The sequence below is a fragment of the Methanogenium sp. S4BF genome (genome assembly GCF_029633965.1).
GTDB lineage: Archaea > Halobacteriota > Methanomicrobia > Methanomicrobiales > Methanomicrobiaceae > Methanogenium.
The window spans coordinates 807,138-864,808 of sequence record NZ_CP091277.1 but is presented as its reverse complement, the minus strand read 5'-3'; the positions used below and the strand labels follow the sequence as shown (position 1 = coordinate 864,808).

Here is a 57,671-nt window from a genome sequence, read left to right as displayed (position 1 = left end):
CTGTTGCATATTTTGGAAGAATTGTTGGCATGTCGCCGTCATAATACTCGACAGGTATCGCGAATTCCTCATGTATCTTTTCTGCAATCCCTTTGATGTGATTGAGAGGGATGTTCATGATAAAGACGGCATCAACATCCTTCTCACTTTGAAGTATGGAGAAGATATGGTCCTCCCATTTTCGCTTTACATACCGTTCGGCAAACCTGTTCAGGAGAGAATTTGGATTTTCATTGTGACTTGCAAGTGTTCCGCATCGCTTTTTGTGCTCGAGAATGCGATTATACATTTTACTCTCACAACTGCATGGATTTGGATATGTTCTCCACCATGGCGATTCAACCGGGTCACCGAGGTAAGGGACGGCGATCACTTCGTTGCCGATCTCATGGAGCGCTTTGAGCAGCTGCCACCAGGATGGGGTGCAGCCAAGTTTATACTTCATGTCAAGCGTTGAACATGCGACGAGGATCTTCAGATTAATCCCTCCGCTGCAGTTTTTTCATACCAGCTGATCGTGTTTCTCAGGCCCTCCTCAAAAGATGTCTTTGACCGGAAATCAAACTCTTTTTCCGCCCGGGAGACATCAAGACACCGCCTTGGCTGTCCGTCTGGTTTTGAGGTGTCCCAGTGGATATCGCCATCGTAGCCGGCGAGGTCAGAAATGAGAGTGATCAACTCTTTTATGGTAATTTCTCTGCCTGAACCAAGGTTCACCGGATCGGCTTTTTCATATTTTTCGGATGCAAGGATAATTCCTTCAGCTGCATCTTCGACATAGAGAAATTCGCGGGATGCACTGCCGTTTCCCCATGCTTCAATATATCGGTCACCATTGTCCCTTGCTGTAACTACTTTTCTGATAATGGCAGGAATGACATGGGAGTGTTCGGGATGAAAATTATCTCCCGGCCCATAGAGGTTCACGGGAAGGAGATAGATGCCATTGAACCCGTACTGTTGTCTGTATGCCTGGGTCTGAACCAGGAGCATCTTTTTTGCGAGGCCATAAGGGGCGTTTGTCTCCTCGGGATAACCGTTCCAGAGATCTTCCTCTTTGAATGGTACTGGTGTATACTTCGGATATGCACAGATTGTACCGACCTCGACAAATTTATCAACACCCGCTAACCGGGCTGCTTCAATCAGTTGAATGCCCATCATCGCGTTGTCGTAAAAGAGGTTTGCCGGATATTTTTGATTGTACCCGATTCCCCCGACACGTGCAGCAAGGTGAATGACAATGTCAATGCCTTCAACTGCCTCTGTACAGCCCTCCCACTCTCGGAGGTCGAGGTCTTTGCTTCTTGGTATTCTGATATTTTCTTTCTGTACACCTTTTAGCAGAAGTTTTTCGATGAGGAAGGTGCCGAGGAATCCGGCTCCGCCTGTTACTAATATATTTTTGTTATCCCAGAATTCCATTTTAGTCACCATGCCACCATTTATCCGGGAAAACCTTCTGAAGAATTTCATCCCCCTCACCTGGTGGAGTTAAACCATAAGCACGGAGATCAGCATCGACCATTATTCGAACAAGGTCATAAAATTTAATTTTTGGTGTCCATCCCAGTTTTTCTTTACTTTTTTGTGTATCGCTGATCAATGATTCGACTTCGGTAGGCCTGAAATATTTTGGATCGATTTTGACATGTTCGTTGGTATCCAAACCTGCGTATGTGAACGATTCTTCAACAAATTCTCTGACTGAGTTGGTCTGTCCGCTCCCAATAACAAAATCATCAGCGTCGTCCTGCTGCAGGATACGCCACATGCACTCGACATATTCCGGGGCAAAACCCCAGTCCCGGCGAGCGTCCAAATTTCCAAGATAGAGGTATTTTTCCTTTCCGGAAAGGATTCCTGCTATTCCACGGGTAATCTTCCGTGTGACAAATGTTTCACCGCGACGAGGTGATTCATGGTTGAAGAGAATGCCATTGGCGGCAAACATGTTGTACCCGTCACGATAATTTTTCGTCATCCAATATGCGTAGACTTTCGCACACGCATACGGGCTTCTTGGCCAAAATGGCGTTTTTTCATTCTGGGGGGGAGGTGTTGCTCCAAACATCTCGCTGCTTGATGCCTGGTAGAATTTTATCCCATTTCCGCTCTTCCGTATCGTTTCCAGGAGGCGGGTCGTTCCGAGGCCGGTTACAGACCCGGTATATTCAGGTGTATCGAAGCTCACCCGCACATGGCTCTGAGCACCGAGGTGATAAATTTCGTCTGGTTTGATATTGTAGACGATATTGGATATCTGCTCACAGTCTGAGAGGTCGCCGTAATGAAGAAAAAGGCGGGCCCCGGGGTCATGGGGATCTTCGTAGATGTGGCCAAGCCGTGAGGTGTTAAAAGTGGATGATCGTCTGATCAGGCCATGCACTTCATAACCCTTGTGGAGCAGTAATTCTGCAAGATATGAACCATCCTGGCCCGTGATTCCAGTAATTAATGCTGTTGTCATATTTTCACCCGGTCTGATGGTCTATACATATCAAATTGTATAAATAGTTGTTCTCCATTTTTCCGGGCACCCTTGCTGTACTATTATATAAATATGTCTGCATATTTGTTGGCATTTCTTTACGTTTCTTCATTAAAAATAAATGATGGCCTATTTTTTGTCTTTAAATTGCAATAATACTCACAATATGGAGGTTATTTTGGTGGAAATTATTACCATATTCCGCTCTGCTATTTTCGTAACAATATTTAATGATATCTGTCGCTGGGCCGGGGGTGGTTCTGATTGTCGCACCGTGAGCACCATAATTTCCCCGATGTCCTCAATGTGACATAACCGGTGTATAGCGGAATTTATGGTATTTTCTTTAGGATATGTTCAGGATTGTAATGTTTCAATTTTTGAACTGTTATATTCAGTTTCCCGTACGCCAAATCCGATGTGATGGTGGATATATGAGGTTAATCAGGTACAATGTGATGATACAGATCAGGTGGTGGGGGCGTATGATGTCGCTACCGTTCACCAGGCGTCGAACATGAACACAGAAGAGTACGTGGGGCGTATTATGGAGATGTCTGGTGAAATTTGAGAGCATGGTGATGAAACTGCAATCGTTCGATCATTTTATTCCCGCTATCCCGGACTGAAGAAAACCCGAAAGGCTTATTGCCTCATATGATAATCTCCCGAAGAATATTTGACTGACTGAATCCCTCGCGTATTTGGGCATACTCCATTGATGAAACATCAAAGATGATTCTCACTGACTCCGGGACAGGGGGGCGGGTCTCTGGCGGCGGGATATGCTGAAGTACCCTGCATACGGCTGCGGGAGAGCACCGGGTGCGCTGAGACATTGGAAGGTGGGTGGAATGAGCCGATTGGGGCTGATTAAACGAAGATTGTTGAAATATTCCATGAAATACCATCGAAAAGGATGGAAACCCCCGGTATATTGGTAAAGGAGATGCTGTAGGAACGATGCCTTCTGAAATGCTCTCTATTCACTGTTGAAGGGTTGCTTATGAACAGGGAATACCATGAATTATTGAAAAACCGGCCGGATTTATGGGATCATTTTTCAAGAAAGGAAGAATACAATTCTGCATTCAGGGATAAGCATGATCGTTTCCCCTATTACCTTAGCAAAACAAGAGACATTTTTCAGCCGGACGTATCCAGATTTCTGATAGATTCAGGGTACAAACCTGAATATCCTGATGGCATGAGATTTGCAGTCTGCCTCACTCATGACATTGACTTTGTTTACCGGGGCGTTCCCGAACGAGGGTTTCATGTAGCACAATCTCTGTATAGAAAAAACAAAAATACCTTTTCAAGGTCTATCAAAGACGTATACAATAAAAGAAATCCTTTGTGCAATTTTGAAAAAATTATGGATATGGAAGAGAATTATGGCGCAAAATCAAGTTTTTATTTTCTTGCCTTAAAACCCGGAGATAAGGATTATTCATATGATATTCTGGATTTAAAAGATGAGATCAGAAATATCCCGGGGAGGGGATGGGAGGTGGGACTTCACGGAGGGCATACGGCATATAATTCCTATGAACGGATTTGTGAAGAAAAAAAGAGACTGGAGGATGCCCTTGGTTCAGATGTAGTCGGATATCGGAATCACTATCTCCACTTCCGGGTGCCGGATACGTGGGAATATCTGAGCCATGCCGGATTTATGTATGATACCACCTTTGGATATGGCGATTGTGTGGGCTTCAGGAATGGGATGTGCCATCCTTTTCTACCATACAATCTTGAGTCAAAAAAATATGTTGGGATTGTCGAGATCCCCCTGATTGTCATGGAAACCTCGCTCTTAGATCCGTATATGCGTCTGGACACAGAGGCTGCCCTGAAAGTGGTGCGTTGCCTTATAGACTCCACAGCAGAGTGCCGGGGTGTCTTTACGCTCCTCTGGCACAATGACTCTCTGGTGGATGACCTGCCTGAGCAGATGATGTACAGGAAGATTCTGGAGTACTGTTCTGATAAGGGCGCCTGGATGACGAGCGGGGAGGATATTGCAAAGTGGTGGAAAAGTAATGGGTAAATCAACCATTGAAGCCAGAGTTCTGGAAGAATCCGAATACTCAGTTTGGGATGAATTGGTAGAGAATTCTGTCCAGGGTACGATATTTCATACCAGTGACTGGCTGGGTCTTTGCAGTGAATCGTTTAAAGCTGAACCAAAAATATTCGGTTGCTTTAATGATAAAAATGAATTAATGTGCGGGTGCTCACTATTCATTTATAAATCAAAAGGTATTTTTAAAAATGCAATTTCAACGAGTGTAATGACACCATACGGTGGTTTTGTTTTAAGGCCGTCTAATAGCACTAAAATTCGAAAAATGGAAGAAGATTACTTCCTTTGCATTCATAGTCTGGAAAAATTAATTCGGAATCAAAAGTATTTATCCACAATTATTACGAATTCTCCTGACATATTGGACGTCAGGCCGTTAACATGGAATAGATGGATAAGCAGAGTTTTTTATACGTATTATCTTGACCTGAATTCTTTTGATCTGAACAATGCCTCAAGAGAGATTAAAAGAGAGATTACGCGTGCGACGAAATCCGGTATAAGCCTCCAAAGCATCAGGAATGCAGAGATTCACAATACTTTGTTTCAAAAAGTATTTGAGCGGCAAAATCTTCTGCCACCTGCAGATATTACTGCATTTAATAAAGTGATTGAACACATAAACCGGAATAAAATTGGTGACATGTGGATTGCAAAAAATCAGTATGATGAAATTATCGGGTCACAAATCTGGTTGTGGGACACAAAAAGAGCATATATATGGAGTGTTGCCTCTGATCCGGATTTTAGAAACAGCGGAGTGAATATTTTCTCAGTATATACTATTCTTCAGGAATTATGCAGCAAAGGTTTTGGGGAAGTAAATATGATGCAGGGAAATATTCCGAATCTGGCAGAATTTGCTGCCAAATTTAACCCAAAGCTGGTTCCATATTACAGTGTGGAGAATTATTCATCAATTATTGAGCTTGCAATGAAAATCAGGAGGAAATTCTGAATTGAATATTTTTATTTCACGCACCACATGTACGTCTCAAAAAGGGCCCTGACTATTGGTTTAGGGGTGGTTACCATTATTATTATAATTATTACTCAGGGAATGTCTCCAATAATGCCGGCATTTCTGAGTTCAAAACATACTATTGCAGGGATAGCGGAAGACGCTCCAAGAATTGTTCCCTCACAATTGAAACGGAACCTTTCCGGATTATACGAAAAATTGAATAATACCGAAAATCTGCATTCTTTGTGCAAAAAAAAGAATATTCCATATTATTATTTAACCAATGAAAATCAGGACCTTTTTGCGTCCTGGGTTCGATCGAAAAACCCTGATATTATCGCTGTATATTCAATGTCTCACCTGTTGAATGAAAATATTCTTTCCATTCCGAAATGTGGTGCAGTCAACCTGCACCCATCACTCTTACCCTCATATCGGGGGCCAAATCCGTTTTTTTGGATGTATTACAATATGGAAAAATCTGGGGGGGTTACTGTCCATTTTATCAGTAAAGGAGAGGATAATGGGGAAATAATATTTCAGGAATGGTATGATATTCCGCCCGGGAGTGATGGACCGGAACTGAATAACAACATGATCAAAACGATTGGTGTTCCTCTTTTCCTGAAGGCAATAGATGCGATAGAAAGGGGGGATGCTCCGAAAATTATTCAACCGGTACATAGCCCTACATTACGGGCGAGGCAGATATTATCCGGGGAACAAAAAAATATCATTGACTGGGAAAAATGGGATATTGAACGTATCTGGCACGTATTAAGGGGGTATGCAAAATACATGGATCTTATCGAACCGCCAGGTGGTATTTATGCTGGCCAAAGGTGGGATGTGGGTGAATATCAAAAAGATAATGCGGATGATATGGATAAAGGAGTGATTATCAAATTATCTGATGGCTATTGTATTGCTGGAAATAATGGAATAATTCAATTATCGGTCGATTATCGTGCCAAAAATACATTATACTGGGTATTTAATCAGGGTCTTCACTGTTTTAAGTGGTTTAAATACTAAGTGTGCCGCTCTCACTCAGATTCACCCGATTGCGGCGGAATAAAATTTGAAAGGTGCATGTATTTGGAAAACACCCCATGAATTCTCCTCATTTTGCTTTACCTTTCAGAAAAAAATGATATTCTGATGATAAAACGTGCATTTTATTCACGAATTTTATCTACCTATTCGATTCACTTCCGATTTGGTAGAAATGTACAGGGTGAAGCATCCCGGGAAACATCAGGGGGGCTAAGTTGCATACCGAAAATCCGTATCCGGGCAACCGGGATATACTGGTGACCTTTCCGGCATGGCGTTTCATCGGTTCCCGGTGATGCTACGTCTGAGAAACATACCGGCTCTCTGGATCGTACCATATAATCTTCAGTAACGCGTTTGATTTGTATTTCATACCATTATCTGGAACACATATGATGCGGGGAATGTCCATCTTATTTGCCATGATGAAGAGCAACTATCATGAGAGGGGCAGATCCATCTGTTTCCTCGCCAAACAGAATCAGAATCAGGCAGATTATGCAGTCTCCCCGTATTCGACGCGGGATACCCGGGAAAGAAGAAGAGTATCGATGCCGGTGTTCAGATGATGCCAGATCTTCTCTGGAGGCATTATACGCTTACCAGGTGGTTTGGCACTATTCAGGACGGACAAATTCAGAATCCGTGATGTGTATTCAATCCAGAGGTAACGGTGTATTTCTTTGATCTAATAGGGTGCCGTCAATAAACCGGAGATTATGGATGTTTGAGGCGGGCTGAGATCGTTCTTTATTCACCGTAGGTTACGATAGGAAAATGGTTGGCACCTGTCGTAAAAACCTATATATATGTAAACTATGATAAAGGAGACCCAAACGCTGACAAAAAACTTCAGCACATCTTTGAAAGGGGGGGAATGAATTAAGAAAGGCGGCGTCATTAGCATGGGCTATCTGAGGATTCCCAAAGCTGTGCTCGTTTGAGAGTGCACCGGAATTTGAAAGTGCATACTAAATTCCGGTGTCTTTCAAAGAGTTCAGGCTACAGGACCGGAACGTCAAATCTGGTGAGAAAATTCCTGAAGGGCACAAGGATTACATGGGTCTTGTGCCCGAACCGTTCAAAAAACTCTGCAGTTGTGACCGCCCATTATTATGGATGGTCGGGATGTGGTGGATCCTGATGCATGGATTGAGTGGGGGTTCGGAATGGGGAATTGGAAGAGGCAAGAGAGTATGCCATTCGGGAACGATTTATTGAAAAAATTCGATTGACAATGAGTGGATGACTACTGAAAATTGATTTTACGGTAAAAAGGAGAAATGGCTAAATGAAAGTTTTGCTGCTTGCCGGGGGTTATGGCACGAGACTGAGTGAAGAGACAGAAGTCCGGCCAAAACCGATGGTGGAAATTGGGGGAATGCCCATTATATGGCACATTATGAAAATTTATTCCTATTACGGTTTCAATGATTTCGTTATATTACTTGGGTATAAAGGGTACCAGATTAAAGAATATTTTGCTAATTATTTTCTTCACCAGAGTAATTTGACAATTGATGTAAAGACCGGCCAGATGCAGGTGCATTCCAATTCCAGTGAACCATGGAAAGTCACCCTTATTGATACCGGGCTGAATAGCATGACAGGTGGCAGAATCAAGCGAGCTCAGGAGATAATCGGGGATGAGCCGTTTATGGTTACGTATGGCGATGGGGTGGCTGATATAAATATATGCAAATTATTGGAGTTTCACAAATCACATGGCAAAGCCATGACAATAACATCTGTCCAGCCGGATGGAAGATTTGGGGTTCTGAAAATTGAAAATGGTACTAAAGTCGTAAATTTTGTGGAGAAGATAAAAGGGGATGGTAACAATTGGATCAATGCAGGTTTCTTTGTGTGCGAACCAGAAGTGTTCGATTACATTGAAGGTGATGATACCATATTTGAGCAGGATCCGTTGAAAAATCTTGCAAAAGATGGTGAGATAAATACCTATATGCACGAAGGATTTTGGAAACCTATGGACACTCTCAGGGATAAATTCTTACTCCAGGATCTGTGGGAAACCAATAAAGCCCCTTGGAGAGTCTGGTAATGGAGACTCTTTTTGGTGGCATTTTCAAAAATAAGACGGTATTAGTCACCGGTCATACCGGATTCAAAGGCTCCTGGTTAGTTTTTTGGCTCAATCAACTGGGAGCAGATGTGGTGGGCTACTCACTTTCCGCTCCAACAAATCCCAATCATTTCGACCTGCTCCACTTGGCTATTGAATCAGTTACCGGAGATATCCGGGATGACAAAAACCTTGACTCTGCCTTTCGTAAATACCAACCGGAAATTGTCTTTCATCTCGCTGCCCAACCGATTGTCAGACTTTCATACGAGAAACCGGTAGAAACGTACGAGACAAATGTTATAGGGACCCTTCAGGTTTTTGAAGCGTGCAGAAAGCATAACGTCAGGGCAATAGTCAATGTGACCAGCGACAAATGCTATGAAAATAAGGAGTGGGTCTGGGGCTATAGAGAAAATGATCCCATGGGTGGTTATGACCCTTATAGTTCCAGTAAGGCGTGTGCAGAATTATTAACCAGCAGTTATAGAAACTCCTTCTTTAATCTTAAGGATTATAAAAATGTTCATACTACCCTTTTGGCAAGTTGTATCGCAGGAAATGTTATCGGTGGTGGTGACTGGGCAAAAGACCGATTAATGACAGACATCATGCTTTCTGTTTCTCAAAATAAATTAATTCATATCAGAAATCCAAATGCAACCAGACCCTGGCAGCATGTGCTGGAACCTCTGAGTGGATATCTGCAGATTGGACAAAAGTTACTGGAGGAAAAGACAGAGTTTGCAGACAGGTGGAATTTTGGCCCCGGTGACGGGAAAAGTATGTCCGTTAAGGAAGTTGTAGAAAATGTAAAAAAATACTGGAATGACGTTAGTTTTGAAATAAGTCCCGCAACAGAGCAGCTTCATGAGGCAAATCTTCTCAGGCTGGACTGCTCGAAATCTCAAATAAAACTCAACTGGAGGAGTGTGTGGGATAGCACGACGACGTTTGAAAAAACCGTGAACTGGTACAAAAGCTATTATGAGAATGGTATAATCGAGACACAGGAGAATCTCGAATCATACATACATGACGCAAAAGAGAAAAAAATTGAGTGGGCAGGGTGATTTGAATGGAGAGAAAAGAACAGATTAAAAAAGAGATTTTTGAAAAAGTAAAAGAATATTATGCTGAAGTTCATCAACCCGCCTTTTGTGCTCCTTTCATCGAAGATACAAGCCGAATTAATTATGCAGGGCGTGTCTTTGATGAAAAAGAAATGATAAACCTTGTCGATAGTTCATTGGATTTTTGGCTCACCTATGGAACATACTCAAAAGAATTCGAAACCCGATTTGCCCAATATCTGGGTGTCCGCTGGGCATTCCTTGTAAATAGTGGTAGCTCAGCAAATCTTCTTGCATTTTTTACGCTGACCTCTCCGCTGTTGAAAGAGCGACAGATAAAAAGAGGTGATGAAGTTATAACGGTAGCAGCCGGATTCCCGACTACCGTATCTCCTATAATACAATACGGAGCCATCCCGGTTTTTGTGGATGTGGAACTTGAGACTTTTAATATCGATACGGCGCAACTCGATAAAGCGCTAAGCCCTTTGACGAAAGCGGTTATGGTGGCCCACACGCTTGGCAACCCCGTTAATCTGGATGTCATTAAAGATTTTTGTGATGAGCACAACCTATGGTTTATCGAGGACAATTGTGATTCACTGGGATCAAAATACGATGGTACATTCACGGGTGTCTGGGGTGATATCGGTACGAGCAGTTTCTATCCTCCTCATCACATGACAATGGGAGAAGGGGGGGCAGTGTATACCAATAACCCCCTGCTCAAAAAGATTATGCTGAGCATGAGAGACTGGGGGCGTGACTGTTACTGTGAGAGTGGTATGGACAATACCTGCAATGCACGATTTTCTCAACAGTTTGGAACGTTGCCCTGGGGCTATGATCACAAATATGTGTATAGCCATTTTGGGTTTAACCTTAAAGTCTCAGACATGCAGGCGGCAGTTGGGCTCGCTCAGCTGGAAAAATTACCCGGCTTTACAGAGAAACGAAAAGAGAATTTTGCTGCACTATACAGTGGTTTACGTGATCTGGATCATTATTTTATCCTTCCCAAAGCTGGACCAAAAAGTGAGCCGAGTTGGTTTGGCTTTATGATAACGCTTAAAAATGGGCTGAAATTCACTCGAAATGATCTCGTTGAGTATCTGGAATCTCATCATATCCAAACCCGGAACCTGTTTGCCGGAAATATCCTTCGCCAACCTGCATTTGACACGATAGGTAAAGACCTTCATTACCGGGTAATTGGTGGTCTGCCAAATACGGATAAGATAATGAATGACAGTTTCTGGATTGGGGTTTATCCGGGTATGAGGCCTGAAGCATTACAATACGTGGTAAAAAAAATACGGGAGTTTGTAAAAAAATATGAGTAATAAAATAGTGCAGAAACATCTGCTCCGGTCGGGATGATGATAGTTCATGAACTGATGTCGCCGCCTCCCCGTGTTTCATCCCTTCAGGATAGGGGGAGGGGAAACGGAAGGCATACTGTTCGATCTGCCCGGTGTGAGTTTCTCTTTCAGAATATCCCGGCTGATAATTCTGTAATTCATTTTTAAGATCCCGTGCGTTTCGAGTTGCAGATATATTTATATTGTGGTGCGGTCATGATTGCTCGATGATTGAAGGTGTACACATAATTCCCTTGAAAACTATTCTCGATGAGCGTGGCTACATCAGACATCTGATGAAGTCAACGGATCCATATTTCAGCGGATTCGGCGAGATTTACTTCTCTGTAATCTATCCAAATGCGATAAAAGGGTGGCATGTCCATAAAAAGATGGAACTGAATTATGCAGTAATTTATGGAAATATTAAATTGGTGCTCTATGACGGACGGGAGCATTCACCGACTCGCGGAGAAATTCAGGAAATTTTCATGGGGGAGGAGAATTATGTACTTGCAAAGGTACCGCCTCACGTGGTGAACGGATTCAAGGCAATCGGTGACACAAAGGCAATCGTGGCCAACTGTGCATCAATTCCCCATGATCCTGACGAGATTGAGCGCCTCGATCCCTTTAATGAAGAGATTGGGTATGACTGGAATATCAGGAATAGCTAAATGTATTGAGTTATACCATCCGGATGAAGAAACGGTATTCTTATCCCTGATACGCATGACTTTACCGGTTACTACATTGAGCGTATACTCAGGCACTTCCCTGATTATTTTTCCCAATTTATTTCCTGCATCTGCACCATTATTCATATCACTATAGTGAAGCTATTTAATCGGAATTGTTGCTGATAAGCTGAAATGGTATTCTGTATCCATTCTTTTACCGGTAATATGAATTGATCTCGTCATGTCTCCCCGGTTCATTTCCCTCCGTGAGAAATCTCTGAACTGCAGAACGACTCAGATGTTTTTGGGCATCAGAGAGATCAGTAAAAAATGGTTTCTTGGTCTGCCACACGCCTGATAATTCTGATTTTGCACCTTATATCCGGAAGAATGGTTGAAATACTGATTTTTGTGGTCCTATTTGTTGATAGCTCCTATACATGGAAAGATCTGTTATGGTGAAATCACATTTTATGCTGCTATTCCTGTTCTCACGCAAAAATCCCTTAATCTGGGTGAATTGTTTCATACTCTCATCTCCCCGCTCAGGATTGAACCCCCGGTGATTCGGCAGCTCCCATATGTATTCATTAAGGGTGGAAAAAAGGCTGCAACAATTTAACGGAGGATAAACAGGTGCCGAACAAATTGGCTGTGGGAGTTTTGAAATCAAAATCATAATTATTCATGTTATTTCATTATCCCATGGATCAATGAAATAAAGTCATCATAGTATTTTTCAGGAGTAAAATCCTGTATGTAGCGATTATGCCCGTTACAAGCTCGCCTTTCGCGTTCGGAAGGATTATTCATAATTTGAATTAATTCCTGAGCCATATCGGCAGGATCATTTGAAGAGACAAATACATCGTTATCTATGTCAAAAAATTCATTTAAAACCGGATTATTCATTGTAAATACGGGGATTCCCATTGCCATAGCATCAATTATTTTATTGGTAAAGACATTTTTGGACTTTTCAGAACTACCAAAATTACCCAATGCAAGGTCACAATGGCTGACTAGATGTTCTTCAAGTAAACCATTCGTGAAATTTTTATCCGTATAAATGGTAACAAATTCCTGGATCGATAAGGTTTCAATGATCCCTTTATAATTCTCTGCTTCCGGTGAATCAGTCCCTAATAAATCCAGGTGAATACGAGAATTTTTTTGAGCAGTTATTTTAACTGATTCTAATATATTTTCAATTCCATGAAGCGGGATCCAGGTTCCCCACCAACAAATTCTAAAGATATCCGATTGAATTGGATTTGCATATTTTCTTCTTTCCACGGCCAATGGCAATATTGCATAATTATTTCCAAGTTTTGCTCCAACCATCTCAGAAATATGTACCAATTCACTTTTTGTAGGGTGTGTCACCAATCTGGATTTCTCGATAATGAGCCGATCCAGCATTTTTAAATAAGCGGGGGAATTTAATGTTCTCTCTATTACACTATGTTCATTGACGCCCCGATCGAGACTGGTAGTATAAATTGAGATATACAGGTCGGAGAGAATTGGTTTTCTGAAAAAGATATTGAGAAAATAGAGTGGCAAAAAATATCTGTGGTTCATGGGCATCATGTAAACTGCATCGGAAAACGGAAGTTTCTGCAAAAGTTCAATCCAGTAATATAATTCGCTAATAAATACTATGAAAATTCTGGCACATATATTTCTATGATTGTGACTGAATGGATATGCTTTTGATATAAGAATTACATTTAGCTCTTTATTTGGGTCATAATCCATCAATTTTGTCATAATGATGGGGCTACGGTATGGACCATTAATATCCCCGATGCACAGTAAGTTTTTATACATGTCAATCAATAAACGCCGGTTCAATACGTGATTTCTCAATATATTATGGTTTATGACATAATCGTCAATTGATTTTTTTGGATATGCGATTTTGTATGATAATATCCCGCTTTAGGGACTTATAGTATAAGAAAATTTCGACAAATTTCCGTTACAACCGGTAATTCTTCATAATGGTATTCTCCCTGCCGCCAAATGGTTAAACCGTTCCTGTTGTTTTAAGGATTCATTTCGTTTTTATCTTCGATTCATTTCCGGGACATCTGCAAAAAAAGTGTTCTGTCATTCGGCGTTGGCATCATATCCTGAACCGAAATGTTTGAGAACTCATCGTTCATTGTTGAATGGGCATAAACAGACCATAACATACCAGAATAGATCAAAATATCTTTCGCGGTGGATTGAGCATTATCCTTCAGACTGTGCCGGGTTGAATCGCATGGAGTTGTTGTCATCACCCCCTTGAGGAAACACATACCTTTCGATATTCACCGCAGTATGCTTACGCATGGCATATGCATGATGAATGAGAAGGTGACTGGTGTTTCTCCCCGGAAACGCCACAACGAAATATAACCGGCTCTTTACCCTGTTTCGAAGTATACTTCCTTTGTTTCACTTAAGAGGTGTCAGCAATCGTTCAGGTCAGGGGTCCTCCCATATCCCGCCCACGTCGGGGAAGGGCAGAGAATTCCCTTTCGGTCTTCCTCAGAACAGTACCTGAAATCTTTGCTTCATACGGCTCCAACACTTAGCTCTATCCCTGAGACGGGCCTTGGTGGCCCGTATCGGGTGTCTCATGGTATTTCTGCGCCTGTCTTCGAAGGAATCAGGGTAAATAATAGTCTTTATTGGCCATGAGAAAAAAGAAGGGTAAATCGCCGATGAAAGAATCCGGCAAAGAATCCAGGATTTTCATATTTGGATTATATCTGTGCCCCTCTTACATTATAAATTTCCAACAATGATGCGCAGCTGAGAATCCCTGAAATAAACATAGAGGTAATAGCCAACGAAAATGAGTGCTGCAGAAATAACCACGATATATGGAGATAGTGCAAAATACTTGATTGCAAGGAGCGGAGTCAGGAAGAGCAGAGGCAACCGGATGTGACTGGCAATTATCCTGAGCGTCTTCAAAACGGGTATGCCAACCATTTTCAGGAATATAATACAGGCAATGCCATAGGTAAAAATGCCTGATACTGAAAACAATGTGATTGCAACCAGTACATTCCCCATTATGCCGCCGATGACCAGAGACAATAATCGGGTAACGAAATTGAGTATCGTTATATTGAGGCCGAGGGTGAGTTTCTCCCGCACAGCGATAATCGTACTGAGCGGCGAAGATATAAACCAGAATATCCCCCAAATGCTGAGAATTTGTGCATATACCCCGGCCTCGCCCCATGCGTCTCCAAAGACCACGAGAAAAAGATCCTTGCCAACAACAGCAAGCAGGAGCATGGAAAACATACTCAGGGTCAGCAGCACATTAAATACATTTTCAGCCAGCGCTGCAAGATTGCCGTCACGATCTGCTTCTGATGCCCGCTGATAAAAGACCTGTGCTATTGCACCGCCAATAAGACTCATAGGCAGCTGAAGCATGATGAAGCCCAGAGAATAGTATCCTACGATAACCGGGGAGAAAAAAGTCGCCAGAAGAAACGCCGGCAGCTGCCATGAAATGGTGTTCAGAAGGGCTGAACCACTTTCGATGAGGGGGAACTTTTTGTACCGCTTCAATGCTGCCAGCATTTCTTCCAAGGAGGTGCTTTCACGCAAAAGGACATGATCATCGCGCCAGATTTGCCAGCCAAGCACCATGGTGGAGACAGACGACCCTACCAGGTTTCCGGCAATGAGGCTCCCCCCTGATGCAAACCCGGCTAAACCGGCCCCCACCTTTGTGCCTGTTCCCGAGAGAGAACTGATGACCTGAGCAATCGAAAGACGTCCGAAAAGTTTGGTACGTGAATTCCAGTAGTTCAGCGCAAGAAAGACACCGCCGATAAAAACAATCAGTGGGATTAGGATTAGATACGGTGCAAGATTGGGTGCTTTGAGCAGAGAGAGAAGAACATCTCCCCCAAAATAAATAAACGGTATCGTAAGCAGGCTGACCATTACTGCACAGAGGAGACAAAGGCACAGCACATTTGCGGCTTCGCGGTCGTCTTTTGGGAGCATGATCGCAAGTTCGTACCGCATGCAGGCGATAACCCCGATGATGCTCGTAATCGAGGTGAAGATAGCAACGAGTCCGAAGGCCTCAGGGCCGTAAAGACGAGTAAGGAGTGGTGAAGCTAAAATGGTGATGACCTGGGCAAAGGTGGTGCCGGTTACAAGTTTCATGACATCTTTTGTGAAAGTCTGGGTGCCAGAAGAGGGCATAAATAATCTACTTATTCGTAGGTGAGCATAACAAAGTATCTGTCACTTTCAGGTGGCTGTGCATATCGGTTTGGATCAAATCAGGAGATGATGCTTTCATTGCAACAGGTATGCAAGACTCAGGTTGCCGTTCTCCTATAATGTCAAAAACACGAATTCGGCTATTGTCTTTCCTGTATGAAAAAAATTGAAGAAATTTCACCCGTATTTGTAGTCCACTACGGGATGGGCAAAAATCGGTTTGGGCCTTCCCCTGACGCTAAAATAGTTGTCGTGAAAGGTCACCCATAATAGACTTCCGCACCACCGTTGGCGAAAATTTTATGATTATTCCGGAGAATCCTCCGGGAATCAATATATCTTTCGTACGTAAATGCCTGTTCCGTATGCAGGACCCGAATTTGGTTTTTCTCAATGTTGTACGTCCCTAAATAGAGGTACGAGTCATCCCCGATTTCAATCGTTTTCTCCGGCAGACGTCCTGCCTGTGCATCTCCATAGATTCTCCATAAATTCTGCTGAGTTGCATCAGCATAGATTGAATTGTTATGTACACTGTACAACCACTGAGCACCAGAAACTTCACGGTCATTGAAGAGTGCAAAATCGGTGGTGCCTGCAAGGTATGTGGGATTCAGCGCTATTGAAGATGATTCGCCCGTTGCAATTTCATCAACGAATCCCGAATTGAAGGCCAGAAATATCACTAAAAATATGGATATTGCCACATACGGATTTCCTGTGTAAACAGGCCTCAATATACTTTTAAAGACTATTATCCCACCGATTATACAGAACGGCGCCAGAAAAATGAGGGTGATTTGATATAATCTGGTTGTATTAAGTGCGCTGGCAAAGAAGGGGAGGGTAACACCGCCAATGCATATCAGTAGATTTATCCAGGAAAATACCATGTATTCGTTCTCAAATCTGAATTTGTGTTTTTTATAGATGAGGATGAGAAGTCCGAATACAATAAAAAAGATTGTCATCAAATGGAGAGATTTGGAAATGGTGTTCAAAGGCGATGTGGTTTCCTTTATTATGAGGCCCAGCCCCTGTGCAGCATCAGGATTCAGAAATTCCTCCGAGAAGCTGGTCGCGATATTCTCTCCAATATTCAAAATCGATTCAAGTGTGGAGCCACCTGAAAAGGTTGTGTACCAAAAAACCGTAAATAGTACAAAGAACAGGACGTAGGGCAGGGTTATTGTCCTGGGCTGTACTGGTGAATAGGGATTGTCGGGATAGTGCTCTCCATATTTTCTGATTTTGGAATAAATCTTCTGTTTAATTGTCTGCATCCCTGTTTGTTCCATTAAGAGCAACAGTATCCATGCGGCGATGAGAGAGGGGAGATATACCCATGTCAGTGCATAATGGGATACAATTATTGAAGCACCAAATATAACCAGCAAAAAGAGGCTCTGTCTTCTGCCCATCGTTTTATCGATTATAATTAAAATTGTCAGGACAAGGAATAATTCTGCCATTTGCTGCCGTGCCAGTGAGAGCATCTCTGAATAAAATGTAAAAAATGATATAAAAAAGAACATTGCAAAGAATGCAATCTTCTCATTCGTCTGTTTTTGAACTGCCTGATATAATCCCAGAGGGACGAAAGAAAATATGAAGGGATAAATAATTTTCAGTACCCAGACCGGGCTCATGGAGCATAGGGACGAATAGATCGGTAAAATAAATACAATACTGAGCATGGCATTGGTATTGAAAGGAATCGTTGAATCCCAGAATGCATTTTCTATCACCAAATTGGCAATATAATATTCATGAAAGATATCCCATCCCCACAGATTCATTGATATGAGTGATCTGTGGAGCAGAAGAGAGAGTGCCAGCATAAATATTGCAAGAGGATAGAATTTTGCAGGGATGACCTTATCAAAACCGATTAACAAGGCAATAATGGCGATTGCAACGACCATGAACATCAGGAGAGTGTTATTGTGATGAACATTCATCAGATACGCTCCCAGCACCGACATGCAGGGGATGAGAGATAAGAAAAATATGGGCAGATAATCTTCTGTACAGAAATTGATGATATGCAAAACAACATGGCCCTTATCCCTGACATAGCAGAGAATACAAAGGATAAATGTCATTGCGCTTATTGTGATAACCAAAGGAATGAACGAAAATGGGTCCTGAATTCCGAAAAACGGATACACCATGTTTATAAAAAACCCGGATAACATCAGCGCTGCAATACTCAATCCGACTGAATAGAGCAGTGTTTCTATTGGTCCAAGATTATGGAGCCTAAGAATTCTGATGATGAGTATTCCGGGGATGAATGTGAGGTACAGAATACTGCTAAGCGGTTGTATGACCGGAATTGAAAATCCTAAAATATCGAGGCATATTAAACCAAGAAAGATGAGATGAATAGTAATAACTGCTTTTAGAAACGGAATGATTTCCCAGTCATTCATTTGAAGAGGATCTGATACCTTCATTTTTGCTCTCATGTTTTCGATAGTCTCCCGTAATGTTGTTTAAATAATCCAGAATCGATAAAAAGAACGTTATCCACTAACTCTTTTTGGGAGTGCTTGTTCATACACCGGAAAAATCGCCGTTTCTACGATTGTCTCCCATGACAAATCGGTTTTCAGTTTTTTCAGGCCATTTTCTCCCATCATTTTTCTTTGTTCATTGTTCTTCAGCAGGGTGACGATCGCTCCGGCCAGAGCCTCCGGATCCCTGGGGGGTACGATAAACCCGGTTTTCCCTTCATCTACCATTTCCGGAATACTGCCAACATCTGTCACTATCACCGGTTTTCCAAATCCATATGCTGTGGTAATGACGCCACTTTGCGAGGCTTCTTTATAGGGGAGGACAACTACGCTGCTTCTCTGAAATAATGCTGCCCCTTCAGCATAGGGGATGAGATAATTGTGTATGATAAACCTCTCCCGGTTTACCATCATCTTCTCATATTTTGAAAAATCTTCACCCACTCCGGCGATGATAATCTTTGCATCAGGCACCTCTTTTGTGATGAACGGCTCTGCCTTAATTAAGCAATCCAGTCCTTTATACGCATAAATCCTGCCGAAGAAGAGTATGGTACCGGCATCTTCCGGCAGATGTTCATTCCAATATCGTGTAAATGGCTCGACTTCATGCTCTCCCATTGGGATTGCGTGCACTATTTCACCGCGGACTGAATAATTCTCCATCATCTCTTTTTTCAAATATTCACCGTGAACAAAGATCTTGTCAGAGTATTTTCTTGAGTAATACAGGAGGATCTTTTGCGGAACAGCTCCTCTGTGAAATATGCTGTCTTCACCCGGATGCGGTTTTACATCATGGATTGTGGCCACCTGGGGGTAGCTCCTCAGAAACGGCAGTATCGCACATAATACCGGATTATGGGCCTGATAATGAATTATATCAGGATTGAACGCCCTTGCCTGCCTGATAATCGTACGTATCATGGGGAATATCGAAAAAAACCCTCCCGAAGAGGATCTATAGTATTCAAATTGCTGTACCTCTATCTGTTCATCGATGAGGTTCAGGTATTCCTGTGATACGGTGTCGGGAATAAGGAGCATAACGGTGCATCGCCTGGAGAGTGCATTGGCAAACTGAATCGTGTAGTCATAAAACCAAAAACAAAGGCATAGTACTTTCATGCGTGCACCAGATTATCAGATTCCCCTTCCGGCTCCATTGGTACGGTGTATTTGTGACATATGGATGCTGCATGAACTCCGGCAGGAGCATTGTTTGTATTGCCCTGTACCCTGACAGCATCCGGATGTTCTCTCATCAGTATCGTTTCAACACCAGCACGGCCTCTCCCAATCTGCTCAGCAGGGGTGCCGGAACTATCATCGGGATTATATGGTGGTTCAGGCAACCCGGATCCTTCAGGGAATGTCCGGTCCCTCTCGTGGGAGAGGTGCCGGCCCGTATGGGGAATCAAGTCATTATTCATTTCCTGTTCACATTCCTGCATTGTGGTTGGCATGCTTATGATTTCGGGATGGGTGGCGATTCTGATTACAACCGTCTTCATTCTCTTTCAAATGGTCTTTTCTTTCATTTTTTGTAGGTTTTCATAATCTGGACGAGTGAATTGAGCAGCAGTCCCGATGATATGAGGAGGAATCCAAGAAGTATCGTTATACCGCTTAGCATGGTAAGGATGAAGGGGAATTGCTCAGGAAAGACCATGTACCCTGCTATGACTCCAAAGAACGCAATGAATGCGCCTGTGAATACAAAAACCACCATGGGACGCTTATATCCTATGGTTCCGATGAGATCATAGAGGGGTCCGAGACCCTGCGTAAATGCATTTTTCTTATGAAAGTTCGGGTTGCCATAGGAGACCTCTATAGGGACTTCGGCGATCTGCAAATTCCGTGAGGCGAAGTGGTTGATCATATCAAATTCGATACTGTAGCCATCGGATTTGAAATCCAGATTCTCCATGGCGGTACTGCTCAATGCCCTGAAACCTGATGTCGAGTCGGTTGTTTTTGTCTGTGATCCAAAATTTGTGAATGCACCCAGTGTTTTCTGCCCGAGCATTCGATAGGCAGGGATGGCGGATTCCTTTCCAAGGTAACGGGAACCGATTACAAGATCCGCCTCACCTCTGAGGACCGGATCTACAACGGCAGGAATGTCGTCAGGATTATGCTGCCCATCTCCGTCGAACATCACTGCTGCTGTGCATCCCGTCTGCTTTAACAGTTCAAAACCATACATCAGGGCCTGTGCCTTTCCCTGATTTTTGTCGAGCTGGATTACTGTTGCACCGGCGAGCCTTGCAATATCTGCTGTTTTGTCCTTTGAACCGTCATCAATCACAATGATCTGATCAACGTACTTCTTTGTCTGCAGGACAAGACTGCCAATAGACAATGCTTCATTATACGCAGGAATAATTGCGGACAGGTTTTTATTATGTATGGGATATGTGCTGGTTGGAGTCGACTTATTAACGACCTGATTCTCTATTTGCTGCATGCATTTCTCCATTTTCATGAATTCTAAAGTGAAATGTACTTCTGTTCTGATGCAAATGGTGAGATTGATGGTATATTGCGTATGTGCACGCATTATAATATTTAATGATTTCTCTCGTGCCAACGAGATAAAAATCCTCAAATTACGTCCTTTGGCAGATAATAATTCCATATTGTGAATAAATAAGCTATTTGTAGAAAATTATCAAGAGAATAGAATCGAGGAATATCAAACATTTCGTTCGCGGCACAATAAATTAGTATAAATACTTTATGTTATCCTGATTTTAAGTCTCGTTTCTATGAGCATCTGTTTTCCCCCTCGGGCGTCTCTGTTTTTACCGGAATAGACGATGGTATCCGTCAGGTGTACTGGCAGGTATCTATTCAGGATCATTATTGCATGGTGCATAAAAACCTGATACTGAAGCCTTGCCGGCAGGTATTGGACCCGTTCTTTATTATTGGTGGTGGCAAGGGGCCTCTGGTTACAGGTGCATCTGAATCCTCAGAGATGGCTGAAAGGCTGAAACACCGGGAAGCCTGAAACGGGGTGGCAGATAATTCCCATCCGGGATGTATCGTCCGGTGACGGTTGTCTGAAAAAGGATAATGCTGCGTTTGGATGTGATGCATTCACGCTATTACAAAAATAAATACGATTTGATGTTTATTAACAGATTCCGAAAAAGGTGACTGAAACAATCAGGGTATGCTGATATGGGGATTCGAACCCCAGTCGCCGGCGTGAAAGGCCGGCATGATTGGCCCCTACACTATATCAGCAATGGGCACAGTTGTGCCTGAATATATACGGGTCTTTTGGATATATAATTTGTGGATTGAATTTTGGAGAATGTTACTGAGAACATTTCGGAGAGAAGTCCGGAAAAACGTGCAAAAATACACCGAAGAAAAGTTAGTAGACAGGGGTGCCCTCTGTCTCGGTTTTGGTTTTGAATGCGGCCATCAGCTGTTTGACAATCGGGCCCGGCTTTCCGGTGCCGATCTCACGCCCGTCGATTTTGGTGACCGGGGCAACCTCTGCTGCAGACCCGGTGACGATGACTTCATCTGCCGAGTAGAGATCAAAATAGCCCAGGTTCTGCTCAAGCACCGTAATGCCCATCTCTTCTGCGGCTTCAATGAGCACCATGCGGGTAATTCCCCTGAGATTATTGAGCGTCTGCGGGGTGATGATGACGCCGTTTTTTACCACATAGATGTTGTCACCGGAGCCTTCGGCGACATAGCCGTTGGTGTCAAAGAAGATTGCCTCGTCGCCGCCCTTGTAATTTGCTTCAATCTTTGCCATGATGTTATTGAGGTAATTGAGGCTTTTTACATTGGGGGGGAGCGCTTCTGCCGGGTTCCTTCTGATTGAGCAGGTGATGGCGGTGAGCCCCTTGTCATAGAGGTCGCCGTACATCGCACCCCATCCGGTTGCGATCACGATGATTGTCGGTTTGCTGCACTTGTTCGGGTCCAGCCCAAGGTCCCCTACGCCCCGGGTGATGATCGGGCGGATGTAGGCATCTTTGAGGTCGTTTTTCCGGAGTGTCTCGAGGATGATCTCCTCCATCTCTGTTTTTGAGATCGGGATCTTCAGGTCGATGGTCTTTGCAGAATCCCACATCCTGTCGATGTGCTCCTGGAGGCGGAACACCCTCCCGTTGTAGGCACGGATGCCTTCAAAAACGCCGTCTCCGTACAGGAGGCCATGATCAAAGACGGAAACTTTTGCGTCCTCTTGCGGAACAAATTCTCCGTTCAGGTAAATCAGCATACACTAGTATACTCTGTGGGGTTTCAAATGATTTGTGCTTGAAAATCAGGTTTGAAAAAAAGGATCATTTAGAATGGTGCCTGCACCTTTCCGTGAAATGCCCGAACATGGCGGGCACCGAGGACGGGTGGAGGTGGGTATATCCCGCAAGGGTATTGTTGACGACTGCCCCGTCCAGATTGTCTTTGATGCCTTTTCCCCGCGTCAGCCGGTATGCGTACTCCGTGTCATCCGCAAGGCGGACATCGGTGTGGTGGAATTCGTGGCCCGCAAATGCACCGCTTCCGAGGGGGCTTTTCTCTGATGCGGTTCCCTCCACATAGCCGATGACACGCCTGACCGGCATACGTGTCTCTCCCCTGAACACGCCTGCCATCGCATAGTGTTCGTCTGTTGTCCGTCCGTCATGCCCGCCCGCAAGAATGAGGTCTTCAGTGAGATAGATGAGACCGCCGCATTCTGCATAGATGGGGGTGCCGTTTGCAGACACTTCCCGGACGGCTTCCCGCATCCGGCCGTTGTGCTCCAGTTTCTCTGCAAAGAGCTCCGGGTATCCTCCGCCGATGATATACCCGTCCGCATCCGGCAGGCGGTCATGGATGGGGCTGAAAAACACCGGTTCTGCACCCTGTGCCCGGAGGATGTCGAAGAGATCGTTGTAGTAGAAGTTGAATGATTCATCAAGGGCAATGCCGATTTTCACATCTGTCTCTTCTGCAGGGCAGAAGAGTGCGGGCTGCTTTTGCGGTGCGGGGGATTCCTTTGCGATATCGAGCAGCCGGTCAACATCGACATGACCGCCGATGATCCGGGTGATCGCATGGATTTTCTCATGGAACACCTCTTTTTGCGACCCTTCAAGGTACGGCACCAGTCCCAGGTGGCGCATCGTCAGTTTCATCTCGTCCCGCCGGGGAATCGCACCGATGACCGGGATGCCGCAGGCATGCTCTATTGCCTTCGTTGCCTTCTCCCGGTGAATCTCCCCGTTTATCTGGTTGAGGATAACTCCCTCAATCCGGACGTCGGGGTCAAACATCTGGAACCCTTTGACGAGGGCCGCCGCACTGCGGGTGATGCTCCGGGCATCCACCACCAGAATGGCCGGCAGTGCAAGGGTTTTTGCAACGCTTGCCGTCGAGCCGCGGTCCGTGAGGGCGTCTGATCCCTCATAGAGGCCCCGGACTCCTTCCACAATGGCAATGTCCGCACCGACGGAGCCGTTGTCATAGACATCATGAATCAGGGGTGCGTCCATCACGAAACTGTCCAGATTCCGGCATGGTCTGCCGGTGACGCCGGTGAGGTAGGACGGGTCGATATAGTCCATCGCCACCTTAAAGGGCTGGACGACATGCTCTTCAGAGAGCAGTGCGGCGATTGCGAGGGTGGTGCTGGTTTTGCCGCTTCCGGAGCGGTCCCCGGTAATCAGGAGGCTCTTCATAAAAGGCTCCGGATGGTCTCCCCGAACTCGCTTGGAACAATCTCCTGAACGCCCAGTGTCTTGGGGTGCAGGTCAACTTCGACGACCACATGCTGGTGCCCGATGTCACGCAGGGGCTCAACCTGCCGGGGGCCGTTGGTGACGGAGAATACCTCGACATCCCCGGTATACTCCGGAGGAATTGCATGGGGGACGCCCACAATGACGGCAAAATCCGGTTTTGCCTCCTGTATCATCTCTCCGAGCGCATCGCCGAGGACGCCGTATTCATCCAGCGCTCCGGTGATCACCGGTTCGATGCCATGGGCCTTCAGCCCGTCCCGGATATGCGCCGCATCCCTGCGGACCTTGGCAAGGCCGAGTTCAGAGAGGTTTGCATAATACTGAATGTCTGCGGCGGGGGCCGCTTCATGCACGGCAATCAGGATGTCGGCGAACATATAGGCCGTCTCCTTCTTTGCATTCAGGATGATCATCCCTTTCTTTCCGGCACGGACGCACTCAAGCAGGCGTCCTGCAGCAACATGCTTCAGGTCCCCGCGGGACGGCTGGATATAGGGTTTGCATGCAGCACCGCGGGCCCGTTCTACTGCGTTTGCGCCGGCAAGCAGACGCTCCTGCCGGCTCAGTTCTTCTTCACTGATCCATCCGGCATCCGCCGCCGGACGCAGGGCGGCCATCACGCCGTCAATATTCTCCCGGAACCCTGCATGGATATCCATGGCGATTGCCGGAGTGGTGATTCCCGAATCGCGGATGGCGGCCTCCATGTCCTCACCGATGATCATCGAGACGCAGGTGCCGACAACCGCAATGCGGGACGGGGAGAAGGTCTTCTCTGCATACTGCAGGACACGTTCAAGCGCTTCATGCCCTCCGAAAATGAATTCATTGTCTGCAAGGGAGGTCGTCAGAACCCGCAGCCCGTCCTCCTCCAGAAGCCGTGCGTGTTTGAACGAGCATCCGGATGGTCCGTGCAGTATGGCAAGGTCACAGCCGAGATCACGGGCGGTGTAGAGGGCGGCAACAATGGAACTGGGGCGTGGCTGAATGTAGTGCATATGTGTCATCTCCAGGTTTTTACAGCGAGCACAATGACTCCTGTGTCAGATAGGGTTTTTGCCAGCTCCTCTCCGCGGGCAAGGGAGGATACATGGACGCATGGGTGGGAAAGGTATGCTGCTGCATCTTCCGGATAGATATCTCCGACAAGTATAATGGAGTCCGGATCGGTGCTGTCGATTACCTGTTTGATATCTGCGAGGGAAAAGCCTTCGCAGATATTTTCCGCCTCAGCACCGATGACCAGGATCAGCGGCGCCTCCGGGAGCATGGACCGTCCGTACCGCACTGCTTCCGGTACGGTTTTACGTGATGTGCCGGAATTCGCATCGTCAATAATGACCGAAGAACCATGGTGGTGCACCTGCAGCCGTCCCGGCAGTGCCGTAAATTCACTCAGCCTGTCCGGACGGAATCCCAGAATGCAGGCTGCAGCAGCGGCTGTCTCCATGGCATTGCGGTACGCGGGGAGGACCATGAGACTGTTGGTGAACGAATCCTCCTCTCCCCCGTATGACCACGTGCATGTCGTGCCGTCGCAGGACACCATGTCCTCTGCATGGATGACCCGCTCATCGTGCCAGACAATTCCGGGTGCAGCGAGGATTTTTTTGCAGGAGAGAAGCAGCTCTTTTTTCAGTGCAGATGCATGCTTCTTCCCGCCCGCACAGAGATAATCGTCCTCAGACGTCAGGATGCCCAGATCCCCCATGCCGCTGACGCCGATGGACTCTTCTGCCACCAGCCAGCCGCCGGACGCAATGGCTACGCTCGCCGCATGGATGGTTGATGCAGGGGTAATGCTTTTTTTTCCTGCATTGGCACGGGACGGATATTCCGTGATGCCGATGGATGAGAGCAGTACGCCTCTTCCCGGAACAATGGATGCAAGAGCGTGGGCGGTGGTGGTTTTCCCCCGTGCGCCGGTAATCTCAACCATACACCGGGGCCGGACATCCCCCAGGCAGAACGGGATCATCTGATGGTGCGTCCGGTACTCCGCTGTCAGATGCATCAGGGGGTGGTCCGGGTCCAGATGAACCGGTGCGGCCACAATATCATACGTGCGGGTCAGGGCTTCGTCAACCGTGATGCTGCCCTCTCCGCGGTACACATCGACCGTGTCAACGGCATGCCCGTTGGATAAAAGGTGGCGGGATATTTCGGTTCCGCCATGGATGGTGTCAACCACCAGAATATTCATGGGAATCAGGAGATCATTCACTGACAGTTCATTGCGTTGTCTGCGTTTTTAATCATCAGGTCAGCGAGTAACGGATCGCTGCCGATGGGCTGTGCATAGAGCAGGGGAATTTCGGTTCCGTTCGCAAGGGTGAATGTGCCGGCGTAGCTTCCCTGTTCAAGGCCGAGGATTTTGGGAATGTCGACCAGAATGTGGACACCTTTTGCGAGGAAGAGGGGTACGACAACCAGTTTCTCAATATCTGCTGATCTGAACTCCTCAAGCACTTCCTCCACGGTGGGCTCGTTGATGCTCATAAACCCTGACTTCACCAGGAAACGCTCTTCCTTTGCTGCAATCTGATTTGCGGTCGTTTCAATCAGTTCTTTATTGTACGGTTTCTGGCTTCCGTGTCCGACTAGTAAGAATCCTGTATGTGACATATAATACTATGTAACACGATAGTGAATAAAATAATTACCGGTTCTTTTCGCAGTCTTTTTTAAACCCGTATTGCATGGGGCAATCAGGATGGGGATGGCGCTGTATTTTCCGCAGATTCCCTCTGCCTTCATGCGTTGGAACCGGGGAATGGCTGCTCCTGATTTTGCTGAGAAACCCCGGAGGCGGGGGATGCGCCGGTGCATTCCGAAGCTTCCTGGGAAATAAAGGAGCCGTTATCATCCCCGCGACCGGCCTATAGGGACGCGTTCGTATCCGGCAAACCAAAGAGGACGGGATGCTTTTCCCTGCACCTGTCCTGCAGGGTATCCCGTCGGGGCCATATAGGAAGCCATTACATATGCAGAAAAAAAAGAATACACAGGAAATGATCATGGACCCCTATGACCGGTATGAATTAATGGTGAACGGAACGGTAGTTAAGACACCAATTGTACTTGCATCAATGGCTGGTGTGGTTGATGCTGCATATGCCCTGGCACGAAAGGAGCATGCCGGCATGGTCTGTATCGGGGGATATTCCATCGACGAAGCCACTCTGGCAGCATCCCGCCTGCTCGTGGAGGCCGGACGGGACGAGTTTCTGACCGATGACCCGGTCGCAGAGATCCGGGCACAGGCAGAGATGCTTGCAGAAAGCGGTCTTGTTGTTGCGGTGAATATGCGCGGAAGTGCGCCGGAGTCGTTTGCTGCGGCGGCCCGCGCCCTCGGCCCCGGCATGGTATATGAAATTGATGCGCACTGCCGGCAGGAGCCGATGATTGCAGCAGGCTGCGGTGAGGCACTGCTGAAAAATACCGAACAGCTGGAAGAGACTGTCCGGGCGCTCAAGGCCGAGAATGTCACCGTCTCGGTGAAGATCCGTGCCGGTGTGGCCGATGATGACCGGGCCCTTGCACAGGCGCTCTGGCATGCGGGCGCTGATATCCTCCATATCGACCTGATGGACTTCGGGCACACCAAACTCCGCCAGATCAGGAATGCCTGCCCGCTCATTCTGATTGCAAACAATTCCATCACCTCATTTTCGGTGGTAAAGGACATGCTTGCCCACGGGGCCGATATGGTCTCTCTTGCCCGCCATGCCGATCCGGCGACACTTGCAGACCTGGATACAAAGATGGCTGCGTACGCCGATGAAACCGGGTGGTACAACGCACCCAAGCAGCTCTGCCGCGGTGGGGATATCCGGAGCCTGACCTTCTGCTGTATGCCGGTGAAAAACTGCCCCCTGATTCCGTCACTGGAGCATCTGGGCATCTCCCGGAATGAGTTTATGTCGATAAAACTTGACGGGGTAAAAAACACGCTCATCGAAGGCGGGGAGAATACCTGTTTCGGGAGTCTCACCTGGTGCTGCAAGAGCTCCACCCCCTGCATCTTCCGGAATATGGCCCTGCAGCAGGTCGGTCTGAGTCTGCCGGATTATATGCGCTACAAGAGACGTCTGTCAGAAAAGCTGATGAAGCGGGTGTTTGAGGGCGATGCATTCTATGCGACGGAGTGAATCTGCACAGATCGCGATGATGCTTGAGGTCTGCGCCTACCCCAAGCCGGGGAATGTGGACCGGTGCCATGATTATGATGATACGTGGCTTGAGCATTTTCTTGCGTCAGCCATCCTTGTCCGGCCCGCCTTTGCCGCAGCGGAGTCCTCGACAACCGGGATGGGCGACCGCATCAAAGAGGCCGTCTCCCTCACGGCGGTGCATGAAGGGGGCAATACCCATTTTGGCGCCTATATTCTCTTGTTCCCCCTCATCATGGGTGACGGCATCGCGGGTGCGATGGACGTCATCGCCCAGACCACCGTTGATGATGCCCTCCGCTTTTACGAGGCGTTTGCGCTCACGGAAGTCCGGATGAATGAGACCGACGAGCTGGATGTCAACGACCCGCAGTCCGCCATCCACATCCGTGACGAGGGGCTGACCCTGAAAGACATCATCTCCTATTCTGCACCGGGGGATATGGTCTGCAGGGAATGGTCGAACGGGTTTGCCCTCAGCCGCCGGGTGGCGGATTACCTGCTCTCGGCACCGGACGGCAAACAGGCGATTGTCCGGGCCTTCTTCTCGCTCCTCGCGACAGAGCCGGACACCTTCATCATCAAGAAGCATGGCACAAAAGTGGCCGAATGGACGCAGGCCCGTGCCAAAGAGGTCTGCCGCGGCACATACGCAGCAGAGGAGTTTGATGAGGAATGCCTCGCACGCGGCATCAATCCGGGATCGATTGCTGACATCACGATTGCAGGGATTTATCTCGCACTCAGAGAGGGATGGGATTGGGAATCCTTGGGGACGGCATAAACGAGGTCATCGCCACAACGGCAGACCCCGCAACCGGTGCTCCCAACGCGGCGCCGATGGGGATCATCTGCCGCAATGGCCGCATCATGATGCGGCTCTTCCACGGCACCCATACGGAAAGAAACATCCGGGCGTCCGGGTGGGTGGTGGGCAATCTCACCTTTGACCCGATGGTGTATGTGCAGTCGGCGTTCGGCGATCTGCCGGAGGATGCGTTCGCGGATATCACGGCAGATGAAAGCGGCCTGCACCTGCCGAAACCGATGCAGCGGTTGCGCACCTGCGAGGCGTGGGAGGCGTTCACCACCACCGTTGTCAGCGACAACCCGGAGACGCTTGTGGTGGGGCTGACACCGGTCGCTGCTGAAATTATGGGCCTGCAGCCGCATCCCCCCAACCGTGCGTTGGCGGGGATTATTGAGGCGACGGTGCATGCGACGCGGTATGTGATGACGCGTGATCCGGCGTTATGGGTCCTGATTGAGCAGGCGGCGGAGACTATCCGGAAGTGCGGTGGGAAGGAGCATGGTGCGGCGCTTGATCTGCTGCTGGCATATTGTCACGAATAGCATGAGATGACCTGTTCTGACCGTTTTTTCAGGTAGTGTCCGTGTTTGTGTTTGGCTGTTGTTGAAATCCTGTTGTGATACTACCCATTTTCTGCGATACACGGTGGCTCTTGTTGTTTGTATGACTGGTCTCTCTTCTTCTGTTCTCTGAATCTCACGGAATGTTCAGCACAATAAACAACAGACGCAGTCCTTCTCCTTTTATTGCACTGTGCATCATGACCGGGGGGCAGGGTCAGATGTCTGGCTGAAACCCGACGATTCGGATGACAATTCTGATGACAATTCAGATGATGAACATACCGGAGATGCTGATGAAGGAGACATTTCCACTTTTCCACCAGCTTTCCACCCAAATCCGGCCAAAAGTGGAAATAAAACGATGCGCTTACTGACGATAAATCCGGTAAAGAGGGTAGTAGTATAGATATATGTACATATAGTACGGGAGTTTTCCACCCAAATCGGATATCATTCAGCGACCCGGTTTCCTGTGCAGGCGGAGACAGAGGTATGTGTGATCCTGCGGAAAGTGGAAATGAAATGGATCAAACGTCCTATCACACCCTGATTCCTGTTTCAGCACCTGAATTGACCCGAATCGGGTGGAAAATGAAGTGGAAAGAAGGTGGAAACGGGTGGGAATGTGGAAACAAAGACGGCGGGACACCCCCTCCCCTCCCTCCCGCTCGCGGGGCATCCTCGACCGCTGGGACTTCCGGCGTTCACCACCACCGTTGTCAGCGACAACCCGGAGACGCTTGTCGTGGGACTGACGCCGGTGGCATCTGAAATAATGAGCCTGCTGCCCCATCCTCCCAATCGTGCGTTGGCGGGGATTATCGAGGCGACGGTGCATGCGACGCGGTATGTGATGACGGGTGTTCCGGCGTTGTGGGCGCTGATTGAGCAGGCGGCGGGGACTATCAGGAAGTGCGGCGGGAAGGAGCATGGTGCGGCGCTTGATGCACTGCTGATGTATTGTGAAGAATAATAATTACAACCGATTTTTTCCGTTTTTAAGGCATTTTTGGTTTTGGTGTCGTAAATTGTGCTTTGGTGACATCACATTTCCAGTGATACAGCCTAACAATTGGGGCAAGGGTGATGGGTGCCAATCCTCTTGCGACTTGTCTTTTTTGCGGATGGTTAGAAGGAGGGTATTTTCCTCCCCTTGAAATTAATTGACTGAGGTGTCGGACTTTGACTATCTTCAAACGATATTCTCGCTTAAAATTGATCAATATCTTTGGCTATCGCCGTTTGAAACTGTGAAGAATTGGAACAATCCTTTTTCCTCGATATTCCCATCCCTATTTCCCAATAAGTGTTTATTAAATTCATTGCAAAGCTGGAATTTCGATGCAGCAGATATATAATTACAAATATTCCGTATCTGATTATGTGTGACTTGGAACAATAGTCGTTGTTTTTGTGGTTTCTGGGTGAGTGTCGCCAAATACAGCAGAATAAATCATACTAATGCAAATGGTGCATTAATGAATAATAAGATAAAAAAAGATTAGAGCAGTTTGTCAAGCAGTACCTGTGTGGTACCGTCATCGAAATCTGCTGTGATGAGAACACGTTCCTGAGCAGCACTTCCATCACCAATGAATGTCGTTGTATAACCAACCTCAGGATATTCAGTTGATGAAGAGTTGTTGATTTCTACGCCTGATGAGCTGTAAACAGTTGCATTTATGAATGTAACTTTTGATGCATCGGGACCGCCCTGATAGGTCACAATTATATCTGTACCAGACTGCTTTGCAGTTGCTGCAACAGTCTTTGTTGTCTGAACGTCGCTTGCCATGCCGAAGACAAACACCGCGATGACTGCTGCCAGAATCACGGTGATTGCGACCATAAGGATCACACCGATGACGGGTGAGACCGCTTCTTCATTGTTATTAAATTTCATTTCAATTCACCTCTCCCAAACAGGGCGACGCATCCCCCCGCGGTGGGTAAGTATACATAATATTCATCTATATAAATGCTTTGTGAATGTGTTTTTACTGGAATGAATATTGGGTATTGTGGGCCCATTTTGTGAAATATTATGTCAATATATTGTCGTATATGAAATATTATTTCCCTATTTTGGATTTGATTTGAACCTATTGGTTATCAATAGTGAGTTTTATATCGTTATACAAAGCGAATATTATTTCTTTTGGTGCACATTGCGCACATTTTTATATCGTGACCGGTCGGGCCAGTCTTTTTCCTCCGGCGTTCGTATCAGAAATGAATGAGGAGAAAATTCCCTGAGCGTGACACTGTGGCGGCTCCGGCAACCGCCTGTACAAAGCCCGCCACATATGCGGCGGCAGGCTCCGCCATCGTAAAGGGGTAGTCAAAGAGGCCGGTTTCATCCAGGTGCACGGTGATGACGAGTCCGTCCTCCCCGCTCCCTTCTTCCTCCCGCTCCATCTGCACACCTGCGACAAGAAGCGTGCTCTCCAGAATCTCCGCCGGCTGCATGAAAGGGGGCATCCGCTCTTTTGCCTTCTCCCCGTCTTCAAACCCGATGTCACGGATGACGTGGAGGATATCCATCACCGCCTCCGGTGCGCCCTCCCGCAGCACCCGTTCGATCACCTCGCCGCCGATGTCACGGGGCTCCCAGGTGCGGGCGAGCTTCAGAAGAGACCAGTCACGTGAAAACTGCCCTTTTTTCATTCAGGTATCATCCCCGCAGCACCGCGAAATTCATCACGCCGATGCCGATTATCTCAAGAATTCTTGAGGCCACTTCCCCCCAGTAGACAACCGATATCTCCGGCCCGGCCATCAGGATGAGGTCCGGGAGGACGATGCCGATGACCAGCGTGAACAGGCCGATGGTGAAAAACAGCAGGGTTGGCTGTCTGATGACCTTGTATGCATCATAGATGAAGATGATCAGGGCAGCCCCCAGAATCAGGGTGATGACCGAAAGGATCTGCTGAATTAAGATAAACTGTGACTCAATCATAGCGGCGGACACTCCAGTTCTGTTCTTTTATGCGTTTTACCGTGATAAAGGGTTTAATCTCTTTCACCCCCGCAAAGCGGGATAACGGGATGAGAATCTCATTTTTCAGGTCTGTGATGGACGATACGACCACCTTTGCCATGAAATCACTCGGCTCCAGCGTCTCATACAGTTCGAGCACGCCGTTGTGGTCGGCAAGAAAAGATGCCACCTCATCCTTGTCGTCCGGTGTTACCGTGATCGTCAGAAAGGAGATGAGGCTCTCTGCAAAATAGCTCGGGTTGATGGAAATAGTAAACCCTTCAATAACCCCCGAACTCTTCAGCTTTTCAATCCGTTTGAATACTGTTGAAGGCGCAATATCCAGCTGCTTCCCCAGTTCTGCCATGGAAACCCTGCCGTCCCTGGCAAGTTCGGTTAAAATGGCGTGGTCAATGTCATCCATACGTTCCCCCAATCCCTCTATGCTGAATATTCATTCATAGAGCTGATATATTTTGTGCAGGTACATTCCGATTTTGGGGAATGGGTGAATATTATTCGTTCATTGAATTTTTTTATCTGTTGAACGCTGTTTTGGGAGGACGGGTGTCTGGAAACGAAAAATCCACTCTCCTGCGTACGGAATCGTCCATTTCTGTCACAGAACCTTCATTTTTCTTTGATTAAAGGCAAGGGAGGGGAAACCCCTCCCTGCCAGACCCTCCCCTGACGATGACAGGTCGCAATGGGGGTGGGCAGGCACCCCCATTGCTCCGTTTTTCGTGCTCCAATTGATAAAAATATGCTAAATATTAGAATTGAGAACTATTTTGGAATGTCAAAGATGGTATTTGCATTCCACCCTTTTACCAAAGTCCCTGGCAATACCCGAAATTACCATTGCGTCCGTTATGAACTGATGACGATTGAGTATAATTCACCCACACCAATTCCCGGAGAACCATATTTTCCAACCCGCCCAGAATAGCGAAGACCCCATTATTTCCTGTTTTTGTTACCGGCTCCGGAATTCCCGAGTCCCCGAAACCATCCCGCTGGGATTCACCATGCGCCTCCCGGAAAGGGCCGGCACTGCCGTCCGGATAGCTGCTGAGACAAACACCTTCGCCTTTCGGCAGGCATCGGGGAGGGTGTCGCCCCGCACCAGATATGCGGTGATGGCCGCGGCAAGGCAGCATCCCGAGCCATGCACCTCCCACGGGTAGCGGGGGCCGTCAAGGACGAGCGTTTCATCCTGACTGATATACACGTCCGGCGAGCGGTCTGCGGTCAGGTGGCCACCTTTGATGAGCACCGCCTGCGCTCCCGTCGCAATCAGCTCCCTTCCGGCTTCAGTCATCTCGTCAGTGGTGGTGATGGCAGCTCTGCCGGTCAGGGCACACAGCTCCGGGATATTCGGGGTGACGAGCTGAGCACGGGGGATGAGCAGGTCAGAGAGGGCGGCACTGCATTCAGGAGAGGAGAGGCGTTTTCCGGAGGTGGCAATCATCACCGGATCGAGGACAAGCGCGATCTCCGGGGGAAGGTGCTCTGCGACCGTCCGGATGGTGGCGGCGTCCGGGAGCATCCCGGTTTTCACCGCTGTGATGGGAAAATCCTGAAAGACCGCCTCCATCTGGAGGGAGAGCGTATGCGTATCGACCGTCAGGCTGGAGAGCACATCGCGGGTATTCTGGGCCGTGACCGCGGTGACAACCGTACACCCCCACACCCCAAGGGCGGAGAATGTCTTGAGATCTGCCTGAATCCCGGCTCCCCCGCCGGAATCAGAACCGGCAATCGTACAGGCGCAGGGCAGGTGCGGTCGTTCCATATTCATAGTATTTGGCCTGACTCAGATTGAAGTTTCTGCCGGTTTTAAGTGGCGTGGTGGACAACACTTCTCTATGGATATTGAAGAGCTGACACGGAAATGCCTGTCAGCAGGAACGGATGAGGAGGCGTGTGCCCGTCATCTCCGGGAACAGATTCTTTCGATGAAGCCGGGCGTATCAGCTGACTATGCGCTCGCTATGGCCCGTGCCGTAGTGGAAGAGGTTAAAAACAGCAACCGGGCTGTTTCAGATATCATCACCTATACCAAAGCCGATGTGACGATGGGGGAGTTTGGGGTCGGCTCCCGCGGCGCCGGGGATTTCTTTGCACACCGGCAGTTCCCGAAGATCATCGGCGGCACGGACGCCTCGGTAGGTGTCGATGAGATGGACGATGCGGGTGCCGTTGAAGCAGGCGGGAAATATATCATCACCACCGTGGACGGCATGCATTCACGCCTCTCGGACTATCCCTTCCTCGCCGGGTTCCATGTCACCCGTGCCACCCTGCGTGATGTCTATGTCATGGGTGCAAAACCGGTTGCCCTCTTATCCGACATCCATGTGGGGGATGACGGCGATGTGGCAAAGATATTTGACTACACCGCAGGCATCGCGGTGGTCAGCGAAGCGATGGCAGTCCCGCTGGTGACCGGCTCAACCCTGAGAATCGGCGGCGACATGGTCCTTGGCAGCAGGATGACCGGGTGCGTCGGCGCAGTCGGCATCGCCGATCACCTCACCGCCCGCACCGCAACCCAGCCCGGCGACTGTATCCTGATGACCGAAGGGGCCGGCGGCGGGACCATTGCAACGGCCGCTATTTATTCCGGCTTCCCCGAGGTCGTGGAGCGGACCATCAACCTCCAGTTCCTCCGGGCCTGTGAAGCGCTCCTGAAGAGTGACGTCCTCACCCGTATCCACACGATGACCGATGTCACCAACGGCGGCCTCCGCGGCGATGCCTACGAGATGGCAGAGACGGCCGGCTGCCGCATCGTCATCGAGGAAGAGGAGCTGCGCTCCCTCGTGGACCCTGACGTGCTCAGGATGCTGGACGCCCTCGAGATTGACTACCTCGGCGTATCCCTTGACGCCCTCCTCGTGGTGACCCGGCCGGAGGATGCCGATGCGGTCATCGACATCGTGCGTTCCACCGGCGTCACCATGAAGAAAATCGGCTATGTCACCGAAGGGCCGGGAGATGCGAAACTGGTCTCCGGCGGTGAGATGACAGATTTCATTCCGCGCTTCCGTGAATCGGCATATACGCCGGTGAAAAAAGTCGTCGATACCACCCCGCATGACCTTGAGGCGATGAAAAAGCGGGTGGCACAGGCCGCAGACGCCGCACGGGATAAAAAAGAGAAGATCCTTCGTTCTCTTCAGCGGGCAGAATAACTCATTCTGCCGAAAATACTTCTTTTACGATGCCGGAGAGGAAGGCATCCATCTGGATGAATTCGTTGCCCGCATCCCGCATCATCATGTCAGCATCCGCGATTGCGACCGTGATGCGGGGATCATTGTACTCCTGTTTTCTGGCCCGTGAGAGTTCGTCCAGCACTTCCGCACCGGAAAGCCCATACTCCAGCATCAGAATCTCGATGACCGATTTCGCCTTCTCGATATCGCCGTTCCGGAGGATCCGGAAGACGGAGCGTGCGATATTGCCGGTCTCCGATTCCAGGTACTCGTCAAAGCCGCCTTCAATTCTTCCGTCACAGTTCATCTGGCAGAAGAGGATGGCCTTCCGGGCATCCCCCCGTGCAGCGGCGGCGATCAGCTCAATCTCGTCCCGGTCAAATGCCGTTTCCGGCACCTGCTCGCTTTCAAGGATCTCCGTCATCAGGGCAAGCACGGTCTCATCCGAAAGCGGCCGGAAGAAGAGGGGCAGCGCACGGGAGGCAATCGCGGGAATGATTGCACTTTGGGTCCGCGTGATGAAGATGAACCGGCAGGTCCCGGAGAAGCGTTCCATCATTCTGCGCAGCGCCTGCTGCGCCTCAAACGTCAGGGCCTCCGCCTCGTCAAAGACCATCAGCTTAAACTCTGCATCAAGCGGCTTCACCGAGGCAAACCAGCGCACGATATACTTGAAATTTGAGATGACGCTGGCCTCTTTTTTGTAGAGATGGGAGAACTTCTCCTCGTTCTCCAGATAGGCCCTGCCGCCGCGGAAGAGCGCACCCGTCTGGATGACCGTCATATTCTCCCGCCAGAACTCGCCATAGAGCTCCTTTGCGATGCATTCAACGGCTGCGCTCTTTCCTGTTCCGTGGCGGCCGCTGATCAGGAGATGCGGCAGCATGGAGTCGGACGAAAACGCCTTCATCATGGCGATGACCGCATCCTGTCCCCGGATCTCCTCAAACGTCCGGGGGCGGTATTTCTCAATCCATAGCATCGGTCAGATGCTCCTGCATTGTCTGTAATGCGGCATAGAGAAGGCGCGAATTGTCATGGTCTGCAATCAGCTGCTCCCCTGCCTCATGGGTCAGGGTCCTGCACGCCTGCGTGATGTTCGGCAGCGCCCGTGTCAGTTCATCCACAATCGTCAGGGTGGCGGTCTGTGCGGTGCGTGAGAGGGGATTTAGGTCGATGGTGATGACCGTCTTGCCCATTTCGACCAGTGCCTCACACCGGTCCCCGTCTTCGAGCGGGACTAAGACCACGTCTGCTGCATAGATGCCGTCCCGCAGGCAGAGCGCCCGGTCATGCGAGAGGGGCAGAAGGCGTTCAGCGGTGCCTTCGAGGACGGTGACCCCGTGTGCCTTCAGGTGTGCGGTGATGGCCGCCATCCGCTCTTCGGTGCGGTGGAAGAGGTTGACCTCCACCGCGGCGCCGGACGCCTTGGCAAGGTCACGGATCTCCTCTGCGGCAAGGGCGGCGGTGTTTCCGTTCACGGATATCACCGGGCGGATCGCTGCCAGAAGGAATGCGGCAGCGGTCTTTTCCGCACGCTTCGCCGACGCTGAGGTCTGTTCCCCGAGGAGATAGTCGAATGCCTCTCCTCTTCCGTGCGCACTTGCTCCCTCGACAACGACAATGCCTGACCGGACGGCGTCTGCAATCCGTTCGCGTGCCACCAGTGACCGGTAGCGGGGATGATCTTCGGGTATCATGGTATCACTTCAATAAGTCTGAATCCCTGCTCTGCCACCTGCAGGTCAACAGGGATGCCGAACTCTGATAATACAGAGAACGATTTGTCGCCAAGGGCAAAAACACCCTTGCCGAGCATGGTCATGGAGGCAGGTATCCCGTGATCATCACATGCCTCCAGCACCGGCCGTATTTCATCCGACACAAGCCCGCTCTTCTCTGCAAACCGGCGTGAGATGCGGAAGAAATCCTCCGGGCTCTTCGCGCATTCCGGTGTATATGCCTCTTGTACGCGGGCCATCTGCACCGGGGAGGTGATGACATCCGCGGTATGGAGCTCCCCGAAGCTCAGTGCAGAGATTCGAACGCCTTCCCCCTTCATCCGGATGATATCCGGGGTGATGCCGGGATGCATCCGGCAGACGATGCCGCCTCCGGTGCATGCCGCCACATCGCCCAGTCCGGTCTGGTACTCCAGTTCGGACTCATGGGCAATCCGTGCAAGCGCCTCCTCGGAAAGGCCGGTCTCAAAGAGGGCATTTGCCGCGGCAAGGGTTGCGAGCAGTGCCGCGGCGGAGAGGCCGAACCCGGCGCCCGGCGGCAGGGTGGTGACCGTCTTCACCGCTGCACTTACCCCCAGTCTTTGGAGTGCATACTCGACAGGGGGTGAGGTATGGGCGATGCAGGTATCCTCATCCGGGCTTCGCGCCACATGAACGGAAACTGAAGTCTTCTCTGCCGGTGTCACCAGCGCATGGACCCCTTTGTCGATGACAATGCCCCCGCCGCAGCTTCCGGTCAACTCCGGGCTCTCCCCGTCCACTCTCCGGAAATATCCGGAGATATGGCCGGGAGAAAATCCTACTGCAGATTGCGCCATAGAATCTCTGCCACCTCGGCCTTTGTCCCTTCCGCGTGCACGGACGTCTCTGTTGTCATGAGTTCGTATGCTCCGGTCTCCGCGCCCAGTGCATCCGGGGTGTTTGCCGCCACCATGTCCGCCCCTGCATCCAGCAGGTGCCGGGCTTCTTCACGGCTGTTCCATCCCAGCTTGAATCCGACGACCTTTTTCGGCCGGTTCTTTGCCTGCATCACGTCCTGAATGATCTTCGGCCGGGGCAGCAGGTCGATGGATATGGTCTGCCCGCTGGGAATCTTCCCCTCGTAGGGTGCCGGTGCGAAATCGGAGATCGCGGCAGCACTGATATAATAGTCAAATGTCTGCTCTGCACACAGGCTGAGGATGCTCTCCCGCATCCCGCCGGCAGACTCCGCATATACATTCCGGACGTGCGGCACGGAGAGGGTATCTGCGTGCACCAGCCATACCTCAGCACCGAGGCGGGAGGCCTCCCGTGCGAGTTCCTTTCCCATTCTCCCTGAGGAGCGGGTGGTCAGCACCCGTACGTCATCCAGACGTTCCCGGCAGGGGCCGCTGGTGATCAGCACGCTTTTCCCCCGAAGAGGCATGCCGGAGAGGACCCGTTCGGTCTCATGCACGATGGTATCGATATTGGCAATCTTTGCTTTTCCCTCTTCAATCCGGGGGTCAACAACGGTGATGCCCCATGTTTTGAGGGTTTCCAGGCAGGCACAAACACCCGGATGGCGGTACATGCTCTCGTGCATCGCCGGCACGAGAATCACCGGCATGCCGCTGCCGATGGCGGTGGTGGCAAAGGTCGTCACCGGCGTGTCATCAATGCCGTGGGCAATCTTGCAGATGGTATTGGCGGTTGCCGGGGCGATCAGGAGCAGGTCAGCACTCCCTCCGTCGCCGCAGTAGGTGACATGCTCAACCAGCCCCCCGCACCGGGTCAGAGTCTCATGGCCCGTTGCGTAGGTAATAGCATCCGGGTGCAGGATACCGCAGGCAGCGTCGGTCATCACGCCCTGTACATCAGCACCGCACCGGCGGAGTGCATGTGCGAGCTTTACCCCGTCAACCGCGGCGATACTGCCCGTAATGCCCAAAACAATCTCTTTTCCTGCCAGTGTTGTCCGTATCGTATTCATTGTATCACCACATCGTGCACCATATGCCAGACACCCGGTGCATATTTTTTGACCCGGTACGGGATAATCTCTGTGGCATATCCCGCCTCAGCACAGCACCGGGAGATCTCTTCTGACTGCTCCCCCACCGTGTGGACACAGAGCACCGTCCCCGTCCGCACATGGGCGCAGGCATCGGAAAGAAACGCGGGAGCGTCAAAATGGCCCATCAGGATGTGGTCATAGACGCCCTTCAGGGAGTCCCTGCAGTCGCCGAGCTCCGGGGTGACCGCAGATGAAACGTTGTTTGCAGCGATATTTTTCTTTAGATAAGAGAATGAGTCCGGATTAATCTCCATCGCATGGACCGTTGCACCACTCATTGCCGCAGGGATGGTGAAGTATCCGATGCCCGCAAACATATCGGCACACCGGATCGTCCGGTTTTCGGTGGATTTCGCGATTATGCGGGAGATGCGGAGCTTCTCCTCTCGGTTCCCCATCGCAAACATCACTTTGAGCGGATGCAGATGAAAAATGAATCCCGCTTCATGGTGGCAGACCTCCCCGCATTCGCCATACACCAGAGACGCCGCAGGAACCCGTTTCTCTCCGTGGTACCCGGAGATGTAGACAATCCCGCGGGGATGGAGCCAGTCACGGATTGCCGTTATATCCTGCCGGGTCGGCCGGGTGCCGTGCAGGACGGCAATGTCCCCCAGCAGCTGGTAGCCCCGTCCGGAATAGGGAGCCTTCTCTGCAAGCTCCTGATCCGCGTCATATCCCTCTCTGACCGGAATGAACGCCTCATCTCCTTTGACATACGGGCGGCGGAACGTATCCACCCATTCCGCATCCTTGAGGAGAGGGAGCATATCACGCGGATATTTCCGGACCCTCATTGTTATCCGACCAGAATGAGTTCGCCGCCTTCCGGGTCCCGAAGAATACGCACCTTTTCGTGATCGGTGAGTCTCAGCCATGCATGTGCCTTGACTTCCCGTATCTCGTAGGAAACCGGGTCAAGGATGCCCGCCATATCCTGATCAATATAGGTGACGTCCGCCGTTTCTGCTTCCCGGACGTTGCCAATAAGCCGGTACCCGGAATCGTCATGCAGCACATTTGAGATCCCTTCCCTGAGATCAAATACCCTGAGGAGGCCCGAATCGGTTCCCCTGACCTCGTAGTACCGGTCCTTATGGGTGATCACGTCGCCTTTCCGGAACTGCGGCAGGCGGAGGAGGAGGGTGATGCGGTATAATTTTTTTCCTTCCCGCTCACCCACCAGTTTTGGATGGCGGGTGATTTTTCCTCCCATCTCGGTTACGATCTGGCGTGCAATGGTATCGCCGATATTGTGGCTGGATACGACGATGTCCACCCCGTCACGAATATCATCAATCCGGGTGATGAAGGAGAGGCGCTCTCCGGACTCCTGCGTACTATCTTCCACCTCGTGGGCAATCTTATCCACCCGCTGGCGTTCATAGAGATCCGGCCGTCTGCCGGTTGCCCGGACCTGAATGATGGATTCATAGTACCCCCCGGATAACCGGCTGCAGCGGTCACACTGCTCTTTCCTCCAGACAATAAGCACTTCACAGGTCTTATAAACCGGTTCGCCAAACAGCGTCCCCCGTATATACACCGTACAGAGGGTGCGGTTGGGTGTGGGTTCGGTCATGGTGATGCCCAGTTCCAGATCCTGCACATCGTTATGCACGGCGACTGCCTCGAATGCCAGTTCTTCTGCCAGTTTCATGCGCTCATACGGCACGTCAGTCCAGATGCTTCCCTTTCGTATCGAGCCGCAGGTAGGGCAGAACACGCACTGTACCCGTGGCTCACAGACCAGCCATTCGACAGATGATCTCAGGCATTTATTGCAAAGCCCTTCATTTTCAGTTTTGCCCCCGCATTTCGGGCAAAAATTTTCCTGTATTGACATAAATCCTGCGTTCTCTTTTGTGTTTAGGTTCGGTATATCTGGGCGTGGGGCACGGTCCCGATTCTCATATATCCGTTTTCTTTCAGAATTCCACACTCAATTGCTGCCTGAACCGCTTTCTCTCCGAGAAGGTTGCAGTTTGAGGCATGCTGAATTGCTGTTTTGACCTCTTCCGGTGTGCAGGGCGTATTGCCGTAGAATCCTTCGGTTATGTGTATCGTAAGGTTTCCGTCTGTAAGGGTTGTGTTGAGAAGTTCTGTGTCGCAAACCGCAACAATTTGACCTACACCAGCATACCGGTGTATCTTCATGTACATTAGGTATACTATTTGGCGGGAATGAATAAAAATATGGGGAAAGCACTAGGAAAGTGTTATTTCCACACCATATACCTCTGCGGGAGTTTCGGCATGAATTTTCCATGCGTCATCTTCCGTGAACGATCCCTCTTCGAGATATTTCCGGGTATAGCGGGGTACTGATTTCGGGCCGATGACTGCCCCCGGGCGGGAGGTGTCATCCATATAGTCGCTTTCCATCGTGAAGGTAAGGCCGCTCTGTGCACAGGACGGGATATCCTCACTGCGTGCAAGCAGGGAGGGCATCAGGGGCGTATCCGGCGTGCCAAAATGTTTGATCACGCGTTTGACCGGGATGCCGGCTTTTGCTGCCATCTCAGCAACATCGGCGCACGGCCCGGTCTCTGCATGAATCTGCAGGGCGCAGCCGGTGTCATGCGCAAGGGCAAGGGCGTGCGCCAGAATACGGTTCGATGCCTCCCAGACCTCCGCGTTAACGGGGTAATGCGGGCGGCCGGATTTCAGTGCGACGGCTTTTTTCTCCTCTACATATTCCGCTGCGATGTCAAGGCCGCGTTTCATCACCGCTTCTGCCTCAGCCAGCGGCATCCGTTCAGTCAGCCTGCCGATCTCCGCCGGATGAACGCCGAAGATCGGAAAGACGACCACGCCTGTCTCCCGGATGGCCGCTGCGGTCTTCAGGGTTATTTCATAGACGTCCCTGAACTCGTCACCTGTTACGGGGTGGACGGCATGCGACCACGAGGGCTTGGTGACGAGGAACATATGGGTGCCGCCGGCCCGGAAGAAGTCCTTCGCTGCCTCTGTTCCTCTCCCGTTCTCCCGGTCGATGTGGATGTGGTCGTCAGTTACCGGTATGCCCAGTCCGGTCATCTGATATCAAGAATTTCCATCAGGGGATATTCACCGTCAAATTTCAGGGATGCGGTGCATGTCGCGTCTCCTGCGGTGGTCTGAATCTCAACCTCGAGCATCTTTCCTGCCAGTTCGCTGTACCCGAAGGGATTTCTTTCCATCATATCGGTGTTGATGGTGACAGAAACCGAGTCCACACAGGGCTGCAGGGCGACCGCGTTTGCGATGGCCGTCTCAACGGATTTGGCCGTATCCGGGGATATCGGGGTGCCCACCCACTGGTGGTACAGGGCACCCAGTTTTATTCCTGCCTCGAAGGCAGCCTGAATATCATCTCTTGTCATAAATTGTGGTTTCTCCGGTGAATCAATTAAACCACTGGTTCGTATGCTCTAATTGAGAAGCCGCAGGACCCCGTGCCGCGGTTCGAGCGCCTCACCGGATTTGGTCAGTTGTTCGATCATCTTTTCAATGTCATCCTTGTTGTACCCGGATGCCACCAGATGGCTGGTGATATCAGAGGTCTGGGCAAAGCCTTTGTCGTCCGCCAGTTCACGGATCGTCTCTTTGAGTATCCGTGCAATATCACGGCGTTTCTTTGAGACCCCGGTGACCAGCTTGTCAATATCATAGGTGCCGGTCTCCGCGTCATACGCCACTTTCTTCAGGCACCGGTCGGCAATTGCGATGACCCGGTCCGCATCAGAAAAATCAATCTCATTACTCAGACGGATACGTGCGCTTGCCTCTGCCAGACGCACCAGTCCTTCCAGCTGCCGCGCGGTAACCGGGACCGGTTTGCTGTTGTCGTCTGCAAGGGCCCGCAGATTCAGGTAATACCCCATGATGTGTTCGCGGGCCTCATCCGTGAGGATGGGGAAGCAGTTCCTCTTTGCATAGGCGATGTATTTCCGGAACAGCAGGGGTTCAATCTCCGGTGTGACCGGTGCAAGCTGCCGGGTGATGTAGTCCTCATCGATGCCTTCAATCGGGAATTTGCTGTTGTGCTGAATCAGCTCACCGACACTGTGGGACTTCAGGATATGCTCACCAATGGCCCGGTCCAGTTTCTCTTCCGGTTTGTCCTCCATGATGAAGATGAGGTCAAAACGCGACAGCAGGGACGGCGGCATATTGATCTGCTCTGCGATAGGGGCATACTCATCGAACCGCCCCATCTTTGGGTTTGCCGCTCCGAGAAGGGCGCACCGCGTCTTCAGGGTGGCGGTGATGCCTGCCTTTGCGATGGATACAGTCTGCTGTTCCATCGCTTCGTGCAGTGCACTGCGGTCTTCTTTTGCCATCTTGTCCATCTCATCGACCGCAGCGATACCCATGTCCGCAAGGACCAGCGCACCTGCCTCAAGGGTCCAGCGTCCGTCACCAAATTCGTCTTTCACCGCAGTTGCGGTCAGCCCGGCAGACGTGGACGACTTGCCACTGGTGTAGATGCCACGCGGGGAGAGTTTGATGACATACCGGAGTACCTGCGATTTTGCAATACCCGGATCTCCCACGAGGAGCATATGGATATCCCCACGGAGGTGACTGCCGTCCGGCAGCTCTTTTGCAATGCCGCCAAAGAGCACGAGGGATATGGCCGTCTTCACATCCTGCATGCCGTAGATGGAGGGTGCGATGGAGTGGGATATCTTCTCATATATTTCGGGATCCTTGCTCAGATCCAGGATCGTCTTCTCCTCCTGTTCTGAGATGGCCACCTCTTCGAACTCCTTTTCGCCTATCTCAATCGAATTGGCTTCGATATAGATGTCAAAGAGCGTGCTTTTCTGGCCGTGATTCATCCGCTGTACCGAACGGAGGATGCCGTTGACGATGATGCGGTCACCCGGAGAGACGGTCCCCGTCAGGTCGTCGGTGACGTCTACGTCAAGCGTCTGCGGCTGCTCCCCGCCCCGGAGCCCTTCGGGTGACTCCTGAATGCGCAGCTTCTGTGCATCGACAAAGGTGGAGAGGGCCGGTACAAGGTCCATTTTGGTCTGCCGCTCACACTGGGCGCAGGGGCGGTAGGGTTCCGTGAACCGTGCATACTCCTGCCGGTAGGGTGCGGTCATGGTGCCGCACATCAGGCAGCGGAAGACCGCATGGGTCAGCCGCGGACGCACTTCGGTGGTCTTCCTGAGAATCCCCTCCACCGAGATGAAGGTGTTGATGTGGTGGGAGCGGATGTCACGCACATCGATTTTGCGGGGAAGGCACCGGAACCGGATATTGATCGTATCCGTTTTTCCCTCCTCATCCTTTGTGAAGATCAGGTTGTAGTTCCGGATGGCATCCTTCACATCTCCGATCACCTTTCCTGGATTGTTCAGGAGTTCATCGGCGATTTCAAGCCCGGTCTTTCCCCACTTGGAGATTTCACGGTAATCGATCTCAAGGGATTTCAGGTGCGGATACTGTGCGCTGATCTCGCCTATCTCTTTGCGGTAGTGTTTCTTGAGAAATTTGTTCCAGTCGGCTGCCCGGTCGGTAATCTCTATGTCGTCAATCTCGTCTTCCACCCGGTTGTGCCTCCTCACTGTTTCATGGAATCAGCACTCAGGACAATATTTGCTATCAGTGCTTCCATCTGTATCTCGCTGTTCGCCCCTTCACTGAGGCGGAAATCTGCTTCGCCAAGGTGCGATATTAATTGTGTCTTCAGCCGGCGTTCAAGGGGAAGCCGGATAATGGACCGGTACATCTGGTTTATCAGTTCATTGGGCGCAATGCCGCGTGAATAGAGGAGTTCATGCACCAGGGCCTCTGCCCCTTCATAGTCACCGGCAACCGACGTCTGCATCAGCCCCTCAATCTCCTCCGGCCGTGCGGTCGATGTGATCTCATACACCATGTCGCCTGTGATCTGCGTGCTGACAATTGCCGCGCCCTGCAGTGCATTGATGGCCTTTCGCATGTCGCCCTGTGCGACATAGACGATGGCATCCAGCGCCTCCGGGGAGCATTCCAGGCCTTCTGTCGTGGTAATCCGGGAGATTTCAGTTGTAATGGCTTCTTTTGAGAGGGGCCGGAAGCGGTATATGGCGCATCTGCTCTGGATGGGGTCGATGATTTTTGAGGAGTAATTGCAGGAGAGAACAAACCGGCAGTTTGGTGCGTAATTCTCCATCGTGCGGCGAAGGGCGGCCTGTGCATCCGGGGTCAGTGCATCCGCCTCATCGAGGAAGAGGATCTTGAACTCCGCTCCCCCGAGCGGTGCTGTCCGCGCAAACTGCTTGATCTGGTTTCTGACGACATCGATTCCCCGCTCATCCGACGCATTCAGTTCCCGGAAATTCATCTGCCAGGTATCGCCAAAAAATTCCCGTGCCAGAGCAACGGCAGATGTTGTCTTTCCGATGCCCGCATTGCCGGTGAACAACAGATGCGGGAGGTTTCCTGAAATGACATATGACTTCAGGCGGGAAACGATCTCGTCCTGCCCGACAATATCATCCAGCACCATCGGACGGTATTTTTCAATCCAGATTGTATTTGCAGTCATATATTCCCCTAACCTGTGTACTCAGATACCGCAGACAGTATACATTTGTTGCTAACATATTCTGCACATAAAGAGTATAAGATAAACCGGTTGTTGTCTATTATTTTGTATCTGCCTCATATTTTTTATGAATGGTGTGTTTGCCCCCATCCGATAGCATATAGGATTGTCCGCACAAAGAAATAGAACAGGATACTTGCATGGAACCGTACCAGAAACTATTCGCCGGCGATCTGAATTCCGGGAGGGCCACCATAAAGAATAATGGGATTCGTGCTCTTTCCGGGAGAACAATAACCAAATGCCTTTTTTGCGGCGCACTTACGGAGGTTCCGGATACGAATAAACCTGTTGTCCATCTCACGCTCTATGACCCGACGGGCATGCTTGTTGTGGGGTATCATACCGCAAATAAGGATATCTCTGCTGTTCTGAAAGAGACTGCCCTTCCGGCGTTTGTGCTCTGTGCGGCAGGCATTCGGTGCACGGCAGGGGAATGCATGCCCATGCTCGAAACGCTGGTGCCGGTGTCCCGTTCCGTCCGGGACACGTTTGTTCTTGCAGCAGCAGACGACCTTATCACCCTGCTTGAGCAGCCGGATATGGAGCCGGACCGGAAAAAACAGCTGTGCAAAATGACTGAAACGGCACTTTCCACCGTGCTCACCGGAACCCCGGCCCCTGCAGCGCCGGAACCGGTGGTGGACGATGCTGTACTGATAGCCGTTGTTCAGGAGATCCGGAACGGCTCCGATGAGAAAAATACCGTACGTCTCGATGCACTGATGGCCGCACTGGAGACCAGGGGCATCACCCGCGAAACAACCCGTGCCGCTCTGAAGACGATGATCGAGGACGGCGACTGTTATCAGCCAAAACCGGACCTGATACGACTATTGTAAGACGATGACCCCGGAGTTTATTCCCGGCGGCCCTGCGCTCCTGATGAAAAACCGGTGCAGGCTGCTCGTGATTGCTGATGCCCATTTCGGTGCCGAATCCGGCTTCTCCCGGAACGGCGTGCACATCGCAAGCAACAGCAATGACCGCCTCAGTCGCATCTGTGCGTGTATTGACGAAACAGACCCGGATCTGCTGCTGTTTCTGGGAGACCTGAAGCATTCGGTTCCCATGATGAGCCGGCAGGAGTTTGCAGAACTCCCCGGTATTCTGGAAACCATCCGAAAACGAATTGCGTTCCGGCTGATACCGGGGAACCACGACGGGGGCATCGAACGGTTCTTACAGGAGGCGGAGCTGCTGCCGAAGAGCGGCGCCATGCTTGACGGCACGTGGTATGTGCACGGGCATATGCACCTGCCTCCCGAATCGGCGGGGAACCTGATTGTATGCGGCCATCACCATCCGGTCGTGAGCCTGTATGACGAGGTGGGGTGTGCACTGCGGGCACAGCCGGCCTATCTGCTGGCAGAGGTGAAGGAGGCGTGTGCCGGGATTGTTTCCCATACCGGCGGCCGGAGCACCCGCATTCTCTTCATGCCGGCCTTCTTTGAGTACGCAGGAGGGATTGATGTCCGCACCATTCATGCGAGCAGACTGAGCCCGGTGTCCCGGTGTTTTGATACAGAATCTGCCGAAGTATTCTTAGGCGACGGGACATACATTGACCGACTGGGAGCACTGATGTCAGATGCCCGTGCGTAGCCTGCTGTCTCCGGAAATTCAGGAGACCCTGCTGAAGCGAAATTTTCAGGAGCTCTCTTTTACCCAGCAGAAGGCCATCCCGCCGATCTGTGAAGGGCACCATCTCCTGCTCATCGCACCGACGGGCACCGGCAAGACGGAGAGTGCGATGCTCCCGGTATTTGACCAGCTGCTCCGGGTGCCAGGGAGCGGGTTTAAGGCCATCTATATCACCCCGCTTCGCTCCCTGAACCGTGATATTCTCTTTCGCCTGCAGTGGTGGTGCCATGAGCTGGGGCTCTCCGTTGGCGTCCGGCACGGGGACACCTCGCAGTATGAACGGAGAAAACAGGCGCTGAACCCGCCTGACCTGTTGATCACCACGCCGGAGACCCTGCAGGCGCTTTTCATCGGCAAACGCCTCCGGGAGCATCTGCCGAATGTCCGGTATGTCATCATCGATGAGATTCATGAACTCGCCGGAAGCAAACGCGGGGCGCAGTTATCCATCGCCCTTGAGCGCCTTGCCGCATATGCGGGGGAGTTCCAGCGAATCGGCCTTTCGGCTACGGTGGGAAATCCGGAAGAGGTGGCGGCCTTTCTGACGGGGAACGGACGGCCGCATGCGATTGTCAATATCCCCGCCGCACCGCATATGGATGTTTCGGTCCGGTTTGCCGGGGAGGACTTTGATTCGCAGGTGCGGGCGGTGGAGCGGTGCATCGACCATGAAAAATCGTCCCTGCTGTTTGTCAATACGCGTTCGACCGCCGAGGCGCTGGGGCACCGCCTGTACGAGCGGGGCGATGTGGAGGTGCATCACGGTTCGCTTTCGAAGGAGATCCGTATCGACGCTGAGGACCGCTTTAAACGGGGGGAGATCCGGTCCCTCATCTGCACCTCGTCCATGGAGCTGGGCATTGATATCGGGCACATCGAACGGGTCATCCAGTTCGGCTCCCCCCGTGAGGTCTCGCGCCTTCTCCAGCGGGTAGGGCGGGCCGGCCACCGTCTGGACACCGTTTCGCATGGCACCATTCTTTCCACCGGATTTGACGACCTCTGTGAATCGCTGGTGATTACCCGCCGGGCGAAGGAGAATGAGTCCGAGGATGTCAGCATCATCCATGGTGCACTGGATGTGCTCGCGAACCAGATTGCGGCCCTTCTGGTGGAGTATGGCGAAATCACCCTGGAACGGGTGACGGCCATTATTGAGCGGGCCTACGGGTTTTCGGACACCGGTGCAATCCCTGACGTATGTCGGCAGATGGCTGAGCACCGGCTCATCCGGATGGATGGCAGTCTCCTGACCCGGACGGGGAGGTGCCGGACCTACCTGTACGGCAATCTCTCGATGATCCCGGATGAGAAGAAGGTGCAGATCTTTGATCTGGTCTCCCGCCGGACGGTGGGCACCCTTGACGAGTCCTTTGTTATCGGCTGGATCAACACCGGTGCGACCTTTATTGTGAAGGGCCAGCTCTGGGAGGTCGTTGATCTGGATGACGGGAAGATCATCGTTGAACCGGCGCATGCAGCCCGCGGCGAACTGCCCTCGTGGGAGGGGGAGCAGATTCCGGTGCCGTTTGCCATCGCACAGGAGACCGGGCGCCTCCGCCGGACCCGCTCCTTTGCGGCGTATGATGCCGGAGCCCTCTCCGAGGCCTATGCCGAGGATATCCTCATCTCGATGGATGAGAGTGGTGCACCGGTCGGTTCGGACCGGCTGGTGACGCTCGAACACTTTGATGAAGGCGTCGTGATGAATATCTGCGGGGGGCATAAGGCAAACGAGGCCCTCTCCCGCGTTCTCTCCATTCTGCTGACCGCCCGGTACGGGTCAAGTGTGGGCATTGAGGTGGGTGCTTACCGGATTTTGTTCCGCCTCCCATCATCCATACGGGCCGCAGACATCCGTGATCTCTTGTATTCCGTTGACCCGTCCCATATCGAAGGGCTGCTCCGGCTGGCGATGAAGCGAACGGCTCTGTTTAAGTGGAAGATTGTGCAGATCGCAAAGAAGTTCGGGGCCATCGATCCGCAGGCCGACTACGAACGGATCAGCATTCACCGCCTTTTGGACACCTTTGAGGGCACCCCCATCCAGACCGAAACCTACCGGGAGCTCTTCACCACCATCATGGACGTGCACGAGGCCGCAATGCTGGTGCAGCAGATCCAGTCCGGGGAGACGGAGGTGGTCATCGCACCGCTCTCGGCCATCGGGCGGGAGGGCCTTTCGTCGTCCCGTGACCTCATTCCGCCGCCCAGCGCCGATCATGCCATCATCGCCGCGGTCCGGCGCCGAATCGAGGATGACAACATCCTTTTGTTCTGCATGAACTGCCGGGCATGGAAGAGCCTGACCAAAGTGTCCCGGGTAGCCGATCCGCCCCAGTGCCCGAAATGCGGGGCACGGCTGGTGGCCGCCCTCAAACCGTGGGAGGATGAACTGATACCCGCGGTGAAAAAGAAGCAGAAGAACGAGGATGAAGCGGCGACGGAACGGCGGTTCATGAAGAATGCCAACATCGTGCTGTCCAGCGGGAGAAAAGCGGTGGTGGCGCTTGCCGCACGCGGTGTGGGGCCGGAGAACGCCTCGCGCATCATTGCCCGGATGTGTGACGGCGACGAATTCTACCGGGAAATTCTGAAGGCTGAACGCAATTACATCAAGACCCATCGGTTCTGGTGAACGGGCGGGAAGGCGTTATTGAGAAGGAAAAACTATACCCGCGCACATCGTACAAATACTGATTCTATGGCAGATGCAGAGTATAACATGGTGGATTACGATGAGACCTATCGTACATTCTCCATCGATGTACCTGAATTTTTTAATTTTGGGTATGATGTCATCGACGACTGGGCACGGCGTGACAGAAACAAACTGGCGATGATCTGGGCCAATCAGGAAGGGGATGAGAAGAAATACACCTTCCGGGACCTGAAAAACCTCTCCAATATGGCAGCAAACATCCTGCTGAAATTTGGCATCAACAAGGGCGACCGGGTCATGATCATGCTGCCCCGCGTTCCTGAGTGGTGGATCTTTGTCATTGCCATCATCAAACTTGGTGCCGTTGTCTGTCCGGTGCCCACGCTCCTGACCCCAAAAGATCTCCATTACCGGATTCACGCGGGAAATTTCCGGCTGGTCATCACGGACTTTGAAAATTCGGATAAAATCGATAAGATATACGAGGAATGCCCGTCACTCCAGACGCGGCTCCTTATCGACGGGGAGAAGGACGGCTGGGTCAGCTATGAAGAGGAGCTGCTGTACCCGGCACCGGTATCCCACCGCAAGGTCAGTATGCCGTATACGAACCGGACCCGTTCGACCGATCCGATGCTCATCTACTTCACCTCCGGCACCACCGGGGAGGCAAAGATGGTGCTGCACAACAATGCGTATCCGCTGGGCCACATTGTCACTGCAAAGCTCTGGCAGGATGTCCGGGATAATGACGTGCATTTTACCTATTCTGATACCGGATGGGCGAAATGCGGCTGGGGAAAGATCTTTGGCCAGTGGATTCAGGGCACGTGTCTGCTGATCTATGATGTCTGGGGACGATTCAAGGCGACCGAACTGCTCCCGCTCATCGAGAAGTATGAGGTGACGACATTCTGCTGTCCCCCGACTATCTACCGGATGCTCATCATCGCCGATCTGGCAAAATATGACCTCACCGAACTGCGCCACTGCTGCAGTGCCGGTGAACCGCTCAACCCGGAAGTCATCAAGGTATGGGAAGAGGGGACGGGCCAGACGATCTACGAAGGATACGGCCAGACCGAGACCTGCTGTGCCATCGCATCGTTTGCCTGCATCCAGAACAAACCCGGCTCCATGGGGAAGCCGTCGCCCGGATGGCATATCGAGCTCCACGACGACGACGGGCACCCGGTCGGCGACTACGAAGAGGGGCGTATCGCGATCTCCCTAAATCCCCGGCCCGTCGGGCTGATTGTGGAATATGTCGGGAATGCAGAGGCCAACAGAGAGTCCTTCGTGAACGGATTCTATTACACCGGCGACAAGGCCTACCGCGATGAAGACGGCTACTTCTGGTTTGTCGGAAGGGACGATGACGTCATCAAGAGTTCCGGATACCGCATCGGGCCGTTCGAGGTGGAAAGCGCCCTCCTTGAGCACCCGGCTGTGCAGGAATCGGCGGTTGTCGGTTCACCGGACCGGATACGGGGTATGGTGGTAAAGGCATTTGTTGTCCTGAACCAGGGATTCGAAGGCTCGGAACCCCTGATCCGCGAACTGCAGAATCACGTGAAGCAGACCACTGCACCATACAAATATCCACGGGTCATCGAATTTGTCGATTCGCTCCCAAAGACTATCTCCGGAAAGATAAAACGCAATGTGCTGCGCGAAGCAGAACTGAAGCGTGCGGCCGACTCCTGATCGGCCTCTTCTTTTTTCACGCACGTGGTGCGTCTGACCACAATTTTTTATTATGATGTGCACCAATGTGTGGTGTAATGGTGCGCTATTCTATTTCGATGGATGACGATCTGGTACAAAAGATCGACAAAGAGACGAAAAATCTGGGTATATCCCGTTCAGACTGGATATCTGAGGTCTGCACCACACGGTTTCCCGAACTCATGGGAAGCGGCACACCCCAGATAATAGATGAGAACGGCGATGCCGCCCGGCACAATATGGTGGATTACGATGAGGCCTACCGGTCGTTTGCCATCGATGTGCCGGAGTATTACAACTTCAGCTTCGACGTCATCGATGCATGGGCCAGGCGGGACCGCAACAAACTTGCGATGATCTGGGTCGACCAGAAGGGCAGGGAGATGAAATACACCTTCCGCGATCTCTCGCGCCTCTCCAATCAGGTGGCCAACATGCTCATCAAATACGGCCCGGCGAAGGGGGAGCGGGTCCTGATTATGCTGCCGCGTGTCCCGGAATGGTGGTTCTTTGTCCTCGGCATGATCAAGATGGGTGTGGTCTATTGCCCGGCGCCGACGATGCTCACCGAACAGGACTTAAAATACCGGATTAATGCTGCTGACATCAAGATGGTCATCACCAATGCAGAGAATGCGCATAAGGTGGATGCGATCTTTGATGAGTGCCCGTCTCTGGTGTCGAAATTCATCGTGGACGACGAACGCGAGGGCTGGATTAGCTACCCGGTCGAGCTGGCCTATCCGGCGCCGGTCTCCAGCAAACTGGTGGCGTTCCACGGGATGGTGCGGACGAAAGCCACCGACCCGATGCTGATCTTCTTCACATCAGGCACCACCGGGGAGCCGAAAATGGTGCTGCATGACCACAGTTATGCGCTGGGCCATATCGTCACCGGGCGGTTCTGGCATGATGTCAGGAGCACAGACCTCCATTTCACGGTGGCAGACACCGGGTGGGGAAAGAGCACGTGGGGAAAACTCTTCGGCCAGTGGAATGAGGGTGCGGCCATCATGGTCTATGACATCCGGGGCAAGTTCAATGCGACCGAACTGCTGCCGATCATCGAGAAGTATGGCGTCACCACCTTCTGTGTCCCGCCGACCATCTACCGGATGCTGATTCTCGCAGACCTCGAAAAGTATGACTTCAATGAACTGAGGCACTGCTGCAGTGCGGGCGAGCCGCTCAACCCCGAGGTCATAAAGGTCTGGAAGGAGGCGACCGATCTCACGATTTATGAGGGATACGGCCAGACCGAGACGGTGCTCTGCATCGGCACCTTCCCCTGCATGAAGCCGAAGTTCGGGTCCATGGGCAAGCCTGCGCCGGGATGGCAGATTGAAATCCTGAATGACGAGGGTAAACCTGCGCCCCTGCACGAGGAAGGGCATATCGCCATTAAGACAGACCCGCGGCCCGTCGGCCTCTTCAGGGAGTATGTGAACAATCCGGAGGAGAATGCCCGCTCGTTCTCCGAGGGCTATTACTACACCGGCGACAAGGGATACAAGGATGAGGACGGGTATTTCTGGTTTGTCGGCCGGGACGATGATGTCATAAAGGCGTCCGGATACCGCATCGGCCCGTTCGAGGTGGAGAGCGCACTGATTGAGCACCCTGCTGTGCAGGAGGCAGCGGTCGTCGGCACACCGGATGTCATCCGCGGCCAGGTGGTGAAGGCGTTTATCGTGCTCTCACCCGGATATACGCCATCGGAGGCCCTTATCCGCGATATCCAGAAGTATGTCAAACAGGTGACTGCCCCGTATAAGTATCCGCGGGCCATCGAATTCGTGGACAGTCTGCCGAAGACGATCTCCGGGAAAATAAAGAGGAAGGAGCTGAAGCAGCGGGAGATTGAGAAGACGGAGAACAGGAAAGAGGCCAGGGGCGAGGTGAAGGTTGAGAGTAAGGCTGAGATGAAGGCTGAGATCAATACCGGCGTAAAAGCTGAAGGCAAAAAAGAGAGCAAAGCTGAAAGCAAGACCGGAAGTAAGAAAGGCAGCGAAACCGCACCATCAACGGCACCGGCCATGGCTGAGAGCAGGAAAGATGGGAAACCTGAGGAAAAGACCGGGAAGTAAGGACGCCAAATCAAACTCCAAATCAAACTCCAAATCGTAACCCGGATAGTTTCCAAATCCTATCCAAAACCTATCCAAAATTTACCCAAAATCATTTCCCCCCATTCCGAAAATCACTGCCCGACGAAGGGAAAAAGGAATCTCAAATACACATCTTTATTTTGTTGAACAACGAATAGCATCAGGCGCGAGGGTTGCCGAGCCAGGTCAAAGGCGCTAGGTTCAGGGCCTAGTCATGTAGATGTTCGAGGGTTCGAATCCCTTCCCTCGCATTCGGTTCTTTTTTGGGTTGTTTTCGTGTCGTTTTTGCGTTTTCGAGCGTGGAGCTTTGAACCTGGTTTGGAATATCGCAGGTTCGAATCATACCACCTGACCACAATCTCGGGGAAAAAAATTGGTATCTTACGATTTTGCAACTATTTTTGTGAGAGAAATGACTCATTGAAAGGCATGATCATATTTTTTCATTCCGGAAAATGAGGCAGTATGCAAACCAATCTGGTAAAAAGGAATACCACCCACACAAGGCAATGGTGGGGTGGGAAAGACGCATCCTGCTGGTGCCCTGGGAATGGCAGCCAATCACGCAGGAGTGCAGATATATTTCATCAATGCGTCCATCCTGACTGAAAAACGGCTCAACGCATACAATCAGGGCAGAATACAGGGGTATCTGAATTCTCTTTATCTCCACATGGCAATTGTTGATTGTCGATATGGATTGGGTATCTGCCGTTCGATTCCGATGCTGTATACTGTTTCTTTCAGCTGATTTGCACCCGGTATGAGAAACGGTCCACGCAGCCTGCACCCCCAATAAGTCATATACAGCCAGTGTGGCGGAATATTTCGGATGCCGTCAAAACACTGCTTCGGCAATTTTTAAACAGGGTTTTGCATCACTGCACAACGGTGAATAACAGAGGTGAGTGCTGCCGTATGAAAGAACGTCAGAAGGCCGGGGGAGTCCCACCGGTTTGTGGTGTATTCATAGGGAAGTATAATTATAATTGTGGTAAAATATTATGGCATACTTGGGGAAAAGTAACCCGACGTTGATAATGACGTATGAATGGCATTATTGATGGAGAATTAAACGGACATTCGAAACAGAATTTGTACAAAATGATCACGTCCATGGCTCTACTATGAAAAAAATTATTGTTGTCCAGCGAAATGATCAGAATGCTGATCCTGCTACAAATTCGCGGAAGCTCTCGGAGCTCAAAGAGTTAGCACATGCTGCTGATTATGTGGTTGTTGGCACATTTGTGCAAACAAGATATCCTGACCGGAAGTACCAGATAGGTCGCGGTAAGGTGGATGAGCTTGCGGAGCTTGTGGAATCTCTGGATGCTGAAAAAGTAATTTTTAACAACCCGCTGTCAATGCCGCAGATCTATAATATCTCTGAGATGTGCAAATGTGAAGTAATAGACCGATTCCAGCTTATCCTTGAGATATTTGCTGCAAGAGCCACTACAAGGCGTGCAAAACTGCAGGTGGAGCTTGCGAGATTACAATATGAGCTTCCGAAAATACGGGCTCTCAATTTCCTGGTAAAAAAGAAGGAACGGCAGGGGTTTATGGGTCTTGGTGGCTATGATGATTCTTGTGAGCAGGATATAAAGGGTAGAATAGCACGCATAAGGGCCGAACTTCTTCAGGAGGGAATTGGGAGCGAGTCACAACGCATTTTCAGGCATGAAAGGGGATTCTCCCTTGTAGCTCTGGCTGGGTATACGAATGCGGGAAAAAGTACTCTTTTCCAGTCACTTGTAGAGGAAGAGACAGTGGTCAGGGACATGCTCTTTACGACACTCTCTCCTACAACACGTGCTCTCACCGTACATAATAGAAAAATGCTTCTGACAGATACGGTGGGATTTATTGAAGACCTCCCACACTTTATGGTGGATGCTTTCCGGTCAACGCTTGATGAGATATTCCTGGCTGATGTCATTCTTCTTGTGGTGGATATGAGTGATCCGGTGGATATTATACGACAAAAACTGGCTGTCAGCCATGATATCTTCTGGAAGAGAACAGAGGGTGCTGTGATAGTTACTGCTCTTAATAAGGCCGATCTTCTTCCTGATGAAGAACTGCAGGAAAAACGGGAACTGATTCGTGATCTTGCTCCTGCTCCTGTCATGATATCTGCACAATCAGGAGAGGGTCTTACCGAACTGAAACAACTTCTCTTTGAGATGCTTCCTCCGTGGGAACAGTGCAGGATATCCATCCCGCTCTCTAAAGAGAGTATATCCATGGTATCGTGGCTGTATGATGAAGGCATTGTGCACTCAATCGAGTATGGGGATTCCATTCTCATGGAAATAGAAGCACGGGATGAGATCATTCAAAAGGTGAAGCCTTTCGCCGTGTCTTCCTGATGATATTGGCATTTGGATTATTTCGGTAAATTTCGGATAATTTTGGTTATTATCGGTAAATTTCGGATAATTTTGGTTAATTTTTGTTCGTATACGTGCGAAATGTCGATTTTCAGGCATTTCCGAAAATGAAAAACCGGATGCATGCCCGCCCTGATGCATGCCTTGATTCATGTGAACGCAAGGGGCATGCTGATATTCCCGCCGTATGGGTTTTTCCACCGTAAAGCACCTGTTTGCAGGGATCATCATATCACGGGACCCGACAATTGGGTTTATTCCATACCATACCATACTGATAGATACTCAGTCAAAGGATCTCTTAGTGTGGCGGGAGCTTCTCTTTGCCACGAATGCAATCCCTAGTGGACTTTTCAGCGTATCGGAGGTCACAATTCGGATCATTTCTTCCAGACTTCGAGTATACCATAAAAAATTCCCTGAAAAACTTCAGATATACCACACGTTGTATACTGTTACCGCTCACCGTAGTAGGATCATACAACAGCTCATAAAATCCGTGATACCAATGATCCCAGAGTCCCTCAGCAACCTGAATAGTCTCCATTCAATCCAAAACACTCATCTTTCCTGAATCCAACGGATTATGTCCGTCAATACCATTGATTATGTCTTCCCCAATATCCTGCATGCCGGAAACCGGGTCGGTCTTGCTGAACGCTGGGATTTGCAAAAC

49 protein-coding genes and 2 tRNA genes (1 of these 51 only partly in view) are annotated in these 57,671 nt (G+C 50.3%); 20 read left to right on the top strand and 31 right to left on the bottom strand.

Annotated elements, in window-relative coordinates:
- The 3 genes in view from L1S32_RS04215 to gmd are tightly spaced (at most 29 nt apart) and all read right to left on the bottom strand, a layout consistent with a single transcriptional unit that may run on beyond the window.
- On the bottom strand, positions 1 to 445 hold the start of the coding sequence (locus tag L1S32_RS04215) for a glycosyltransferase (RefSeq protein ID WP_278156398.1). The gene continues 683 nt to the left of window position 1, outside the view; the window shows 445 of its 1,128 coding nt (coding positions 1–445); the start codon lies at positions 443 to 445; its stop codon lies beyond the left edge, outside the window.
- A gap of 29 nt (positions 446 to 474) precedes the next feature.
- Positions 475 to 1,425, bottom strand: a complete 951-nt coding sequence (locus L1S32_RS04210) for a GDP-L-fucose synthase (RefSeq protein WP_278156396.1) — start codon at positions 1,423 to 1,425, stop codon at positions 475 to 477.
- A 1-nt stretch (position 1,426) separates the two neighbouring features.
- The gene (gene gmd / locus L1S32_RS04205) at positions 1,427 to 2,470 is read right to left on the bottom strand and encodes a GDP-mannose 4,6-dehydratase (RefSeq protein WP_278156394.1); all 1,044 of its coding nucleotides are present in this window, start codon (positions 2,468 to 2,470) and stop codon (positions 1,427 to 1,429) included.
- A 1,405-nt stretch (positions 2,471 to 3,875) separates the two neighbouring features.
- On the opposite strand from gmd, the gene L1S32_RS04200 reads away from it, so the two are divergent.
- The 7 genes from L1S32_RS04200 to L1S32_RS04170 all read left to right on the top strand — a co-directional run bounded on the left by L1S32_RS04200 (position 3,876) and on the right by L1S32_RS04170 (position 11,797).
- On the top strand, positions 3,876 to 4,544 hold the full coding sequence (locus tag L1S32_RS04200; protein WP_278156392.1) for a polysaccharide deacetylase family protein: 669 nt from the start codon (positions 3,876 to 3,878) through the stop codon (positions 4,542 to 4,544).
- On the top strand, positions 4,537 to 5,538 hold the full coding sequence (locus L1S32_RS04195; RefSeq protein WP_278156390.1) for a GNAT family N-acetyltransferase: 1,002 nt from the start codon (positions 4,537 to 4,539) through the stop codon (positions 5,536 to 5,538). Before L1S32_RS04200 ends, L1S32_RS04195 begins: the two co-directional genes overlap by 8 nt.
- 27 nt (positions 5,539 to 5,565) lie before the next feature.
- A complete protein-coding gene (locus L1S32_RS04190) occupies positions 5,566 to 6,579 on the top strand; it encodes a formyltransferase family protein (protein WP_278156388.1) in 1,014 nt (337 codons plus the stop codon).
- A 1,312-nt stretch (positions 6,580 to 7,891) separates the two neighbouring features.
- A complete protein-coding gene (gene rfbF / locus L1S32_RS04185) occupies positions 7,892 to 8,665 on the top strand; it encodes a glucose-1-phosphate cytidylyltransferase (protein ID WP_278156386.1) in 774 nt (257 codons plus the stop codon).
- The gene (rfbG, locus tag L1S32_RS04180) at positions 8,665 to 9,759 is read left to right on the top strand and encodes a CDP-glucose 4,6-dehydratase (RefSeq protein WP_278156384.1); all 1,095 of its coding nucleotides are present in this window, start codon (positions 8,665 to 8,667) and stop codon (positions 9,757 to 9,759) included. The genes rfbF and rfbG overlap by 1 nt, the downstream gene beginning before the upstream one ends.
- Positions 9,760 to 9,764: 5 nt before the next feature.
- Positions 9,765 to 11,102: a lipopolysaccharide biosynthesis protein RfbH gene (gene rfbH, locus L1S32_RS04175; protein WP_278156382.1), complete on the top strand. Its 1,338-nt coding sequence runs from the start codon at positions 9,765 to 9,767 to the stop codon at positions 11,100 to 11,102.
- 245 nt (positions 11,103 to 11,347) lie between these two features.
- A complete protein-coding gene (locus L1S32_RS04170) occupies positions 11,348 to 11,797 on the top strand; it encodes a dTDP-4-dehydrorhamnose 3,5-epimerase family protein (protein ID WP_278156380.1) in 450 nt (149 codons plus the stop codon).
- Positions 11,798 to 12,490: 693 nt separating this feature from the next.
- Here the strand turns inward: L1S32_RS04170 and L1S32_RS04165 are convergent.
- The 12 genes from L1S32_RS04165 to cfbA form a co-directional block, all read right to left on the bottom strand.
- Positions 12,491 to 13,573: a glycosyltransferase gene (locus L1S32_RS04165; protein WP_278156378.1), complete on the bottom strand. Its 1,083-nt coding sequence runs from the start codon at positions 13,571 to 13,573 to the stop codon at positions 12,491 to 12,493.
- A gap of 1,008 nt (positions 13,574 to 14,581) precedes the next feature.
- On the bottom strand, positions 14,582 to 15,994 hold the full coding sequence (locus L1S32_RS04160) for an oligosaccharide flippase family protein (protein ID WP_278156376.1): 1,413 nt from the start codon (positions 15,992 to 15,994) through the stop codon (positions 14,582 to 14,584).
- A gap of 320 nt (positions 15,995 to 16,314) precedes the next feature.
- A complete protein-coding gene (locus L1S32_RS04155; RefSeq protein ID WP_278156374.1) occupies positions 16,315 to 18,513 on the bottom strand; it encodes a DUF2206 domain-containing protein in 2,199 nt (732 codons plus the stop codon).
- 69 nt (positions 18,514 to 18,582) lie between these two features.
- Positions 18,583 to 19,704, bottom strand: coding sequence for a glycosyltransferase family 4 protein (locus L1S32_RS04150; RefSeq protein ID WP_278156372.1), 1,122 nt, complete (start codon positions 19,702 to 19,704; stop codon positions 18,583 to 18,585).
- A complete protein-coding gene (locus L1S32_RS04145) occupies positions 19,701 to 20,090 on the bottom strand; it encodes a UDP-N-acetylglucosamine 2-epimerase (protein WP_278156370.1) in 390 nt (129 codons plus the stop codon). Before L1S32_RS04145 ends, L1S32_RS04150 begins: the two co-directional genes overlap by 4 nt.
- Before the next feature lie 23 nt (positions 20,091 to 20,113).
- A complete protein-coding gene (locus L1S32_RS04140) occupies positions 20,114 to 21,049 on the bottom strand; it encodes a glycosyltransferase family 2 protein (protein WP_278156368.1) in 936 nt (311 codons plus the stop codon).
- 712 nt (positions 21,050 to 21,761) lie between these two features.
- Positions 21,762 to 21,834, bottom strand: a tRNA-Glu gene (locus tag L1S32_RS04135).
- A gap of 133 nt (positions 21,835 to 21,967) precedes the next feature.
- Positions 21,968 to 22,834, bottom strand: coding sequence for a branched-chain-amino-acid transaminase (gene ilvE, locus L1S32_RS04130; RefSeq protein WP_278156366.1), 867 nt, complete (start codon positions 22,832 to 22,834; stop codon positions 21,968 to 21,970).
- A 64-nt stretch (positions 22,835 to 22,898) separates the two neighbouring features.
- Entirely contained in the window at positions 22,899 to 24,278 is a 1,380-nt protein-coding gene (gene cfbB / locus L1S32_RS04125; protein ID WP_278156364.1) for a Ni-sirohydrochlorin a,c-diamide synthase, read from the bottom strand.
- Positions 24,275 to 25,339 carry a Ni-sirohydrochlorin a,c-diamide reductive cyclase catalytic subunit gene (gene cfbD, locus L1S32_RS04120; protein WP_278156363.1) on the bottom strand — a complete coding sequence of 355 codons (1,065 nt, stop codon included), beginning with the start codon at positions 25,337 to 25,339 and terminating at the stop codon, positions 24,275 to 24,277. Before cfbD ends, cfbB begins: the two co-directional genes overlap by 4 nt.
- Before the next feature lie 5 nt (positions 25,340 to 25,344).
- On the bottom strand, positions 25,345 to 26,565 hold the full coding sequence (cfbE, locus tag L1S32_RS04115; RefSeq protein ID WP_278156362.1) for a coenzyme F430 synthase: 1,221 nt from the start codon (positions 26,563 to 26,565) through the stop codon (positions 25,345 to 25,347).
- Positions 26,562 to 26,966 carry a sirohydrochlorin nickelochelatase gene (gene cfbA / locus L1S32_RS04110; RefSeq protein WP_278156361.1) on the bottom strand — a complete coding sequence of 135 codons (405 nt, stop codon included), beginning with the start codon at positions 26,964 to 26,966 and terminating at the stop codon, positions 26,562 to 26,564. Before cfbA ends, cfbE begins: the two co-directional genes overlap by 4 nt.
- Positions 26,967 to 27,325: 359 nt before the next feature.
- On the opposite strand from cfbA, the gene L1S32_RS04105 reads away from it, so the two are divergent.
- The 4 genes from L1S32_RS04105 to L1S32_RS04090 all read left to right on the top strand — a co-directional run bounded on the left by L1S32_RS04105 (position 27,326) and on the right by L1S32_RS04090 (position 30,860).
- Entirely contained in the window at positions 27,326 to 28,492 is a 1,167-nt protein-coding gene (locus L1S32_RS04105) for a methanogenesis marker 9 domain-containing protein (protein ID WP_278156360.1), read from the top strand.
- A complete protein-coding gene (locus tag L1S32_RS04100) occupies positions 28,470 to 29,297 on the top strand; it encodes a triphosphoribosyl-dephospho-CoA synthase (RefSeq protein WP_278156359.1) in 828 nt (275 codons plus the stop codon). The genes L1S32_RS04105 and L1S32_RS04100 overlap by 23 nt, the downstream gene beginning before the upstream one ends.
- The gene (locus tag L1S32_RS04095) at positions 29,267 to 29,866 is read left to right on the top strand and encodes a DUF447 domain-containing protein (RefSeq protein ID WP_347403363.1); all 600 of its coding nucleotides are present in this window, start codon (positions 29,267 to 29,269) and stop codon (positions 29,864 to 29,866) included. The genes L1S32_RS04100 and L1S32_RS04095 overlap by 31 nt, the downstream gene beginning before the upstream one ends.
- 646 nt (positions 29,867 to 30,512) lie before the next feature.
- Complete coding sequence (locus L1S32_RS04090; RefSeq protein WP_278156357.1) at positions 30,513 to 30,860, top strand: DUF447 domain-containing protein; 348 nt, start codon at positions 30,513 to 30,515, stop codon at positions 30,858 to 30,860.
- 528 nt (positions 30,861 to 31,388) lie between these two features.
- Here L1S32_RS04090 and L1S32_RS04085 read toward each other — a convergent pair.
- The 5 genes from L1S32_RS04085 to thiD form a co-directional block, all read right to left on the bottom strand.
- A complete protein-coding gene (locus L1S32_RS04085) occupies positions 31,389 to 31,790 on the bottom strand; it encodes a type IV pilin N-terminal domain-containing protein (protein ID WP_278156356.1) in 402 nt (133 codons plus the stop codon).
- A gap of 323 nt (positions 31,791 to 32,113) precedes the next feature.
- Entirely contained in the window at positions 32,114 to 32,554 is a 441-nt protein-coding gene (locus L1S32_RS04080) for a hypothetical protein (protein WP_278156355.1), read from the bottom strand.
- A gap of 7 nt (positions 32,555 to 32,561) precedes the next feature.
- On the bottom strand, positions 32,562 to 32,849 hold the full coding sequence (locus tag L1S32_RS04075; RefSeq protein WP_278156354.1) for a hypothetical protein: 288 nt from the start codon (positions 32,847 to 32,849) through the stop codon (positions 32,562 to 32,564).
- Positions 32,842 to 33,294, bottom strand: coding sequence for an Lrp/AsnC family transcriptional regulator (locus L1S32_RS04070; protein WP_278156353.1), 453 nt, complete (start codon positions 33,292 to 33,294; stop codon positions 32,842 to 32,844). The genes L1S32_RS04075 and L1S32_RS04070 overlap by 8 nt, the downstream gene beginning before the upstream one ends.
- Before the next feature lie 552 nt (positions 33,295 to 33,846).
- A complete protein-coding gene (thiD, locus tag L1S32_RS04065) occupies positions 33,847 to 34,665 on the bottom strand; it encodes a bifunctional hydroxymethylpyrimidine kinase/phosphomethylpyrimidine kinase (protein WP_278156352.1) in 819 nt (272 codons plus the stop codon).
- A gap of 73 nt (positions 34,666 to 34,738) precedes the next feature.
- Between thiD and L1S32_RS04060 the strand changes: the two genes are divergently transcribed.
- Positions 34,739 to 36,067: an AIR synthase-related protein gene (locus tag L1S32_RS04060; protein WP_278156343.1), complete on the top strand. Its 1,329-nt coding sequence runs from the start codon at positions 34,739 to 34,741 to the stop codon at positions 36,065 to 36,067.
- Position 36,068: 1 nt separating this feature from the next.
- Here L1S32_RS04060 and L1S32_RS04055 read toward each other — a convergent pair whose 3' ends face one another.
- From L1S32_RS04055 to L1S32_RS04005, 11 genes are read right to left on the bottom strand one after another with little or no spacing between them, the layout of a single operon-like run.
- Positions 36,069 to 37,073 carry an AAA family ATPase gene (locus L1S32_RS04055; protein WP_278156342.1) on the bottom strand — a complete coding sequence of 335 codons (1,005 nt, stop codon included), beginning with the start codon at positions 37,071 to 37,073 and terminating at the stop codon, positions 36,069 to 36,071.
- Positions 37,060 to 37,791 (bottom strand): 4-phosphopantoate--beta-alanine ligase, encoded by a 732-nt coding sequence (locus L1S32_RS04050; RefSeq protein ID WP_278156341.1) that lies wholly within the window; start codon positions 37,789 to 37,791, stop codon positions 37,060 to 37,062. The genes L1S32_RS04055 and L1S32_RS04050 overlap by 14 nt, the downstream gene beginning before the upstream one ends.
- On the bottom strand, positions 37,788 to 38,651 hold the full coding sequence (locus L1S32_RS04045; protein WP_278156339.1) for a pantoate kinase: 864 nt from the start codon (positions 38,649 to 38,651) through the stop codon (positions 37,788 to 37,790). Before L1S32_RS04045 ends, L1S32_RS04050 begins: the two co-directional genes overlap by 4 nt.
- Positions 38,633 to 39,787 carry a bifunctional phosphopantothenoylcysteine decarboxylase/phosphopantothenate--cysteine ligase CoaBC gene (gene coaBC, locus L1S32_RS04040; protein WP_278156337.1) on the bottom strand — a complete coding sequence of 385 codons (1,155 nt, stop codon included), beginning with the start codon at positions 39,785 to 39,787 and terminating at the stop codon, positions 38,633 to 38,635. The genes L1S32_RS04045 and coaBC overlap by 19 nt, the downstream gene beginning before the upstream one ends.
- On the bottom strand, positions 39,784 to 40,668 hold the full coding sequence (locus tag L1S32_RS04035; protein WP_278156336.1) for an SAM-dependent methyltransferase: 885 nt from the start codon (positions 40,666 to 40,668) through the stop codon (positions 39,784 to 39,786). The genes coaBC and L1S32_RS04035 overlap by 4 nt, the downstream gene beginning before the upstream one ends.
- Positions 40,669 to 40,670: 2 nt before the next feature.
- Positions 40,671 to 41,717, bottom strand: coding sequence for a 60S ribosomal export protein NMD3 (locus L1S32_RS04030; RefSeq protein ID WP_278156334.1), 1,047 nt, complete (start codon positions 41,715 to 41,717; stop codon positions 40,671 to 40,673).
- A 23-nt stretch (positions 41,718 to 41,740) separates the two neighbouring features.
- Positions 41,741 to 42,034, bottom strand: coding sequence for a DUF424 family protein (locus L1S32_RS04025; protein WP_278156333.1), 294 nt, complete (start codon positions 42,032 to 42,034; stop codon positions 41,741 to 41,743).
- 45 nt (positions 42,035 to 42,079) lie between these two features.
- Positions 42,080 to 42,910, bottom strand: coding sequence for a TatD family hydrolase (locus tag L1S32_RS04020; protein ID WP_278156332.1), 831 nt, complete (start codon positions 42,908 to 42,910; stop codon positions 42,080 to 42,082).
- Positions 42,907 to 43,236: a dihydroneopterin aldolase family protein gene (locus L1S32_RS04015; protein ID WP_278156330.1), complete on the bottom strand. Its 330-nt coding sequence runs from the start codon at positions 43,234 to 43,236 to the stop codon at positions 42,907 to 42,909. The genes L1S32_RS04020 and L1S32_RS04015 overlap by 4 nt, the downstream gene beginning before the upstream one ends.
- 48 nt (positions 43,237 to 43,284) lie before the next feature.
- Entirely contained in the window at positions 43,285 to 45,414 is a 2,130-nt protein-coding gene (locus L1S32_RS04010; protein ID WP_278156328.1) for a minichromosome maintenance protein MCM, read from the bottom strand.
- A gap of 14 nt (positions 45,415 to 45,428) precedes the next feature.
- Complete coding sequence (locus L1S32_RS04005) at positions 45,429 to 46,397, bottom strand: replication factor C small subunit (protein WP_278156326.1); 969 nt, start codon at positions 46,395 to 46,397, stop codon at positions 45,429 to 45,431.
- A gap of 200 nt (positions 46,398 to 46,597) precedes the next feature.
- Here L1S32_RS04005 and L1S32_RS04000 point away from each other — a divergent pair, with 200 nt between their 5' ends.
- The 8 genes from L1S32_RS04000 to hflX all read left to right on the top strand — a co-directional run bounded on the left by L1S32_RS04000 (position 46,598) and on the right by hflX (position 56,974).
- Positions 46,598 to 47,299 (top strand): hypothetical protein, encoded by a 702-nt coding sequence (locus L1S32_RS04000; RefSeq protein WP_278156324.1) that lies wholly within the window; start codon positions 46,598 to 46,600, stop codon positions 47,297 to 47,299.
- A 4-nt stretch (positions 47,300 to 47,303) separates the two neighbouring features.
- Positions 47,304 to 48,062, top strand: coding sequence for a metallophosphoesterase (locus L1S32_RS03995; protein ID WP_278156322.1), 759 nt, complete (start codon positions 47,304 to 47,306; stop codon positions 48,060 to 48,062).
- Entirely contained in the window at positions 48,049 to 50,739 is a 2,691-nt protein-coding gene (locus L1S32_RS03990) for a DEAD/DEAH box helicase (RefSeq protein WP_278156320.1), read from the top strand. Before L1S32_RS03995 ends, L1S32_RS03990 begins: the two co-directional genes overlap by 14 nt.
- A 66-nt stretch (positions 50,740 to 50,805) precedes the next feature.
- A complete protein-coding gene (locus L1S32_RS03985) occupies positions 50,806 to 52,470 on the top strand; it encodes an AMP-binding protein (protein ID WP_278156319.1) in 1,665 nt (554 codons plus the stop codon).
- Between the two features lie 77 nt (positions 52,471 to 52,547).
- Entirely contained in the window at positions 52,548 to 54,578 is a 2,031-nt protein-coding gene (locus L1S32_RS03980; protein WP_278156317.1) for an AMP-binding protein, read from the top strand.
- A gap of 187 nt (positions 54,579 to 54,765) precedes the next feature.
- Positions 54,766 to 54,850 (top strand) — tRNA-Leu (locus L1S32_RS03975).
- A 266-nt stretch (positions 54,851 to 55,116) separates the two neighbouring features.
- Positions 55,117 to 55,350, top strand: coding sequence for an ATP-binding protein (locus L1S32_RS03970; protein WP_278156316.1), 234 nt, complete (start codon positions 55,117 to 55,119; stop codon positions 55,348 to 55,350).
- A gap of 376 nt (positions 55,351 to 55,726) precedes the next feature.
- Positions 55,727 to 56,974: a GTPase HflX gene (gene hflX, locus L1S32_RS03965; RefSeq protein WP_278156315.1), complete on the top strand. Its 1,248-nt coding sequence runs from the start codon at positions 55,727 to 55,729 to the stop codon at positions 56,972 to 56,974.
- Positions 56,975 to 57,671: the final 697 nt, after the last annotated feature.

Coding starts and splice junctions, on each gene's coding strand:
- L1S32_RS04210 (WP_278156396.1), bottom strand. CDS start 1,425: ATGGAATTCTGGGATAACAAAAATATATTAGTAACAGGCGGAGCCGGA.
- gmd (WP_278156394.1), bottom strand. CDS start 2,470: ATGACAACAGCATTAATTACTGGAATCACGGGCCAGGATGGTTCATAT.
- L1S32_RS04200 (WP_278156392.1), top strand. CDS start 3,876: ATGGAAGAGAATTATGGCGCAAAATCAAGTTTTTATTTTCTTGCCTTA.
- L1S32_RS04195 (WP_278156390.1), top strand. CDS start 4,537: ATGGGTAAATCAACCATTGAAGCCAGAGTTCTGGAAGAATCCGAATAC.
- L1S32_RS04190 (WP_278156388.1), top strand. CDS start 5,566: ATGTACGTCTCAAAAAGGGCCCTGACTATTGGTTTAGGGGTGGTTACC.
- rfbF (WP_278156386.1), top strand. CDS start 7,892: ATGAAAGTTTTGCTGCTTGCCGGGGGTTATGGCACGAGACTGAGTGAA.
- rfbG (WP_278156384.1), top strand. CDS start 8,665: ATGGAGACTCTTTTTGGTGGCATTTTCAAAAATAAGACGGTATTAGTC.
- rfbH (WP_278156382.1), top strand. CDS start 9,765: ATGGAGAGAAAAGAACAGATTAAAAAAGAGATTTTTGAAAAAGTAAAA.
- L1S32_RS04170 (WP_278156380.1), top strand. CDS start 11,348: ATGATTGAAGGTGTACACATAATTCCCTTGAAAACTATTCTCGATGAG.
- L1S32_RS04165 (WP_278156378.1), bottom strand. CDS start 13,573: ATGACAAAATTGATGGATTATGACCCAAATAAAGAGCTAAATGTAATT.
- L1S32_RS04160 (WP_278156376.1), bottom strand. CDS start 15,994: ATGAAACTTGTAACCGGCACCACCTTTGCCCAGGTCATCACCATTTTA.
- L1S32_RS04155 (WP_278156374.1), bottom strand. CDS start 18,513: ATGAAGGTATCAGATCCTCTTCAAATGAATGACTGGGAAATCATTCCG.
- L1S32_RS04150 (WP_278156372.1), bottom strand. CDS start 19,704: ATGAAAGTACTATGCCTTTGTTTTTGGTTTTATGACTACACGATTCAG.
- L1S32_RS04145 (WP_278156370.1), bottom strand. CDS start 20,090: ATGAAGACGGTTGTAATCAGAATCGCCACCCATCCCGAAATCATAAGC.
- L1S32_RS04140 (WP_278156368.1), bottom strand. CDS start 21,049: ATGCAGCAAATAGAGAATCAGGTCGTTAATAAGTCGACTCCAACCAGC.
- ilvE (WP_278156366.1), bottom strand. CDS start 22,834: ATGCTGATTTACCTGAACGGAGAATTTGTTCCGCAAGAGGACGCAAAA.
- cfbB (WP_278156364.1), bottom strand. CDS start 24,278: ATGAAGAGCCTCCTGATTACCGGGGACCGCTCCGGAAGCGGCAAAACC.
- cfbD (WP_278156363.1), bottom strand. CDS start 25,339: ATGCACTACATTCAGCCACGCCCCAGTTCCATTGTTGCCGCCCTCTAC.
- cfbA (WP_278156361.1), bottom strand. CDS start 26,966: ATGTCACATACAGGATTCTTACTAGTCGGACACGGAAGCCAGAAACCG.
- L1S32_RS04105 (WP_278156360.1), top strand. CDS start 27,326: ATGCAGAAAAAAAAGAATACACAGGAAATGATCATGGACCCCTATGAC.
- L1S32_RS04100 (WP_278156359.1), top strand. CDS start 28,470: ATGCATTCTATGCGACGGAGTGAATCTGCACAGATCGCGATGATGCTT.
- L1S32_RS04095 (WP_347403363.1), top strand. CDS start 29,267: ATGGGATTGGGAATCCTTGGGGACGGCATAAACGAGGTCATCGCCACA.
- L1S32_RS04085 (WP_278156356.1), bottom strand. CDS start 31,790: ATGAAATTTAATAACAATGAAGAAGCGGTCTCACCCGTCATCGGTGTG.
- L1S32_RS04080 (WP_278156355.1), bottom strand. CDS start 32,554: ATGAAAAAAGGGCAGTTTTCACGTGACTGGTCTCTTCTGAAGCTCGCC.
- L1S32_RS04075 (WP_278156354.1), bottom strand. CDS start 32,849: ATGATTGAGTCACAGTTTATCTTAATTCAGCAGATCCTTTCGGTCATC.
- L1S32_RS04070 (WP_278156353.1), bottom strand. CDS start 33,294: ATGGATGACATTGACCACGCCATTTTAACCGAACTTGCCAGGGACGGC.
- thiD (WP_278156352.1), bottom strand. CDS start 34,665: ATGGAACGACCGCACCTGCCCTGCGCCTGTACGATTGCCGGTTCTGAT.
- L1S32_RS04060 (WP_278156343.1), top strand. CDS start 34,739: ATGGATATTGAAGAGCTGACACGGAAATGCCTGTCAGCAGGAACGGAT.
- L1S32_RS04055 (WP_278156342.1), bottom strand. CDS start 37,073: ATGCTATGGATTGAGAAATACCGCCCCCGGACGTTTGAGGAGATCCGG.
- L1S32_RS04050 (WP_278156341.1), bottom strand. CDS start 37,791: ATGATACCCGAAGATCATCCCCGCTACCGGTCACTGGTGGCACGCGAA.
- L1S32_RS04045 (WP_278156339.1), bottom strand. CDS start 38,651: ATGGCGCAATCTGCAGTAGGATTTTCTCCCGGCCATATCTCCGGATAT.
- coaBC (WP_278156337.1), bottom strand. CDS start 39,787: ATGAATACGATACGGACAACACTGGCAGGAAAAGAGATTGTTTTGGGC.
- L1S32_RS04035 (WP_278156336.1), bottom strand. CDS start 40,668: ATGAGGGTCCGGAAATATCCGCGTGATATGCTCCCTCTCCTCAAGGAT.
- L1S32_RS04030 (WP_278156334.1), bottom strand. CDS start 41,717: ATGTCAATACAGGAAAATTTTTGCCCGAAATGCGGGGGCAAAACTGAA.
- L1S32_RS04025 (WP_278156333.1), bottom strand. CDS start 42,034: ATGTACATGAAGATACACCGGTATGCTGGTGTAGGTCAAATTGTTGCG.
- L1S32_RS04020 (WP_278156332.1), bottom strand. CDS start 42,910: ATGACCGGACTGGGCATACCGGTAACTGACGACCACATCCACATCGAC.
- L1S32_RS04015 (WP_278156330.1), bottom strand. CDS start 43,236: ATGACAAGAGATGATATTCAGGCTGCCTTCGAGGCAGGAATAAAACTG.
- L1S32_RS04005 (WP_278156326.1), bottom strand. CDS start 46,397: ATGACTGCAAATACAATCTGGATTGAAAAATACCGTCCGATGGTGCTG.
- L1S32_RS04000 (WP_278156324.1), top strand. CDS start 46,598: ATGGAACCGTACCAGAAACTATTCGCCGGCGATCTGAATTCCGGGAGG.
- L1S32_RS03995 (WP_278156322.1), top strand. CDS start 47,304: ATGACCCCGGAGTTTATTCCCGGCGGCCCTGCGCTCCTGATGAAAAAC.
- L1S32_RS03990 (WP_278156320.1), top strand. CDS start 48,049: ATGCCCGTGCGTAGCCTGCTGTCTCCGGAAATTCAGGAGACCCTGCTG.
- L1S32_RS03985 (WP_278156319.1), top strand. CDS start 50,806: ATGGCAGATGCAGAGTATAACATGGTGGATTACGATGAGACCTATCGT.
- L1S32_RS03980 (WP_278156317.1), top strand. CDS start 52,548: ATGGTGCGCTATTCTATTTCGATGGATGACGATCTGGTACAAAAGATC.
- hflX (WP_278156315.1), top strand. CDS start 55,727: ATGAAAAAAATTATTGTTGTCCAGCGAAATGATCAGAATGCTGATCCT.